The sequence below is a fragment of the Bradyrhizobium guangdongense genome (assembly GCF_006483445.1).
GTDB classification, from domain to species: domain Bacteria; phylum Pseudomonadota; class Alphaproteobacteria; order Rhizobiales; family Xanthobacteraceae; genus Bradyrhizobium; species Bradyrhizobium guangdongense_A.
In genome coordinates this window covers 1-52,074 of sequence record NZ_PPPT01000162.1, presented here as the reverse complement: position 1 = coordinate 52,074, position 52,074 = coordinate 1, and the positions used below count along the sequence as shown (strand labels likewise).

The 52,074-nt window shown below is 64.4% G+C and carries 45 protein-coding genes and 2 tRNA genes; 30 read left to right on the top strand and 17 right to left on the bottom strand.

All coding sequences use genetic code 11. The features are described from left to right. The 3 genes from C2U70_RS23065 to C2U70_RS23055 form a co-directional block, all read left to right on the top strand. The coding region (locus tag C2U70_RS23065) for an undecaprenyl-diphosphate phosphatase (protein WP_283810401.1) at window positions 1-217 on the top strand (217 nt) is incomplete at its 5' end. 203 nt (window positions 218-420) lie between these two features. Continuing rightward, the gene (locus C2U70_RS23060) at window positions 421-1,758 is read left to right on the top strand and encodes an FAD-binding protein (RefSeq protein ID WP_140980711.1); all 1,338 of its coding nucleotides are present in this window, start codon (window positions 421-423) and stop codon (window positions 1,756-1,758) included. Beyond that, complete coding sequence (locus C2U70_RS23055) at window positions 1,755-2,495, top strand: SDR family oxidoreductase (RefSeq protein WP_140980710.1); 741 nt, start codon at window positions 1,755-1,757, stop codon at window positions 2,493-2,495. The genes C2U70_RS23060 and C2U70_RS23055 overlap by 4 nt, the downstream gene beginning before the upstream one ends. Before the next feature lie 115 nt (window positions 2,496-2,610). Here C2U70_RS23055 and C2U70_RS23050 read toward each other — a convergent pair whose 3' ends face one another. Continuing rightward, window positions 2,611-3,576 carry a complex I NDUFA9 subunit family protein gene (locus tag C2U70_RS23050; protein WP_140980709.1) on the bottom strand — a complete coding sequence of 322 codons (966 nt, stop codon included), beginning with the start codon at window positions 3,574-3,576 and terminating at the stop codon, window positions 2,611-2,613. A gap of 134 nt (window positions 3,577-3,710) precedes the next feature. On the opposite strand from C2U70_RS23050, the gene C2U70_RS23045 reads away from it, so the two are divergent. The 11 genes from C2U70_RS23045 to ptsN all read left to right on the top strand — a co-directional run bounded on the left by C2U70_RS23045 (window position 3,711) and on the right by ptsN (window position 16,224). After that, a tRNA-Leu gene (locus tag C2U70_RS23045) sits at window positions 3,711-3,797 on the top strand. A gap of 225 nt (window positions 3,798-4,022) precedes the next feature. Beyond that, a complete protein-coding gene (locus C2U70_RS23040; protein ID WP_140980708.1) occupies window positions 4,023-5,351 on the top strand; it encodes a UbiA family prenyltransferase in 1,329 nt (442 codons plus the stop codon). Further along, window positions 5,351-7,093: a DUF6798 domain-containing protein gene (locus tag C2U70_RS23035; protein ID WP_140980707.1), complete on the top strand. Its 1,743-nt coding sequence runs from the start codon at window positions 5,351-5,353 to the stop codon at window positions 7,091-7,093. Before C2U70_RS23040 ends, C2U70_RS23035 begins: the two co-directional genes overlap by 1 nt. Window positions 7,094-7,095: 2 nt before the next feature. Next, window positions 7,096-9,600: a glycosyltransferase family 87 protein gene (locus tag C2U70_RS33545; RefSeq protein WP_246666835.1), complete on the top strand. Its 2,505-nt coding sequence runs from the start codon at window positions 7,096-7,098 to the stop codon at window positions 9,598-9,600. A 96-nt stretch (window positions 9,601-9,696) separates the two neighbouring features. Then, the gene (locus tag C2U70_RS23025; protein ID WP_140980706.1) at window positions 9,697-10,311 is read left to right on the top strand and encodes a ribonuclease D; all 615 of its coding nucleotides are present in this window, start codon (window positions 9,697-9,699) and stop codon (window positions 10,309-10,311) included. Between the two features lie 172 nt (window positions 10,312-10,483). Further along, window positions 10,484-11,206, top strand: a complete 723-nt coding sequence (gene lptC, locus C2U70_RS23020; RefSeq protein ID WP_140980705.1) for an LPS export ABC transporter periplasmic protein LptC — start codon at window positions 10,484-10,486, stop codon at window positions 11,204-11,206. Next, window positions 11,203-11,913 carry an LptA/OstA family protein gene (locus C2U70_RS23015; RefSeq protein WP_140980704.1) on the top strand — a complete coding sequence of 237 codons (711 nt, stop codon included), beginning with the start codon at window positions 11,203-11,205 and terminating at the stop codon, window positions 11,911-11,913. The genes lptC and C2U70_RS23015 overlap by 4 nt, the downstream gene beginning before the upstream one ends. A gap of 225 nt (window positions 11,914-12,138) precedes the next feature. Beyond that, the gene (gene lptB / locus C2U70_RS23010) at window positions 12,139-13,128 is read left to right on the top strand and encodes an LPS export ABC transporter ATP-binding protein (RefSeq protein ID WP_140980703.1); all 990 of its coding nucleotides are present in this window, start codon (window positions 12,139-12,141) and stop codon (window positions 13,126-13,128) included. Between the two features lie 89 nt (window positions 13,129-13,217). Then, window positions 13,218-14,864, top strand: a complete 1,647-nt coding sequence (rpoN, locus tag C2U70_RS23005; protein WP_140980702.1) for an RNA polymerase factor sigma-54 — start codon at window positions 13,218-13,220, stop codon at window positions 14,862-14,864. Between the two features lie 71 nt (window positions 14,865-14,935). Further along, window positions 14,936-15,529: a ribosome hibernation-promoting factor, HPF/YfiA family gene (gene hpf / locus C2U70_RS23000; protein WP_140980701.1), complete on the top strand. Its 594-nt coding sequence runs from the start codon at window positions 14,936-14,938 to the stop codon at window positions 15,527-15,529. 233 nt (window positions 15,530-15,762) lie between these two features. Next, a complete protein-coding gene (gene ptsN, locus C2U70_RS22995) occupies window positions 15,763-16,224 on the top strand; it encodes a PTS IIA-like nitrogen regulatory protein PtsN (protein WP_140980700.1) in 462 nt (153 codons plus the stop codon). A gap of 304 nt (window positions 16,225-16,528) precedes the next feature. Here ptsN and C2U70_RS22985 read toward each other — a convergent pair whose 3' ends face one another. Next, window positions 16,529-17,167 carry a TetR/AcrR family transcriptional regulator gene (locus C2U70_RS22985; protein ID WP_140980699.1) on the bottom strand — a complete coding sequence of 213 codons (639 nt, stop codon included), beginning with the start codon at window positions 17,165-17,167 and terminating at the stop codon, window positions 16,529-16,531. Window positions 17,168-17,453: 286 nt separating this feature from the next. On the opposite strand from C2U70_RS22985, the gene C2U70_RS22980 reads away from it, so the two are divergent. The 3 genes from C2U70_RS22980 to C2U70_RS22970 are packed head-to-tail and all read left to right on the top strand — an operon-like array spanning window position 17,454 to window position 21,019. Further along, window positions 17,454-18,257 (top strand): SDR family NAD(P)-dependent oxidoreductase, encoded by an 804-nt coding sequence (locus tag C2U70_RS22980; protein WP_140980698.1) that lies wholly within the window; start codon window positions 17,454-17,456, stop codon window positions 18,255-18,257. A gap of 36 nt (window positions 18,258-18,293) precedes the next feature. After that, window positions 18,294-19,424 carry a DUF5938 domain-containing protein gene (locus tag C2U70_RS22975; RefSeq protein ID WP_140980697.1) on the top strand — a complete coding sequence of 377 codons (1,131 nt, stop codon included), beginning with the start codon at window positions 18,294-18,296 and terminating at the stop codon, window positions 19,422-19,424. A gap of 56 nt (window positions 19,425-19,480) precedes the next feature. Then, entirely contained in the window at window positions 19,481-21,019 is a 1,539-nt protein-coding gene (locus C2U70_RS22970; protein ID WP_140980696.1) for an AMP-binding protein, read from the top strand. A gap of 100 nt (window positions 21,020-21,119) precedes the next feature. Here C2U70_RS22970 and C2U70_RS22965 read toward each other — a convergent pair whose 3' ends face one another. From C2U70_RS22965 to C2U70_RS22920, 10 genes are all read right to left on the bottom strand, one after another. Continuing rightward, on the bottom strand, window positions 21,120-23,039 hold the full coding sequence (locus C2U70_RS22965; protein ID WP_246666836.1) for a serine hydrolase domain-containing protein: 1,920 nt from the start codon (window positions 23,037-23,039) through the stop codon (window positions 21,120-21,122). Between the two features lie 83 nt (window positions 23,040-23,122). Next, complete coding sequence (locus C2U70_RS22960) at window positions 23,123-24,325, bottom strand: helix-turn-helix domain-containing protein (protein WP_140980694.1); 1,203 nt, start codon at window positions 24,323-24,325, stop codon at window positions 23,123-23,125. Window positions 24,326-24,516: 191 nt separating this feature from the next. Beyond that, a complete protein-coding gene (locus C2U70_RS22955; protein WP_140980693.1) occupies window positions 24,517-24,789 on the bottom strand; it encodes a DUF1150 family protein in 273 nt (90 codons plus the stop codon). A gap of 50 nt (window positions 24,790-24,839) precedes the next feature. After that, entirely contained in the window at window positions 24,840-25,265 is a 426-nt protein-coding gene (locus C2U70_RS22950; RefSeq protein ID WP_140980692.1) for an Hsp20 family protein, read from the bottom strand. A 210-nt stretch (window positions 25,266-25,475) separates the two neighbouring features. Then, window positions 25,476-26,567 carry a sn-glycerol-3-phosphate import ATP-binding protein UgpC gene (locus C2U70_RS22945; protein WP_140980691.1) on the bottom strand — a complete coding sequence of 364 codons (1,092 nt, stop codon included), beginning with the start codon at window positions 26,565-26,567 and terminating at the stop codon, window positions 25,476-25,478. A 6-nt stretch (window positions 26,568-26,573) separates the two neighbouring features. Further along, window positions 26,574-27,422 carry a sn-glycerol-3-phosphate ABC transporter permease UgpE gene (gene ugpE, locus C2U70_RS22940; protein WP_140980690.1) on the bottom strand — a complete coding sequence of 283 codons (849 nt, stop codon included), beginning with the start codon at window positions 27,420-27,422 and terminating at the stop codon, window positions 26,574-26,576. Continuing rightward, window positions 27,422-28,303 carry a sn-glycerol-3-phosphate ABC transporter permease UgpA gene (ugpA, locus tag C2U70_RS22935; protein ID WP_140980689.1) on the bottom strand — a complete coding sequence of 294 codons (882 nt, stop codon included), beginning with the start codon at window positions 28,301-28,303 and terminating at the stop codon, window positions 27,422-27,424. The genes ugpE and ugpA overlap by 1 nt, the downstream gene beginning before the upstream one ends. 47 nt (window positions 28,304-28,350) lie before the next feature. Continuing rightward, window positions 28,351-29,667 (bottom strand): sn-glycerol-3-phosphate ABC transporter substrate-binding protein UgpB, encoded by a 1,317-nt coding sequence (gene ugpB, locus C2U70_RS22930; RefSeq protein WP_140980688.1) that lies wholly within the window; start codon window positions 29,665-29,667, stop codon window positions 28,351-28,353. Between the two features lie 217 nt (window positions 29,668-29,884). Beyond that, window positions 29,885-31,090, bottom strand: coding sequence for a CaiB/BaiF CoA transferase family protein (locus C2U70_RS22925; protein WP_140980687.1), 1,206 nt, complete (start codon window positions 31,088-31,090; stop codon window positions 29,885-29,887). 183 nt (window positions 31,091-31,273) lie between these two features. Then, window positions 31,274-31,702 (bottom strand): organic hydroperoxide resistance protein, encoded by a 429-nt coding sequence (locus C2U70_RS22920; RefSeq protein WP_140980686.1) that lies wholly within the window; start codon window positions 31,700-31,702, stop codon window positions 31,274-31,276. 159 nt (window positions 31,703-31,861) lie between these two features. Between C2U70_RS22920 and C2U70_RS22915 the strand changes: the two genes are divergently transcribed. Further along, window positions 31,862-32,323, top strand: a complete 462-nt coding sequence (locus C2U70_RS22915; RefSeq protein ID WP_140980685.1) for a MarR family winged helix-turn-helix transcriptional regulator — start codon at window positions 31,862-31,864, stop codon at window positions 32,321-32,323. Window positions 32,324-32,383: 60 nt separating this feature from the next. On the opposite strand, the gene C2U70_RS22910 is transcribed toward C2U70_RS22915, so the two are convergent. Continuing rightward, window positions 32,384-32,459: transfer RNA gene (locus tag C2U70_RS22910), tRNA-Ala, on the bottom strand. 95 nt (window positions 32,460-32,554) lie between these two features. After that, complete coding sequence (locus C2U70_RS22905; protein WP_140980684.1) at window positions 32,555-32,965, bottom strand: TIGR02300 family protein; 411 nt, start codon at window positions 32,963-32,965, stop codon at window positions 32,555-32,557. Window positions 32,966-33,148: 183 nt separating this feature from the next. Between C2U70_RS22905 and aroA the strand changes: the two genes are divergently transcribed. The 12 genes from aroA (at window position 33,149) to C2U70_RS22840 (ending at window position 45,341) form a co-directional block, all read left to right on the top strand. Beyond that, on the top strand, window positions 33,149-34,486 hold the full coding sequence (aroA, locus tag C2U70_RS22900) for a 3-phosphoshikimate 1-carboxyvinyltransferase (protein WP_140980683.1): 1,338 nt from the start codon (window positions 33,149-33,151) through the stop codon (window positions 34,484-34,486). Further along, window positions 34,483-35,121, top strand: coding sequence for a (d)CMP kinase (gene cmk / locus C2U70_RS22895; protein WP_140980682.1), 639 nt, complete (start codon window positions 34,483-34,485; stop codon window positions 35,119-35,121). Before aroA ends, cmk begins: the two co-directional genes overlap by 4 nt. Window positions 35,122-35,389: 268 nt before the next feature. Next, complete coding sequence (rpsA, locus tag C2U70_RS22890; protein WP_140980681.1) at window positions 35,390-37,099, top strand: 30S ribosomal protein S1; 1,710 nt, start codon at window positions 35,390-35,392, stop codon at window positions 37,097-37,099. Window positions 37,100-37,358: 259 nt separating this feature from the next. Then, entirely contained in the window at window positions 37,359-38,339 is a 981-nt protein-coding gene (gene sppA / locus C2U70_RS22885) for a signal peptide peptidase SppA (RefSeq protein WP_140980680.1), read from the top strand. Between the two features lie 173 nt (window positions 38,340-38,512). Further along, window positions 38,513-38,815 carry an integration host factor subunit beta gene (locus tag C2U70_RS22880; RefSeq protein WP_140980679.1) on the top strand — a complete coding sequence of 101 codons (303 nt, stop codon included), beginning with the start codon at window positions 38,513-38,515 and terminating at the stop codon, window positions 38,813-38,815. A 70-nt stretch (window positions 38,816-38,885) separates the two neighbouring features. Beyond that, window positions 38,886-39,290 carry a lipopolysaccharide assembly protein LapA domain-containing protein gene (locus C2U70_RS22875; RefSeq protein WP_140980678.1) on the top strand — a complete coding sequence of 135 codons (405 nt, stop codon included), beginning with the start codon at window positions 38,886-38,888 and terminating at the stop codon, window positions 39,288-39,290. Window positions 39,291-39,353: 63 nt separating this feature from the next. Then, on the top strand, window positions 39,354-40,025 hold the full coding sequence (locus C2U70_RS22870; protein ID WP_140980712.1) for a phosphoribosylanthranilate isomerase: 672 nt from the start codon (window positions 39,354-39,356) through the stop codon (window positions 40,023-40,025). After that, entirely contained in the window at window positions 40,022-41,233 is a 1,212-nt protein-coding gene (gene trpB / locus C2U70_RS22865) for a tryptophan synthase subunit beta (RefSeq protein ID WP_140980677.1), read from the top strand. Before C2U70_RS22870 ends, trpB begins: the two co-directional genes overlap by 4 nt. After that, window positions 41,230-42,066 (top strand): tryptophan synthase subunit alpha, encoded by an 837-nt coding sequence (gene trpA / locus C2U70_RS22860; RefSeq protein ID WP_140980676.1) that lies wholly within the window; start codon window positions 41,230-41,232, stop codon window positions 42,064-42,066. Before trpB ends, trpA begins: the two co-directional genes overlap by 4 nt. 111 nt (window positions 42,067-42,177) lie before the next feature. Next, window positions 42,178-43,119, top strand: a complete 942-nt coding sequence (gene accD, locus C2U70_RS22855; protein ID WP_140980675.1) for an acetyl-CoA carboxylase, carboxyltransferase subunit beta — start codon at window positions 42,178-42,180, stop codon at window positions 43,117-43,119. Next, window positions 43,116-44,474 (top strand): bifunctional folylpolyglutamate synthase/dihydrofolate synthase, encoded by a 1,359-nt coding sequence (locus tag C2U70_RS22850; protein ID WP_140980674.1) that lies wholly within the window; start codon window positions 43,116-43,118, stop codon window positions 44,472-44,474. The genes accD and C2U70_RS22850 overlap by 4 nt, the downstream gene beginning before the upstream one ends. A gap of 126 nt (window positions 44,475-44,600) precedes the next feature. After that, entirely contained in the window at window positions 44,601-45,341 is a 741-nt protein-coding gene (locus C2U70_RS22840) for a metallophosphoesterase family protein (protein WP_140980673.1), read from the top strand. Between the two features lie 90 nt (window positions 45,342-45,431). Here the strand turns inward: C2U70_RS22840 and trxA are convergent, their stop codons facing one another. The 3 genes from trxA to addB all read right to left on the bottom strand — a co-directional run. Continuing rightward, window positions 45,432-45,752 carry a thioredoxin gene (gene trxA / locus C2U70_RS22835; RefSeq protein WP_140980672.1) on the bottom strand — a complete coding sequence of 107 codons (321 nt, stop codon included), beginning with the start codon at window positions 45,750-45,752 and terminating at the stop codon, window positions 45,432-45,434. 67 nt (window positions 45,753-45,819) lie between these two features. Further along, window positions 45,820-49,353 (bottom strand): double-strand break repair helicase AddA, encoded by a 3,534-nt coding sequence (gene addA, locus C2U70_RS22830; RefSeq protein ID WP_140980671.1) that lies wholly within the window; start codon window positions 49,351-49,353, stop codon window positions 45,820-45,822. Continuing rightward, window positions 49,314-52,074 (bottom strand): double-strand break repair protein AddB (gene addB / locus C2U70_RS22825; RefSeq protein ID WP_140980670.1); only part of this gene is annotated, 2,761 nt, incomplete at its 5' end. The genes addA and addB, both read right to left, overlap by 40 nt.

Below are 52,074 nucleotides of genomic sequence, written 5' to 3'. Positions count from 1 at the left end.
CGGCGCCTTCGCCTACGACTTCTACAAAAACCGGGCGGAGATGACGACCGATCACATGGGCATCATCGCGATAGGATTCGTGGTGTCGTTCATCACCGCGATCATCGTGGTGAAGACGTTCCTAGGCTACGTCACGCGCCACGGCTTTGCGGTGTTCGCCTGGTGGCGCGTCATCGTCGGCTCGCTCGGCCTGATCGCGCTGGCGCTGGGACGGTAAGTGTACGGCCGTAGCCCGGATGGAGCGCAGCGAAATCCGGGATCGTGCCGTACGCACTGCCGGCCCCGGATTGCGCTACGCTCCATCCGGGCTACGCCGTTAACTTCTCGAAAACTCACTGACGCCGCTCAACCTAATATAAGCTTTTGATCGGTTAAGCAGTTTCGAGCGAGGCGGTGCGCGCTTTCGCGGAGGAGCTGAACATGGCGCTGATCAGCGGCTGGGGCCGTTTCCCGGTCGTCGATACCGATGTCCTGAGGCCGCGGTCGTTCGGGGCCGTCGGCGAGAGCATCGCGCGCACCTCGGGCGGCGTCGCGCGCGGCAATGGCCGCGCCTATGGCGATGCCGGCATCGGCCAGAGCCAGACCATCGACATGACGGCCTTCGACCGCGTCAGGTCGTTCGATCCGGAGACGGGCCGTATCCGGATCGAGGCCGGCGTGCTGCTGTCGGATCTCATCGACACCTTTGGCCCGCGCGGCTTCCTTCCTTACGTCGTGCCGGGCACGCGCTTCGTTTCGATCGGCGGCGCAATCGCGGCCGACGTCCACGGCAAGAACCATCATTGTGAAGGCGGCTTTGGCCGCTACGTCGACAGCATTTTGTTGCTGTCCGGGCAGGGTGAGACGCTCGAAATCTCGCGCGAGCAGAATCCGGACGCGTTCCTCGCGACCATCGGCGGTATGGGTCTTACCGGCGTCATCCTCGAAGCGACGCTGCGGCTGCGCAAGGTCGAGACCGGCTGGATCCGCGAGCAGGTCGTTCCGGCCGAGAATCTCGCCGACGCGATCAAGGCGCTCGATGCCGGCGATTCCGCGACCTATTCGGTGGCCTGGATCGATTGCGTGGCCGGCGGCAGCAATCTCGGCCGCTCGCTGATCTATCTGGGCGAGCACGCGCGCGCCTCGGAGGTTGCGCCCGACTCGGACAAATTTCCGCGCGGCGCCGATCCAAAACTCAGCGTGCCCATCGATCTGCCGTCGCTGACGCTGAACCGCTACAGCATCCGCGCCTTCAACGAGCTCTATTTCCGGATGGGCGCGCGCCGCGCAGGCGCACCCAATCTCGTTTCGATCTTCCCTTACTTCTTCCCGCTCGACAGCGTCGGCGCCTGGAATCGGATCTACGGCCGCCGAGGTTTTCTGCAGCATCAATGCGTAATCCCGCAGACCAATGCGCGCGACGTGCTCGGCGAGATCCTTGCGCGCGTGTCGAAGCGCGGCGATGCGTCGTTCCTCGCCGTTCTCAAGAAGCTCGGGCAGGGCGATGGCATCATGTCGTTTCCGCTGCCGGGCTACACGCTGGCGCTGGATTTTCCGATGACCGGCAGCATCCTGGATTTCCTCGACGAGCTCGATCGTCTCGTCGTTGCCGCGGGCGGGCGGCTCTATCTCGCAAAGGATGCGCGCCAGTCGCGCGCCACGTTCGAGGCCGGCTATCCGGACCTGCAGCGTTTCAAGGCGATCCGCGCATCCCTCGATCCGTCCGGAAAGATCCGCTCAAAACTCTCGCAGCGTCTATTCGATGAGGTGCAAACGTGACGTCTCGCAAGATCGCCCTCATTCTCGGCGGCAGCTCCGACATCGGCCGCGCCACCGCGCGCGCTTTTGCAAAGGCGGGTTGGGACGTCCAGCTCGCCGGCCGCGACGCCGCAGCGCTTGAGCCCGATGCCGCCGACCTGCGCGCGCGCAACAGCGTGAACGCAAGCACGCATCACTTCGACGTGCTCGATACGGCTTCCTTTGACGGTTTTGTCGCCGGCCTGCTGGCGCTGCCGGATGCCGTGGTCTCCATCGTCGGGCTGCTCGGTGTGCAGGAGAATGCGCAAGCCGATCTCGATCACGCCACCACGATCATGCGCTCCAACTATGAGGGACCGTCGCTGATCCTCGGCCTGTTCGCAGAAAAGTTTCTGGCGCGCGGTTCTGGTGCGATCGTCGGCGTGTCATCGGTCGCGGGCGATCGCGGCCGCGCCTCGAACTATGTCTACGGCTCGGCGAAAGCGGGCTTCTCCGCGTTCCTCTCCGGCCTGCGCGCACGCGCCAGCCGCGGCGGCGTACAGGTCATCACGGTGAAGCCTGGCTTCGTGCGGACCAAGATGACCGAAGGCATGAAGCTAATCGGTCCATTGACGGTTGAAGCGCCCGTCGTGGGCGATGCGATCTTCGACGCCGTCCAGCGCAAGAAGGACGTCATCTACGTCAGCAACAAATGGCGCCTCGTGATGCTGATCATCAAGACGCTGCCCGAAGCGATTTTCAAGAAGCTGAAGTTCTGAGGGAACTCGCGCCAAAAACTCGTCATGCCCGGCCTTGTGCCGGGCATCCACGTTCTTGGTGCTGCGGCAAAGGTCGTGGATGGCCGGGACTAGCCCGGCCATGACGATGGAGACGTCACGCGCTCTTGCGCTGGAACTGCCCGGCGGCGCGGAAGCGCCAGAGATATTGCGGGGCGATCGCTTCGAGCGAATCGGCGGTGATGCCGAGGCCTTCCAGCGTCAGCCCGGCCGACTTCGCAGCGTCCGAAACGACATTGTCGCGCTCGAGCAGCGTGACCTGGTCCGGCGTCAGCTTGAACGCACCGGGCGCGAATTGCAGAAACGTCGCCTGTAAGCGCGCCAGCCCGAACGGCAGCGGCACCAGCATCCGCTTGCGGTCGGTGATCTCCAGAATCGTCTCGATGATCTCGCGCATGGTCAGCACTTCCGGCCCGCCGAGCTCGTACGTCGCGCCCGCCTTGCCCTTGCCGTCCACGATGTCGGCGATTGCGGTCGCGACATCGCCGACATAGACCGGCTGCATCTTTGTCTCGCCGCCGATCAGCGGCAGCACCGGCGACATCCGCGCCAGCGCGGCAAAGCGGTTGGTGAACTGGTCGTCGGACCCGAAGATCACGGAGGGGCGGACGATCGTGGCCGACGGCACAGCCGCCAGCACCGCCTTCTCGCCGAGCGCCTTGGCGCGGGCGTAGCGGGAGGCCGACTGCTCGTCGGCGCCGATCGCGGAGACATGCACCAGCTTCGCGCCGGCAGCCGCGGCCGCCCTGGCAACGGTCTCGGCGCCCTTGGCCTGGACGGCGTCAAAGCTCTGCTCGCCGCCCTCGGTCAGAATGCCGACCAGGTTGATGACGATGTCCGAATCACGGAGCGCCGCCTCGACCGAGGCCGGGTAGCGCAGATTGGCCTGTACGGTGTGGACCTGGCCGACCCGGCCGAGCGGCTGGAGGAACCCGGCCAGTTCCGGCCGCCGGACCGCGACCCGGACGCGGTAATCCCGCTTGCACAGCGCGCGGACCACGCTGCGGCCCAAAAACCCCGATCCGCCGAAAACCGTGACGAGAGTTTCCTGATTCGATTGCATGGGGTCTGTCCTCGGGAAGTGCGCTTAGGGAAGGCTTGTATCGGCCCGTTTTGCGATGCGCAATCCGCCGTCCACGGACGAATTGACAAGACCGTCACTGAACCTTAGTAACCGCCCCCGTGCCCAACAGGCATGCCCAGGTGGTGGAATTGGTAGACGCGCTGGCTTCAGGTGCCAGTGGCTTAACGGCCGTGAAGGTTCGAGTCCTTTCCTGGGCACCATTTTTTCTCGAAAACTCCTGTTTTTGACGGCGCGATGGCCCGCTCCGGTCGTCGCCCAATAGGCCGATTCGGCCCGCGGCTGCCGCCCCGACCCTGCCGGTTCCAAGGCACCTTCTAGAGGTTGAATTAAGCCGTCCTTAGCGATTGGAAACTACGGTTTTCCCGTGGATTTCCCTGCTCCCGGCAGCCAGCCGGCAATCTCTCGGCAAGCAGAGCATCGTCGCAATGGAGCAGCCTCTTCGGCAGCATTTTGATCGGTTCGAGCAGGCGCCGTCTCCGGCGGCGGCTGAGCGCGTGCTGGTCATCGATCTCGAGGGCGCGCTGCTGCGTTCGAATCTCCTGCTGGAGGCTCTGTTCAGCCGGCCCGGCCGTCTGCTGGCGCGCTTCGGGGCGGGCGGGCAGGCGGGCATGGGGCCGCTCACCAGCATCTTGGCGCGCGCCAAGGTCGACTATGCGCATCTGCCGTACGACCAGGAGGTGCTCAACCGCGCGCTGGCGGCGCGGGCGCGGGGCGAGCGAATTTTTCTGGCCGCGCACCGTTTCGAGGCACACGCCGCGGGGATCGCGGCGCATCTCGGCTTTGACGGGGTGGTGACGACGGCTGCCCTCGCCGGGGGTGAGACGCTGCCATTCGATCCGCAATCGGCGGTCCATGTCGCAGGCGGAAGCGCTGGCCGAGAGGTCGGCTGGCGAACCTGGGTCCGGGCGGCCCGCGTCTACCAATACGCCAAGAACACGCTGGTCTTCGTCCCGCTGGTGACCGCGCATCAGATCAACCTGACCTCGCTTGGGCTCGCGCTGCTGGCGTTCCTGGCGTTCTCGGCCTGCGCGTCCGGCGCCTATCTGATGAACGATCTCTTGGACCTCGCGGCGGATCGTCAGCACCCGACCAAGCGTCATCGGGCGCTCGCGGCCGGCGAGCTTCCGATCGCGCATGCGCTGATCGCCATCCCCGTGCTTTGGCTGTTCGCGGTCGGTGCCAGCCTCTGCATCTCCGGCGTCTTCGTCGCAGTCCTCGGCGCTTATCTGGCGACGACGATCGCCTATTCGCTCGTTCTCAAGCGGAAAATGCTGGTCGACGTCGTGACGCTGGCCGGCCTCTACAGCCTGCGCATCATCGCCGGTGCCGTCGCCGTCGGCGTCGTGCTGTCGGAATGGCTATTGATGTTCTCGCTGTTCGTGTTCACATCGCTAGCGCTGATCAAGCGGTTCAGCGAGCTCAGCATGCGCCAGGGCGCGGGGCTCGCCGATCCCGCCAATCGCGACTACCGCATCTCCGACCTCAACGTCATCGCGGCCATGGCGGCGGCGAGCGGCATGAACGCGATCATCGTGTTCTCGCTCTATGCGTCGTCCTCGACTGTCGCAACGCTCTACAGCCGTCCGTGGATGCTGTGGCTGCTCAATCCGCTGTTGCTCTACTGGTTCGGCCGCGCGCTGATGATGGCGCATCGCCGCGAGATGCCGGACGATCCCATCCTCTACACGTTCCGCGACGGCGCCAGCCGGCTCACCGTTGCGGCGATGATCTTCATCATGCTGGCGGCGATCTGATGACGCTCCTGTCCTCGACATTCGATATCGACGCGCGCCGATCGGCGCCGACCGTCTCCGCATCCGTCGTCGACACGCTGGTCATCGCGACCGCCGCCGCAGCGTTCTCGCTTTTCTTCACCGGCTTCGTGTTCGGCATCGAGAACAATTTGTTCCATCTGCCGATCGTCGCGGGCCTCTATGACGAGCCGCAATATCGCGACGATGCCTTCATCCAGTCGCTGCGCTATTTCGCCTCCGGCGTCTGGGTGATGCTGAGCGGCATCCAGAAGCACATCCAGCGTGTCGACCTGCTGTTCCTTGGCCTCGACTGCCTGTCCCTTCTGCTGTCGTTCATCGGCCTTCTCTGCTGCGCAGAATTGCTCGGTGTCGTCAGTCGTCGCGAAAAAATCGTCTTCGCCGTGCTCGCGTGCACCACGCCATTTCTGATTGGGGTCTCCTTCGCCGGAACGGGCGGCCTGCTGGTCGGCTATTTCACACATTCGGAGATGGCCAACGGAACGCTCCTGCTCGGACTCTACCTTGCGATGCGAGGGCAATTCGCTGCGGCGACCGTCGCGCTGGGGGTCACGTTTTTCATCAATGCGCTGATGGCGGTCTGGCTCGCGCCGCTGCTCGCGATCGTCGCCGTCTGCCATCTCGTCCGGGGGCAAGCCACCTTTCTCGCCCTGTGCTCGCGCGTCCTGGTCGGCGCGGTGATCGCTGTGCCGATCGCTTATCCCGCGGTCCACAACGTCATCTCCAACCCGGAGTTCGGCAAGCCGATCGGCTTCGACTACATCGCCTATCTCCACGAATATTTTCCCGGGCATTCGCTGATCGACGCGATCCCGCTGGCCGACGTCGCCGCGATCTTTGCGGTGATGCTGCTCGGCGCGGCCGCGGTGTGGCGGCTCGGCGAGCGCGCCGGGGACTTCCGCGCCGTCTACGTCGTCGCGGTCGGGCTCTATCTGCTCGGATGTGTGCTTCCGCTGGTCAGCGGCTCGCCGCTTCTGCTCAATCTGCAACTGCTGCGCGCCGGCGTGGTCATTCATCTGCTTGCGAGCATCGCGACGCTGGCGCTCGCCACGCACTGCCTGTGTCGTGACGGATCCTTGTTCCTGCCGGGCTGCCTGATCGTGCTGTCGCTCGCCCTCGGGCGCTTCACCTTCCTGCTGGCGACCCCGATCATCCTGCTCATCCCGTATTTTCAATCGGCGTCGGAAGCCGTTCTCGCGCGTCGGCGCAGGCTCGGCTTTGCCGCGCTGGCCTTCGTCGCGCTGGTGCTGACGCCGATGTGGGGCTGGCAGTACATCCAGGTCAACCGCCTCTATTCCGCAGGCGTCGAGGAGTGGGGCGTGGTCAGCGATTGGGCGCGCCGGGAGACGCCGGAGACCGCGATCTTCATCGTGCCGCCACGACCCGACCCGAGGTTGGTGCATCCGGTCTGGAAGACTGCGCTGTCCCGCGCCGTCAATTTCGAGTTCGTTTCCCACCGTCGCATCTGGGTGGATTGGCGGCGTGGCGCGGGCGCGATGTGGACGCCGTCCTATTACCGGGTTTGGCACGAGCGCATGAGCGATCTGGAAAATCTGGAGCACGCCGCGAAGCAGGCTTACGCCGCGCGCAACGGCATCGGCTATATCGTCTCCTATTGCGAGGCGCTGCCGTCCCAGGATGACGTCGTGTTCCGGACCGAGCGGCTCTGCGTCTCCGGCGTTCGACGCGCGACCGCGGCGCTCGAAAGCGATCCGGGCGACTAAAAATGCACACGGAAGCGCTGCCGCGCGTTGAATGGGTCTCACCGGCAAGGCGAGCAGCTTATGTGCGCGTCATCGTCGCGTTGCTGGCCGCGATCGTGCTTTTCAAATGCATCAGGTTCTTCGCAGGCGGTTTCAGGCAGGGCAGCCAGGTTGCCGACTTCGCCGCCTTTCACATCGTCGCCAGCAAGGTCTGGCTCGGCGATCTCGCGGCCACCTATGACTTCGTCACCTTTGCCGGGATGCAGCGCGACATGGCCGGCCAGGCAGCCGGCGTCATGCCCTGGACCTATCCGCCGCAATTCGATCTGCTGCTGGCACCCTTTGCGTTCCTGCCGGGGTGGGCCGCTTACTTTCTTTTCACGTCGCTGACGCTTGCCGCCTATCTGGTGACGCTGCGCAAAATCGCGGGCGAGAATCTCGCGCTGGTGCTCGTCATCCTGTTTCCGGCGCTCGCTACCACCATCGCCAGCGGCCAGAACGGTTTTCTCAGCGGCGCACTGATTGGGCTGTTCTGCATCGCCATTGACAAGCGGCCGCTTGCCGCGGGCGCAGCGCTCGGACTGATGATCGTCAAGCCGCATCTTGCCATTGCCGCCGGCATCTACATGCTTGCGACCCGTCGCTGGACGGCAATCGCCGCTGCCGCGACCGTCATCGTCGCAAGCTCACTCGTCTGCACGCTGGTCTTCGGTCCGCAGATCTGGATCGCGTGGCTGGGCGCGATCAGGGAGTCCGCGAGCTATCTGGAGCAGGGGCGCTATCCGCTGTTTCGCATGATCTCGGTCTACGCCACGCTGTACACGGCCGGCATGCCTGCCGCGGGCGCATTGTGGGGACAGTTCGCCATCGCCGCCCTCGCGCTCCTCGCCGTCGCACTTGCCGTTGCGCGCGGGCCGTCGCCCCGCTTCGCACTCGGCGTCGTCGCGATCGCATCCGTGATGATCAGCCCTTACGCGTACGATTATGACCTGCCGATCGTCGGGATCGGTCTCGCGCTGCTGGCTCCGGATCTCGGCGCGCGCGAACGCGGCGTGATCTGCGGGATGGTCCTCTTGGCAAGCGCCTACGGCCTGCTGCTGTCGGCGCATCCGGCCGTGCAGTTCGGCGGCGATGCCCCGTTGATGCCGGCCGTGGCCGGCGTGGCGCTTGCGGCGGTGCTTGCCGTGCTGCTGTGGCTGCTCCTGCGCCGGCCATGGTCAGCGGACACATCACGGCCGGCCGTCGCCAGTTCGGCGACACCGCGCAAAATCGGCCGCTCGCCGGCAATCTGGTTGACCTGCCTGATCGCGCTCGTCGCGATCCTTGCCCTCGTCAACCTCGTCACCGACAGCAGGTCGAACCAGATATTCGGCTGGGATGTTCGCGCCAATTGCGCGGCGGTCGACGCCTATGTCGGCGGTCTTGATCCGTATTTCGTCAAGAATCTGAAGGGCACGGAGTTCTCCTACCCCTATCTGCCGGTGACATTGGATGTCTTTCGGCCCTTGTGCGCCACCGGCTTCCTCCTCGCTCATCACATGGGCGTCTACCTCGTCCTCGCCGTGTTGTGCTGCGTGCTGCTGCTCCGCGTCGCCACGGCCCGCCTCGGCCCGCGCGAGGCCTTTCTCAGAGTGCTCTTCGCGCTCGGCGCATTCCTTGGCTTTGAATGGGCGTTTCTGTCCGCCAATTTTGCGATGTTCACCGGCGTCCTCACGGCCGCCGCGCTGGCGCTGTTGTTTCGCCGGAGCGCGTCCGAAGCAGCCGATGTGGGAAGCTTCCGCCTGGGCCTGATCGGCGCGGCCGTGCTCGGCCTGGTCGCATCGTTCAAGCTGGTGTTCTGCCCGGTGCTGGCCGCGCTCTACTTGCTGCCGCAGCCCCGCAACCGGAAAGTCGCGCTGATCGCGGTCGCCGCCGGCGCGTTCGTCCTGCCGATCCTCGTCTCGATGGTGTTTTACGCCGATCTGTTCCCGAGCTGGCTGCACCTGGTCACGGGCCAGATCCCCGCGCAGCATTCGCCGGTCATGGAGGGACAGAATCCGTCGCTATTGTTCCTGGCGCGGAGTTTCGCCGACCATTTCGGTCTGGCCGGCCGGCAGCTGATCGTCCTCTCCGTCTATGCACTCGCCGCGCTCGCGCTGGTCCTGGCGCCTTTCGCCCTGTCCGTGCTGCGCGCGGTCTGGGATGAGGCGTCGGCCGGTCGCGGATCGCCGCTGCAGAGGCTGGACCAATGGCTGACGGCGCATCCGCGCGAGGCAAATCGCATCGTGCTGCTGGCGATGTACGCGCTCTATCTCAGCGCGCCGCGGCTCAAGGAATATGCCTTCTTCGAACTCGCGATCTACGGCGCCGTTCTCATCGCCGATCTGCCGGCAACGGCGCTGGCGGCCGTCCTGACCGTCGGAATCGGTATTCCGACCGTGTCCTCGCTCCTGGGAAACAGCTTGGCGGGCAGTTTCGGACAGCTCGTTGCGGCGCTGGTCTGCTTCTGGGTTCTGCTGCTTGATTTTCGCTCACGCCGCCAGGTCTGAGAGTCGGGGGCAGGCGCTTGCGCGGACATCCGCCAGCGGATACATCGCGAACGAGCTTGAGCCTGTCGTGCGCATCGATTCGAGGTTTGAAACGCCATGACCGTACGCCTGCATCGCGGCGATCTGCCGGACCTGTCCCGCTACACCGGGGCGGTCGCGATCGACACCGAGACCATGGGCCTCAATCCGCACCGCGACCGGCTCTGCGTGGTGCAGCTCTCGCCCGGCGACGGCAGCGCCGACGTGGTGCAGATCCCGAAGGGCCATACCGACGCACCGAACCTGAAGGCGCTGCTCGGCAATCCCGCCATCACGAAAATCTTCCATTTCGCGCGCTTCGACGTCGCCGCGCTCTACAACGCCTTCGGCGTCATGCCGCAGCCGGTCTACTGCACGAAAATCGCCTCGCGGCTGACCAGGACCTATACCGACCGCCACGGCCTCAAGGACCTCGTCCGCGAGGTGTTGAACGTCGATCTCTCCAAGCAGCAGCAGTCGAGCGACTGGGGCGCGGACAGCCTGACCGAGCCGCAGCTCGCCTATGCCGCCTCCGACGTCCTGCATTTGCACGGCTTGCGCGAGCGGCTCGATGCCATGCTGGCGCGCGAGGGCCGCACCCAGCTGGCGCAAGCCTGTTTCGACTTCTTGCCGACCCGCGCCAGGCTCGACCTCGGCGGCTGGGAGGCCGAGGACATTTTTGCGCATTCCTGAGGCGCCGGTTGGGACGCGAAACGGGCGAATCGCCCCGTTTCCGACACAGTCCTGACGGCCTGTCGTCGCAGCCCATCTGGGCTGCATAATCCGGCGCCGCCGGGTACAATGGTGCGTCCAGTTTTGAGAATGCTTGTTTGACAAGGCTTGTTGCGGCGTCCCCGGAGCAACGGTGAATTCGGCTCACAGTCCAACCTACGACGCCGCACTCGCGGCGAAGTTTGCCCGCGCGGCGCGCCACAGCCGGCTGGTGCGGATTCTGCGCATCGCGGTGCCGGCCACCGTGCTCGTCGCCATGGCCTCGATCGTCGCCATCTCCACCTTCCTCAACCCCTTCAAGCTGATCCCGTTGAAGCTCGACTCCGGAAACCTCGTGGTCTCAGGCACCAAGGTCACGATGGAATCGCCGCATTTGTCCGGCTACACGCCGGACCAGCGGCCTTACGAGCTCTGGGCCAAGACGGCGGTGCAGGACGTCACCGATCCCGATCGTGTCGAGCTGTCGGCGCTGAAATCGAAACTGCTGATGGAAGACGGATCGACCCTGTTTCTCGATGCCCGCACCGGCCTGTTCGACAACAAGCAGCAGCAGCTCGACCTGCGCAAGGACATCTTCCTGCGCACCTCGACCGGCTACGAGGCGCGGCTCAACCAGGCTTTCGTCGACATGGCCAAGGGCACGGTCACGTCGGATGAACATGTCGATGTCAAATTGACCATGGGCACGCTGACTGCGGACCGGCTGCGTATCACCGACGGCGGCGAGGTGGTCCGTTTCGAAGGCAACGTCGTCATGTATCTCGACAAGCTCGGCGATCCGCCTGCGGCCGCGCCGGAGCCCGCTCCGCCTGCCAAGACGCGTCCGAACCAGAACAAGTCGACCAATTCGAAATGACCCTGATGACGAAGCACTTTTTGCGCAACGGCTTCACACGCAGCCTTGCCTCCGGCGCCGGCGCGCTCGGTGCAGCACTCGCGCTGGTCGCGCTCGCGCATGCGCAAGGCAGCATGTCCGGCGTTCCCAATGCGATGCAGGGCTTTTCGCAAAATCGCGACCAGCCGATCCAGATCGAAGCCGCCTCGCTCGAGATGCGCGACAAGAAGAAGGAAGCGACCTTCGCCGGCAATGTGAAGGTCGTGCAGGGCGACACAACCATGACCTCGAAGGCACTCGTGGTGTTCTACGAAGGCGGAGGTGGCGGCCAGGCTGCGCCGGCGCCGCAGCCCGCCAAGGGTGCCAAGTCTGGAGCGACGCCCGGAACGATGCAGTCGGCCACGCCGGGACCGGGCGGCAGCTCCTCGATCAAGCGGCTGGAAGCGCGCGGCAATGTCGTGGTCACACAAAAGGACCAGGTTGTGACCGGCGAGACCGCGATCTTCGACACCAAGACCAATTTGATCACGATGACGGGTGGCGTGGTGCTGACGCAGTGCAACAATGTGCTGCGCGGCGACCGGCTGATGGTTGACATGACGACCGGCGTGTCGCGGGTCGAATCCGACACCGGCAAGGTGCAGGGCCTGTTCATTCAGCAGGATTGCGGCGGAAAGCCGGGTGGCGGACCGCCTTTGCCCGGCGCAGGCCCAAAGAAACCGAAGTGATTTCAATCGCTTGATCTCTTTGTTCGGCGGGCGAGGTTGAAGCCCGCCGTCCGAGACTGTATCTAGCCAAGCGGGCTTGGGAGCGGGATCCGGCCGCTTGTTATCGAGGCTGTTTCTCTGGGCAAGAAACATCCTTTCACTCATGCTGTGTCGAATCACGTCGATGCGGCGGGTCGCGGGAGTCCCGTGACGCGGGATCACCGTGAAAAGGCTAAAGTAGGCGGGATGGTCGATTTACTCAGCATGTTCCGTCGGCGCCCCGCCAAACGCGGATTTGGCCGCCTGCGCGAGGACATCACCGCGCTCGGCGACACCGTCGGCAATTTGCTGAGCCCGTTGCGGGATGCGCCGCCGATCGCGCGCGACCAGTCGCCGCAATCGCCCGATCAGTTCCGCGACGATGCAAGGCCGCAAAATCCGCATCCGCTGAGGGGCAGCGCCAGCCCGACTGCAAAGACCAACGGCTCAGGCGGGCCGCAATTGTTGCGGCGGCCGGGCTTCCTGGCTGTGCATAGCGTGGAAAAGAGCTTTGGCAGCCGCAAGGTGGTGCGCGGCGTCAGCATCTACGTCCGTCGTGGCGAGGCCGTCGGCCTCTTGGGGCCGAACGGCGCCGGCAAGACCACCGTGTTCTACATGATTACAGGGCTGATCAAGCCGGATCGCGGCGCGATCGAGCTCGACGGCCACGACGTCACCAAGCTGCCGATGTATCAGCGCGCGCGCCTCGGCATCGGCTATCTGCCGCAGGAAGCCTCGATCTTCCGCGGCCTCACGGTGGAGCAGAACATCCGCGCCGTGCTCGAAGTGGTCGAGCCGTCGCGCAAGAAGCGCGAGCAGCAGCTCGATTCCCTGCTCGACGAATTCAACATCACGCGGCTGCGTAAATCGCCGTCCATCGCGCTCTCCGGCGGCGAGCGTCGCCGCGTCGAGATCGCGCGCGCGCTGGCGACGCGTCCGAACTACATGCTGCTCGACGAGCCCTTCGCCGGCATCGATCCGATCGCGGTCGGCGACATTCAGGACCTCGTCCGCCACCTCACCAATCGCGGCATCGGCGTGCTCATCACCGACCACAATGTGCGCGAGACGCTCGGCCTCACCGACCGTGCCTATATCGTCTATGCCGGTGAAATCTTGACCGAGGGTAGTCCGGATGAGATCGTCAACGACCCGGACGTCCGCCGCCTTTACCTTGGCGAAGAGTTCCGCCTCTAGCCCGATTTTTGCATCCGTCAAGACGTATACATCGTGCTTAGACTAGGCTAAGCAAGAATCGGACCAATTTTGGGACGGTTCTGAGTTCGATGGCGCTATCGCAGAGATTAGAGTTCCGGCAATCGCAGTCGCTGGTCATGACGCCGCAGCTGATGCAGGCGATCAAGCTGCTGCAATTGTCCAATCTCGATCTCACCACCTTCGTGGAGGAAGAGCTCGAGCGTAACCCCCTGCTGGAGCGGGCCAATGACGAGCCCCCCGCGGGCGAGGCTCCGGCCGAGGCCGGCCGGTTCGGCGATGGCGATGAGTCCGGCGGCCAGGGGGATGGCCAAGGGGACGGCCCCGGCAGCGACGACGGCTTTGGCGGCAGCGCCGAGGCCTTCGAGCCCGGCCAGGAAGAATGGATGAGCAAGGATCTCGGCTCCCGCGCCGAGATCGAGCAGACCCTGGATACGGGCCTGGACAACGTCTTCTCCGAGGAGCCCGCCGAGGCCGCCGCGCGCAACGCGCAGGACGCCGCTCCCACCACCTATACCGAATGGGGCGGCGGTGCCTCCGGTGACGAGGACTACAATCTCGAGGCCTTCGTCGCCGCCGAGATGACGCTGTCAGATCATCTCGCCGAGCAGTTGTCGGTTGCCTTCACCGGGCCCGCACAGCGCATGATCGGCCAGTACCTGATCGACCTCGTCGACGAGGCCGGCTACCTGCCGCCCGATCTCGGCCAGGCCGCCGAACGTCTCGGCGCCACGCAAGCCGACGTCGAGGAGGTCCTCGCCGTGCTGCAAAAATTCGATCCGCCCGGCGTCTGCGCGCGCAATTTGAGCGAATGCCTGGCGATCCAGTTGCGCGAGCTCGATCGCTACGATCCCGCGATGCAGGCGCTCATCGAGCATCTCGATCTCCTCGCCAAGCGCGATATCGTTTCCTTGCGAAAACTCTGCGGCGTCGACGACGAGGACATCGCCGACATGATCGGCGAGATCCGGCGGCTCAATCCAAAACCCGGCATGAAGTTCGGCTCGGCGCGCCTGCAGACCATGGTGCCCGACGTCTATGTGCGTCCGGGTCCCGACGGCGGCTGGCATGTCGAGCTCAACAGCGACACGTTGCCGCGCGTGCTGGTGAATCAGACTTATTATTCCGAGCTGTCGAAGAAGATCGGCAAGGATGGCGACAAGTCGTACTTCACCGATGCGCTTCAAAACGCCACGTGGCTGGTGCGCGCGCTCGACCAGCGCGCCCGCACCATCCTCAAAGTGGCGACCGAGATCGTTCGCCAGCAGGACGGCTTTTTCACGCATGGCGTCGCGCATCTGCGGCCGCTGAATCTGAAGGCCGTCGCCGACGCCATCCAGATGCACGAATCGACGGTATCGCGCGTCACAGCCAACAAATATATGGCGACGAATCGCGGCACCTTTGAATTGAAGTATTTCTTCACGGCGTCGATCGCGTCGGCCGACGGCGGCGAAGCCCATTCCGCGGAAGCCGTTCGTCACCACATCAAGCAGTTGATCGATGCGGAGGAGGCGACCGCGATCCTCTCTGACGATACGATCGTGGAACGCTTGCGCGCTTCGGGCATTGATATCGCCCGCCGCACGGTCGCAAAATACCGTGAAGCCATGCGTATCCCGTCCTCGGTGCAACGCCGCCGCGACAAGCAGAGCACTCTTGGCAACGCCCTCGCCACCGCAATGTCGGATCGCTCCCGCAATCCAGAGCCGGCCTGATTGCGCCGGCCCTAAATCGCGCTACTCTCGATCTCGCTTTCTGTTCGATATCCCACCTAGCGAGGTACCACATGACTCTCCGTATCTCGGGCAAGAGCATCAGCGTCGGCGAAGCCCTGCGCGGGCGCGTCAACGACCGCACCGAAGAAGTGCTGCGCAAATACTTCGACGGCAACTATTCCGGTCACATCACGCTGAGCAAGGATGGCCTCGGCTTCCGCACCGATTGTGCGCTGCATCTTGATTCGGGGATCACGCTGGAAGCCGATTCGATCGCCCAGGACGCCTATGCCAGCGCCGACCAGGCCCTGCTGATGATCGAGAAGCGGCTGCGCCGCTACAAGAGCCGGCTGAAGGACCGCTCGGCACGCAAGGCCCATGCGGCGTCCGAAGCGCTCGCCGCGATGGATGCGACCAGCTACGTGCTGGAGGCCCCTGGCGAGGGCGAGGACGAGGTCACCGGCTACAGCCCCGTGATCATCGCGGAGGCGACCACCTCGCTCAAACTGCTCTCGGTCAGCGAAGCGGTCATGGAACTCGATCTCAGCGGCGCCCCGTGCCTGGTTTTCCAGCACGGCTCGAGCGGCCGGGTGAACATCATTTACCGCCGGGCGGACGGAAATGTCGGCTGGGTGGACCCGCCGGGGGCCAAATCCGGGGGGTAGGACGGTTGCCGGAACCATTCCCGTAAGACCCCGGCTTTAAGGATGACCGAGGTAAAAGACGCTTGCAGGAGTTGGCACCGGGATTGCGTTGGAGTAGAAGCGCCCCACATCAGGGCCGGGGCCAAAGACCTAGCTAAGTCCGCCTCCTGCTTCACCTTATTGACGCCGGCCAGCCTGGTTCGCCAGCTTGGCCAATTCGGAACCTGACGGTTTAATTCACCTCGGAAAGCCCCATGCCGATTACCGATCTGGTCGCACCCGAGGCGATTCTCCCGGCATTGAAAGTCAACAGCAAGAAGCAGGCTTTGCAGGAACTCGCTGCGAAGGCCGCCGAGCTGTCGGGACAGAACGAGCGCGCGGTGTTCGAAGTGCTGCTGCAGCGTGAGAAGCTCGGCACCACAGCCGTCGGCTACGGCGTCGCCATCCCGCATGGCAAGCTGCCAAAACTCGAGAAGATCTTCGGCCTGTTCGCGCGGCTCGAGCGTCCGATCGATTTCGAATCGATGGACGGCCAGCCCGTCGATCTCGTTTTCCTGCTGCTGGCCCCCGAAGGCGCCGGCGCCGATCACCTCAAGGCGCTCGCACGCATCGCCCGCCTGCTCCGCGACCAGGACATCGCCAAGAAGCTCCGCGCCTCGCGCGATGCGCAAGCGATCTATTCCGTGCTCGCGCTGCCGCCGGCGACGGCGGCGTAATCACATCTCTCTCGTGCCCCGGACGCGGTGCAGCGCTACTTCAGCGGTGCGCTGCAGAGCCGGGGCCCATGTCGCCGAGCAAAACCCTGCGCACTGGGTCCCGGCTCTGCGCTGCAACGCTTACGCGTTGCAGCTTGTCCGGGACACGAGAGTACACGCCATCATTGCGCGCGTAGCTCTCTCAACGCCGTCATTGCGAGGAGCCCTTGCGACGAAGCAATCCAGAGTCCCTCCACGGAAGGATTCTGGATTGCTTCGCTGCGCTCGCAATGACGAGGCGGAAACTTCGTGCGCCTCGCGCCCTTCAGCACACCGTCGGCAGCAACCGCCGGACCTCGTCGAGCAGTTCGGGGACTGCCGTCTTGTCGCCTGCGAGGTGCTTGAGCAGCGCACTCTGGAACAGACCGTCGAACAGCGCATAGAGCGCGGCGGGCGATGACGCCGGCCGCTTGCCGCCGAATTCGGCAAAGCGGGTCGCGATGCGCCAGATCATCGCCTCCAGGCTCTTGTCGATCTCGAGCACGTCCTTGCGAAACGCCGCCTCGAACATCGCCTGCGCGCGCAGATCGTACCAGAGCCGGTGCATGCGGGCTTCGTCTTGCAGTGTTGCCGCAAGCTTTGCGAGGAAGCCCTCCGTCAATTCCTCGCGGCTCTTTGCGGTCGCGACGACCTCGTCATAGCGCGTCACGCATTTCGCCTTGTAGTGGCGCACGCAGCAGCAGATCAGGTCGAGCTTGTCGCTGAAATAATAGTGGAACACGCCATGCGTGAACGCCGAGTTCTGCGCGATCTCGCGCAGGCTGGTGCGGGCGAAGCCGAGCTCGCCAAGCGTCTCCAGCGCCGCCTCGGCAAGCTCGATGCGTCGCGCGTTGAACTTTTCGTCGCGCAGCACCTCGGCCGCATCAGCCACACGCCGGGCTGCCCCGGTCACCTGCCGCGCCATCGTGTTCCTTCCTCAGTCCCGATCTTTCAACGACTTATACCGCGCCATCAGCTGATAGCTCCATCCCCTCACAACCACTTCCTTTGACAACTGTCAAATTCGTTCTTGACAAATGTCAAGATTCTGGCGGAGGTTCGCGCCCAAGAATTTGGACAGTCGTCAAGACATCCAGACATGGAGGAACGCTTCGCTGAGTGCGGCCCAAAGGCCCGCGCCCGTGCATTGCCGGCGCGCGCCGTCGATCGGCCGCAGCACAAATCAATCACCAGCAACGGAGGAGTGCGTCATGAGTGGGAAGAGTCTTGAAGGCAGGAAAGCCCTGGTCACCGGCGGTGCACGAGGGATCGGCGCGGCCATCGCGCAGGCACTGGCGCGCGCCGGCGCCTCGGTCATGATCGCCGACATCCTCGAAGAGGCCGGCCATGCCAGCGCGACCGCAATCGCGAAGGAAGGCGTGAAGACGGGTTTCGCGCAGCTCGACGTCGCCGATGACGCGCAATGGGAGCGGGCAGTCGCCAAGACCGTCGCCACCCTCGGCGGCTACGACATCCTCATCAACAATGCCGGCATCGAGATCACGTCGCTGGTCAGCGAGGTCAAGGCCGAGGATGCGCGGCGGATGTGCGACGTGAACATCGTCGGCACCGTGCTCGGCATGAAGCACGCCTTCCGCGCGATGCGGCCGGGCGGAGCTGCCGGCAAGGGCGGCGCGGTCGTCAACATTGCGTCCGTCGCGGCGACGATCGCCTTCCCGAGCATATCCGTTTATTCCGGCACCAAATCCGCGGTCGATCGCATGACGCGGGTCGCTGCGATGGAGGCCGGCAAGCTCGGTTATGGCGTGCGCGTCAACTGCATCTATCCCGGTCTGATCCCGACCGACATGGGCCTGCAGCTCGCTAATGACATCGTGAAGATCGGTCTCGCGCCCGACGTCAACGCCGCCGTCGGCTCGGTGGTGGAGCAGACGCCTCTCGGCAAGCTCGCGGAGGTCGGCGACATCGCCGACGCGGCGGTGTTCCTGTGCTCGAACGAGGCCCGCTTCATCACCGGCATCGGTCTGCCCGTCGATGGCGGCATGGGCATGTGAGCCAAAAACCTGACAACAAAAATTCGGAGGAACACAATGAGCGCGAAAAAACCCGTCATCGTCTATGGCGCGTCCGGCTACACCGGCCGTCTCGTCTGCGAATACTTACGTGAGTACAACATCCCCTTCGTCGCCGCCGGCCGTAGTGCCGAGAAGCTCAACGCCGCGATGAAGGCGAATGTGGCCGGCATCGAGACCGCCGACTACGAGGTGGTGGAAGTGCCGCACACCGTGAGCGCGTTGACGGAGTTGTTCAACGGCGCCTCGGTGGTGCTGAACACCGTTGGTCCCTTTGCAAAATTCGGCGGCGAGGTGGTGCAGGCCTGCTGGGCGTCCCGATGCCACTACACCGACACGACCGGCGAGCAGGACTGGCTGATCACGCTCGAGCAGGAGTGGGGCACGAAGTTCGCCAATGCCGGCCTGCTGCTGGCGCCGGGCATCGCGCAGATGTACACCACCGGCGAGATCGCAGCCCAGCTCTGCCTGGAGACGCCCGGTCTCGACACGCTCGATATCGCCGTGTTCTGGGGCGGCAGCCCGACCATCGCCTCGACCCAGACCATTTTGGTCAACGCCGCGATGGCCAAGGCCTACTATCTCGAGCAGAACAAATACGTCGAGCATCAGCCCGATGCCGGCCTCACCAACCTCGCCATCCCCGGCCAGCACGAGCTGGCGCTGGCGCTGCCCTGGGGCGGCACCTCGCATCCCGTGTGGTTCAAGCGCGATCCGCGCGTGGCCAACGTGAAGGTGCTGGGCGGCGTGTTCAATCGCGGACTGATGCTGGGCGTGCCGCAGATCGTCGCCGCCGCGCTGGAGGCGACCAAGCACATGAACCCCGACGACCGCTACGCCGCGTTGGCGCAGACCGCCGCCGGCGTCATGAACACCATGCCGCCGCGGGAAAATCCGCGCGTCAACAAGTCCCTGGATTCGGTGCATGCCTCCGGCCCACTGGGACGCGCGCACTGCGTCATCAACGGCAACAGCAACTACAAGCAGACCGGCATGCTGCAGGCCTATGCGGCTGCGCATTTGCTGCAGCAGCCGCCAAAACGCGTGGGTTTTGCCTCCGGCTGCCAGGCCTTTGGCCATCACGAGCTGCTCGGGCAATTGCGCAGTTTTGGGCTGGTCAGCAAGCCGATCCTGACTGTGCACGATTAGCTAAATCACGGGTGGCGCGGTTTTCCGCGCCACCCGCGGGCGCTTTGGAGGCGACCATGCGCTTCATCGACTACCTCGACAAAGGCGCCTCGCTCGGCCTCGACGCGCCGTGCCTCACCATGGACGGCCGCGATCTCAGCTATCGCGAGGTGCAGAAGCTGAGCTACCGCGTCGCGCGCGGACTCGCGCGCTCCGGGATTGCGGCCGGCGAGAAGGTCGCAATCCTCTCCGGCAACGATCCGGTGGCGTTCGCCTGCGTGTTCGGCATTTCGCGCGCCGGCGCGGTGTGGTGCCCGATCAATCCGCGCAACGAGGCAGCCGAGAACCGGATCATCCTCGACCAGTTCGATTGCAGCGTGCTGCTGTTTCACTCGAGCTTTGCGCCGATGGTCGAGGCGGTGCGGGCAGAGCTGCCAAAACTGCGCGCCCTCGTCTGCCTCGATGCCGAGTTGCCCTTTGCGCCATCGTTCGACAGCTGGCTCGCCGGCCTCGCCGACGACCCTTATCAACGCGAGACGGTCGACGATCTCGTGATGATCCCGGGTACCGGTGGCACCACCGGCAAGCCGAAAGGTGTCATGCTGTCGGGCCGCAACATCGAGGCCATGACGGCCCTGACGCTGATGGGCTATCCCTTCAGGGGACGTCCGGTCTATCTCGCGCTCGCGCCGCTGACTCACGCCGCCGGCGTGCTGTGTTTCCCGATCATGGCGCTCGGTGGCCGCATCGTGATCATGCATCACCCCGACATCGGCGAATTCCTCGACCTGATCGAGCGCTACGGCGTCACCCACACCTTCCTGCCGCCGACCGTGATCTACATGCTGCTCGATCATCCCAGGCTCGACTCCGCAAAACTCTCCTCGCTGCAATGCTTCTGGTATGGCGCCGCGCCGATCTCGGCTACGCGGCTTGCGGAGGCGCTGAAGCGGATCGGCCCGATGGCGCAATTGTTCGGCCAGACCGAGGCGCCGATGATGATCTCGATGATGGCGCCCGACGAGCATTACAATGCCGACGGCACCATCGCGATGGAGCGCCTCGCCTCGGCCGGCCGGATCAGCCCGCTGGTGCAGGCCGGCATCATGGATGGCGACGGAAATCTGCTGCCATCAGGCGCACGCGGCGAGATCGTGGTGCGCGGCTCGCTGGTGATGGAGGGCTATTACAAAAACCCGGAGGCCACCGCAGAGGCCTCCGCGCATGGTTGGCACCACACCGGCGACATCGGCTACATCGACGACGACGGCTACCTCTACATCGTCGATCGCGCCAAGGACATGATCATCACCGGCGGGTTCAACGTCTATTCGATCGAGGTCGAGAACGCATTGCGGGCGCATGAATCGGTGCAGGATTGCGCCGTCATCGGGCTAGCAGACGACAAATGGGGCGAGCGGATCGTCGCCGTGGTGCAGCCCCGCATAGGCCAAAGCGTCGATGCGACGGCATTGGCGGCCTTCGTCAAGCAGCAGATCGGCAGCGTCAAGACACCGAAGCAGATCGAAGTCTGGAACGATCTGCCGCGCTCCAAGGTCGGCAAGGTGCTGAAGCCGGACATCCGCGCGCGGCTGGCGGGTCGGTCAGGCGACTGAGTCTCGTACTCATAGACATAACGTTCGCTTTCGAAGCGCAGACTCAAATCCGATCGTCGGACACCCGATTTTTGGACCGGGGAAACGTCCGCATCAACGCTCAGTTCTCCATATTGGCGAGCGTGCCGCGTTGCTCCCATGGTCCGGGATTGAGAATCGCGCCGTTGACCTTGCCGGCGGCGTCGCGCGTGAAAGCAAGCCGCGTGCGATCGCCGCCCTCGACTTGGAATTCATCCTTTGAACGAATCGCCACGGGCGTCCGCCGTCCCCTGTCGAAATCGAGGATTGACCATTGGCCTGTTGCCTCGACGACGAGCTTGCCGTCTGCGACACGGACTTGAAGCGCGACACTGTGCGCTGGAACTGCCTCTCGGGGAAAGGCGACAACAAGTGGATCGCTCTGCGTCGCGCGGATGATCTTGAGCTTGATCGCGGCGTCGACCGGGCCTGAGATCCGGCCAAGTGTCGCTTCCAGGGTCAGCCCTGTGATCGACTTGTCGTCGATAGCGGCGATGACGTCTCCCGCCATCACGCCGGCCCGCGCGGTGGGGCCTTTGTCGGCAAGCCTGATCACTCTGAGCCCGCCCTTCTCCACGGCAACAGACTCAAGACCGGTCCAGCCGCGACCGTCGGCGACCAACGCCTGTCTGTCGAGCGAACTTGCGGAGCCGCCGAAATCGTAATGTCCGACGTAGTCGGTGAGAGGGGCGGGGTTCAATGGCTCCGACAGGATCGGCGCGGGGGCCTCAGGAACCTTCAACGCCGCATAGGGCAGACGACGGATTGCGTTGAAGAAGAAACCGTTCTCGCTGTACTGGCTCCGCTGCATCATCATCACCAGGATCAGCTTCTGGACCGGGTCGACCGAGAAAAACGTGCCCCAGCTTCCTTGCCAGTTGAAGCCGCCGACCGCGCCGGGGATCAGGCTGAAATCCGGATTGGTGCGAACGGCGAAGCCGAGCCCCCATCCCGTACCAAAGGCCGGGCCGGCTTCGTGCCCTGCGACGTGCATGTCGGACGGCAGTGAATTTGTCGTCATCAGCCGGACTGTTTCAGGCTTCAGGATCCGCACGCCATCGAGCTCCCCGCCATTGAGCAGCATCTGGCAGAAGCGCAGGAAGTCCGGGACCGTCGAGACGATCCCTCCCCCACCCGAAAAGAATGTTTGCGGTTTCCCGACGTCCCCATCCGAAAGCGGCGTCGGCTGCGCACCTGGCACGGCGACGAGACGGTCGAGTTTGTCCGCCGGCACGGAGAAGGCGCTGTCGACCATGTGGAGCGGCGCGAACAGGCGAGTTTGCAGAAACTGCTCGAACGTCTGGCCCGAAACGACTTCAATGACACGGCCGAGAACGTCGTATCCGATAGCATATTCCCAGACTTCGCCCGGCTGGTGCAAAAGCGGGAGTGTACCGAGGCTCGCGACGAAGGATGCGATCGGCTTGTCGCGTCGGAACGGCGCTCTCGCACCGTAAAGCAGGTGGACCGCCGCATTTCCAAATCCTGGGTCGGCGTAATCCCCCGTGGCATAGACGAGCCCGGACGTGTTGCGCAGCAAATCCCGGATGGTCATCGCGCGCTTCGCCGGTTCAAAGACCTTTCGCGCAAGATCCAGGAGGATCGGATCCCCAGTGGCCGGGTCCTTCCTGACGACCTGCATGCCCTTGAGCTCCGGCAAATACTGCGCCACGGGAGTGTCAAGCTCGAGCTTGCCTTCGTCGACCAGCATCATGGTGGCTACGCTGGTGATCTGCTTGGACATAGATCCGATGCGAAAGATCGAATCCGGGCGCATCGGACTTTTCCTGTCGTGATCCTCAAAGCCGGTGGGCTGCAAATAAGCGAGCTTTCCGCCTCGGGCGATCCCGACGACAAAACCGGAGGGATCGCCCTTTTTGGTCTGCGCCTCAAACCAGGAGGTGATGCGCGCGAGGCGCTTCGCCGAAAAGCCGAGACTCTCCGGATCGCCGACGGTCTGCAAATCGTCGGCAAGCGCCGCACCTGTCAGCGCGGACAGCACGGTCAATGAAACGGCTAGTCGCCGATATCGCATGGGCGGCCCCTCTGTCGCAGCTGTTGCGCGGAAAGATCGCCGTCAGTCTGTCAAAACGTCTTCGATTCCTTCTCGCCGATTTCTGCAATCCGGCTGGCCGATTCCTCAACCCGACTGGCCGATTTTTGATCGGCCGTTCCCAGAGCTGCATTTCCCGCCATTGCAAGACGGCGGAATTCGGTTGGGGTCATATCTGTTTCGGCCCTGAAGGCACGGTTGAAGGGCCCGATCGACTGGAACCCTGTGTCCATCGCAATTGTCAGCACCGGGACTTCCACTTGTTCGGGGTCGGCCAGCGCCTCCTTGGCTTCGCTGATCCGGTAATGATTAAGAAACGCATTGAAATTGCGGTAACCGAGGCCCTCATTGATGAGCTGCCGCATCCGGTATTCCGGCACGCGTAGCTCGGCGGATAGCAATCCAATGGTCAACCCCTCACGCCGATAGATGCGCTCGACGGTCATTAGCCGTTCCAGCCGGCGCAAGAGAGCCGGTTCGATCACTGCAGGCTTGCTCGGATCGTCAGACGTCTTTGCTGGTGCAACCAACGGGACATTTCCTGCGGGCAGCAGGATCGAACCCTTCTGCGCCTCCAGCACACTCCATGCGCTCAAGCCGACCAACACGAACAGAGCGAAGGCGTTGGCGACGCTGGACATGGAAAAAGTGTGAGTCGAAGGCTGCAAGAAGCTCAAGTAAGAGTTGAGAACGATTTGGGCCGACGCACCGATCAAGACGACCAGCCGGAGCCGACGCCGGCCCTGCACCAGGTCGCCCCGCCACGTGAGGAGCGTCTGCGCCACCGCCAACAATGCCAGGCCGAGAAAGGCAAGCGACAGCGCGCGTTCGATCGCACGCTCAAGCGCGGCCGATTGCGTGATGCCGCTGGCGTCCAGCCATTGCGCGACGGCAACGGCCACCCACAAGGCGCCATGCCAGGGCCGCGGCACGAAATCGTCATCGAAGGCGGAACGCGCCCATAGCCAGAACACGACACAGTTCGCGCTGGACAGCGCCAGCAACAACAGGCCCCACCACGCGTATGGCCGCGGGAAGGTCGGCGACGTGCAGATCATCGAAGCGGCTGCGCCGATGGCGAGTGCGGCGCCCAGCAGCGCGGCCGTGCTATCGCGGCGATCGCGTAGAGCGATAGATGCGATCAGCAGGCACAATGCCACGACGGCGCCGCGTAACCCGAGGTCGATCGAGATCAAACCGCTGGTGCCCACTATCGGAAAGACTCCGAATGCCATTGTTGAGCCGCGTCGGCTCGGTCATACGCCCTGGGCGCAACTGATGTCGAGTCGTCAGACAATCTCGAAGCGGGTCTATGATGCCTTCACCGTGAGGGGTCACTTGGTGGGCCAAAAAAATGCGCGGGCCGCCTCGGTGTCGAGGCCTGCCCGCGCATTTGAATTCAGTAGATGCCGCGCTCAGGCGCGCGTCAGTGCACGCTCACCGCCTGCAGCTCGTTGCTCCAGGCATTCGCGACCGCGGCTTCGCGGCTGTCGGTCAGCATGATCGGCGTGCCGTCGGCGGAGTGGAGCGCGAAGAGTTTGAGGCCCGGCGCAATCCTAGGGGCTTGCGGAAACAGGTCCGGCACGTCTTCGGAGCGGATCTGCTTCACATAGGCGATATGACCTTCGCCGAGGGTTGCCAGCGTCTCCGGTGAGACATTGCCGGCTTCGTATTCGAACGCAACGTGACCTTCACTCATGGTCTCGACTCCTTCATCACACTAAGCGGTCGAGTCCGCTACTCGTTCCATTATTCGTGCTCATTGATAGCGATTGTCTTAACGATCCTTTCCGGTTCAGGCCGGGCAAGATCGATCGACAACAGCCCGTTCTTCAGATCCGCCCCCAGCACCAGCATCCCCTCCGCCAGCACGAAAGTGCGCTGGAAGTGGCGCGCGGCGATGCCGCGATGGATGTATTGCCGGGACTTGTCGTCCTGCTGGCGCCCGCGGATCACGAGCTGGTTTTCCTCAATGGTTACATCGAGTTGGTCGCGGGTGAAACCGGCGACCGCCAGGGTGATTCGTAAGCGTTCGGGGGCACCGTCCGAGCGTTCACACCTCTCGATATTGTAGGGAGGGTAACCGTCGGCGCCCTTGACGACGCGATCGAGCACGCGCTCGATTTCGTCGAAACCCAGCAGGAACGGACTGGAAAGCGTGGGAACACGAGACATAGTTTACAAAGTCCTCGCGGAAGCGACTTTGGTGTTTCAGGGCCCGGAATGGCACCCCTTGGTCAGCAATATGGGCATATCCCCGTTTGGGTTCAAGGACGTAGCGGGAGCCTGTGGATTAGCCCGAAACGCCCTCAGGCCGCGCAACGCCTTCTACTGTGCATGGGGTTGTTTTCGCCCCCTTTTGCCAGCCGACCCAAAAGGCCCGTTTCAGGCCTCAATGCGGGTCCGGCCGTCGGCGCTGAACAGATGCAGCTTCGATCTGATAGCGGCGACCCGGATCTTCTGGCCGATCGGCGGAGCATCGGCGCCGGGGATGCGGACGATGATCTCGCCGGGCGGCAGTTCGCCCGGCGTCGCCGCGACGCGATCCTCTTCCTGCGCGCGGGCGCCATAGACGAAGGTTTCGGCGCCGACGCGCTCAATCGCTTCCACGGTGAGCGGCAGCGCCACGCCGCCTGACGGCGTCTGGTCGGTGATGACGAAGTCTTCGGGGCGGATGCCGAGAATGCCGGCCTGTACGCCTGCGCCATTGGCGCCGAGCTGCGCCTTGATCTCGTCCGGGCGCGTCGACATCAGGTTCATCGGCGGCGCGCCGATGAAGGAGGCGACGAAGGTGGTGGACGGCTTCTCGTAGATGGCGAGGGGGTTGCCGACCTGCTCGACCTGGCCGCCATTCATCACCACCAGAATGTCGGCGAGCGTCATCGCCTCGAGCTGGTCGTGGGTGACGTAGATCGATGTCGTGTTCAAACGGCGCTGCAATTTACGGATCTCGACCCGCATCGCGATGCGGAGTTTCGCGTCGAGGTTGGACAGCGGCTCGTCGAACAGGAACACCTTTGGCTGGCGCACGATGGCGCGGCCCATCGCGACGCGCTGGCGCTGGCCGCCGGAGAGCTGGCGCGGCTTGCGCTCCAGCATCGGCGCGAGCTCGAGGATGCGGGCTGCCTCCTCCACGCGCGTCTTGATCTCGGCTTCCGGCATGCCGCGATTGCGCAGGCCGTAGGCCATGTTGTTGTAGACGCTCATATGCGGATAGAGCGCATAGTTCTGGAACACCATCGCGATGTCGCGATCGGCGGGCTCGACCTGGTTGACGACGCGGCCGCCGATGTCGATCTCGCCGCCGGTGACGGTCTCGAGCCCCGCCACCATGCGCAGCAGCGTGGACTTGCCGCAGCCGGAGGGACCGACCAGCACGCAGAACTGGCCGTCGCCGACATCGACGTTGACGCCCTTGATGGCCTCGAAGCCGCCGGGATAGGTCTTGCGGACGTTGCGCAGGGTGACGTTGGCCATAACTCTCTACTTCTCCGTCTCGACCAGGCCGCGCACGAACAATTTCTGCATGGCGACGACGACGAACACTGGCGGCAGCATCGCGAGCACGGCGGTCGCCATCACGACGGGCCATTCCGTCAGCGCGTCGGTGGTGGTGATCATCTTGCGGATGCCGACCTGGATGGTCTGCATGTCGTCGCGCGTGGTGATCAAGAGCGGCCAGAGATATTGATTCCAGCCGAGGATGAACAGGATCACGAACAGCGCGGCCATGTTGGTGCGCGACAGCGGCAAGAGCGTATCCCAGAAGAAGCGGAACGGACCTGCGCCGTCGATGCGCGACGCTTCAAGCAACTCGTCGGGCACGGTCATGAAGAACTGCCGGAACAGCAGCGTCGCTGTGGCCGATGCGATCAGCGGCAGCGCGAGGCCGGCATAGCTGTCGAGCATGTGCAGGTCGGCGACGATCTTGTAGGTCGGATAGATGCGCACCTCGACCGGCAGCATCAGCGTGATGAAGATGATCCAGAAGATCGCCATCCGGAACGGAAAGCGGAAATAGACGATCGCATAGGCCGAGATGATCGAGATCGCGATCTTCCCGAGCGCGATCGCCAGCGCCATGATCAGCGAGTTCAGCATCATGTTGCCGACCGGCTCGCGGGTCGAGCCGCTCGTGCCGACGAAGATCGTCTGGTAGTAGGTCTGGAAGAAATGCCCGCCCGGCAGCAGCGACATCTGGCCGTTGGCGATGACGGCGTTGTCCTGGGTCGAGGCCACGAAGGCGAGATAGACCGGAAAGGCGACGATCGCGATTCCGATCCACAGGATGACGTGGGCGACGTAGCGGCGGATGCCCTCTTCCTCGACCATCAGTAGGTCACCTTGCGTTCGACGAAGCGGAACTGGATTCCGGTCAGCACGATGACCATGACCATCAGGATCACCGACTGTGCGGCCGAGCTGCCGAGGTTCCCGCCGAGCAGGCCGTCGGTATAGACCTTGTAGACCAGCGTCTCCGTCGACTTGCCCGGACCGCCGCGGGTCATCGTGTCGATGATGCCAAAGGTGTCGAAGAAGGCGTAGACGATGTTGACGACCAGCAGGAAGAAGATGGTCGGCGACAGCAGCGGGAAGGTTACGGTCCAGAAGCGCCGCATCGGGCGCGCGCCGTCGATCGCGGCGGCCTCGAGCACGCTCTTCGGGATGCTCTGGAGACCGGCGAGGAAGAACAGGAAGTTGTAGGAGATCTGCTTCCAGGCCGCGGCGAGGATGATCAGCGTTGCCGCCTGATTGCCGTCGAGCAGCGGATTCCAGTCGATGCCCATGGCGCGCAAGTACCGCGAGAGCACGCCGAGCGAGGGATGCAGCATGAAGATCCAGAGCACGCCGACCACGGGCGGTGCGACCGCATAGGGCCAGATCAGCAGCGTGCGATAGATCGTGCCGCCACGTAAGGGTTTGTCCGCCATGACCGCGAGCAGCAGCGCAAACGACAGCGACGACAAGGCGATCGCGAAGGAGAACACGAAAGTCCTGACGACCGCCTCGAAATAGGCCGGGTCCTTGAACAGGTCCACATAGTTCTCGAACCAGACAAAACTCGTCGAGAGGCCGAAGGCGTCCTGCAGCAGGAACGACTGGATGACCGCCTGCAGCGCCGGCCAGTAGAAGAAAATCAGGACGATCGCGAGCTGCGGTGCAACCAGCGCGTAAGGCAACAGCTTTGATTGGAAAATGGATTGCTTTTGCATGGCGTCAGGAGAGCGGCAGGCCGGATCGTGGCCTGCCGCTCATCCTCTCACTTGACGGCGGTTTTTTCAAACTGCCGCAGCATGGTGTTGCCGCGTTCGACGGCAGCGTCGAGCGCCTGCTTGGCAGTCTTCTTGCCGGCCAGCGCCTGCTCGATCTCCTCCGACCAGACGTCACGGAGCTGCACCATGTTGCCGAGGCGCAGGCCGCGCGAGTTCTCGGTCGGCTCCTTGTTGGTCAGCTCCAGGAGCGGTGTTTCGAGATAGGGCTGGTCCTTGTAGAAGCCCTCGGCCTTGGCCTTCTCATAGGCCGCCTTGGTGATCGGCAGATAGCCCGACGCCTTGTGGATCCAGACCTGGCGGTCGGTGTCCGAGAGGAAGGTCAGGAACTTTGCGACACCCTTGTACTCCTCGGCGGACTTGCCGCCCATCATCCAGAGCGAAGCGCCGCCGATGATCGAGTTCTGCGGAGCACCCTTGGCATCCGGATAATAGGGCATCGGCACGGCTGTGAAGTTGAACTTGGCCTGCGCCTTGACGTTGCCGAAGAAGGCCGACGACGTCAGGTAGATCGGGCACTCGCCGGAGGTGAAACGGCCTTCGCCGGTGTTGGTGCGGCCGGCATAGTCGTAGGTCTTGTCTTTCTGCAGCTCGATCAGGTTTTCGAGATGCTTGACCTGGAGCGGGCCGTTGAACTCGAGCACGGTGTCAAAGCCGTCGAGACCGTTGGCCTTGGTCGACAGCGGCACGTTGTGCCAGGCGGAGAGCTGCTCGAGATTGACCCAGGTGACCCAGGAGCCGGAGAAGCCGCAGGTCGCGTGTCCCGCCGCCTTCAGCTTCTTGGCGGCGTCGAACACTTCAGGCCAGGTCTTGGGGATCTCGACATTCGCCTTCTTCAGCTCGTCGAGATTGATCCACATCACCGTCGACGACGAGTTGAAGGGGAACGAGAGCATCTCGCCCTTCGACGTCGAATAATAGCCGGTGATCGCGGGCAGGTAGATCTTGGGGTCGAACTTTTCGCCGGCCTCGGCCATCAGCTTGTAGACGGGCTTCACGGCGCCGGTCGCGGCCATCATGGTCGCGGTGCCGACTTCGAACACCTGCATGATGTGCGGCGCGTTGCCGGCGCGGAACGCGGCGATGCCGGCATTCATCGTGTCGGCGTAGTTGCCCTTGTAGGTCGGGACGACCTTGTAGTCGGTTTGTGCAGCGTTGAAATCGTTGGCGAGCTTGACGATCACGTCGTTGTTCGCGCCGGTCATCGCGTGCCACCACTGAATCTCGGTCACGGCCAGCGCGGGCGAGGCGCCAAAACCGATCGAGATTGCGAGCGCAGCGGCCGCACCAATATGTCGAAGAGCCATCAAGTAAACCTCCCTTGGGCCGTCAAAAATGTGCGCTTGCGCTAGCAGCGCCATATGACGTTCACATGACTGTGTAAGCGGGCGAAACGAAAGCGGCAAGCGCCAGGAAAGGGAAGCCGGAAAATAGGCGAAGGCGCGCGTCGGCGTGCCGCAGCGTTCGCGGTGCAGGCGTGCTCGCGCCGCAGTGCGGCATTTTTGAATTATGTTGCGCGCAAACTCAGCGCTTGCGATCGGGGCCGCAGACCACGCCCTTCTTCACCATCGCGTCGATCTCGTCCCGGGAGTAGCCGAACTCGCCGAGCACCTCGGCGGAGTGCTGGCTGAACTTTGGCGGCGTCCGGCGCAAGCTCGGCTTGCTGCGTTCCAGCCGGATCGGCGAGGCCACGCCCTTGTACCAGTCCTTCTCGATAATATCGCCACGGTGGATGGTGTGCGGGTTCGTCAACGCCTGGTCGATTTTCTGCACGGGGCCCGCCGGCAGGCCGGCGGCGAGCAGGCGATTGCAGAGCGGCTCGGCCTCGTGCTGGCTGAACACGGCGGCGAGCTCGGCGCGGAGCGCCTCGCGGTTGGCGATGCGGTCCTTGTTGCGGGCAAAGCGCGGATCGGTGCCGAGCTCTGGCTTTCCGATTTCCTTGGCCAGCTTGCGGAAGGTCCCGTCATTGCCGACGCCGATAAAGATGTTGTCGGTCTTGGTCGGGAAGATCGCATAGGGCACGAGATTGGGATGCTCGTTGCCGGTGAGCCCCGGCGGCTTGCCATGCATGAAATAGTTTGCGGTGTGCGGATGCATGATCGCAAGACCGGTCTCATACAGCGTGGTTTCGAGGAACTGGCCCTGGCCCGAGCGTTGCCGTTCCGACAACGCCATCAAAATGCCGATTGCTGCATAGAGACCGGTGGTGATGTCGACCAGCGGCACGCCGATGCGCATCGGTCCGCTTTCAGGCGAGCCGGTTGCCGCGATCATGCCGGTCATCGCCTGGATGATCGCGTCGTAACCGGGATTGCCGCCGCGCGGACCGTCGGCGCCAAAGCCGCAGATGCGGCAATGCACGAGGCGCGGAAATTTTGCGCGCAGCATCTCGCTGCCGATGCCCCACTTTTCCAGCGTGCCCGGCTTGAAATTCTCGATCAGGACATCGGCGGTCTCCAGCATCTTGAGCAGCACGACGCGGCCGCCTTCGGAGGCGAGGTCGAGGCCGATCGAGCGTTTGTTGCGGTTGATGCCGACGAAATAGGCCGCGTCCTCGTCGTGGAAGGGAGGGCCCCAGTCGCGCACCTCGTCGCCCGCGGGCGGCTCGACCTTGATCACGTCGGCGCCGTGATCGGCGAGGATCTGCGTGCAATAGGGACCGCCGAGCACGCGCGTGAGATCGATGACGCGCAGTCCGCTCATGGCACCCAAAGCGGCTTCAGAACTCATGGTGGCAACCTCTGCTCAAGCTGTGTTCGAGCACAGGCCTAGCGAGGTTCGTTCACGCCAGCAATGGCCCGCCGCGTGTGGGCGCATGCGCCGCAGATCATGCCGCCGCGCGGCAAATCAACGGGAGTGCGGCCGGCCCAAAGGATCTCAGAGAGGGATCACGGGCCGGCCGCAGGTCCGGCGTTAGACGACCGTCAGGCGGACGTCGACATTGCCGCGGGTGGCGTTGGAATAGGGGCACACCTGGTGGGCCTTCGCGACCAGCGCTTCGGCGTCGGCCTTGGCGATGCCGGGCAGCGAGACGGCGAGATCGATGTCGAGGCCAAAGCCGCCTTCCGAGCGCGGCCCGATGCCGACGGTGGAGGTCACCGAGGCGTCCGCGGGCACCTTCACGCCGCCGCCCTGGGCCGCAACCGCCTTCATGGCGCCGATGAAGCAGGCGGCATAGCCGGCGGCAAACAACTGCTCGGGGTTGTTGCCGGCGCCGCCGCCACCGCCGAGCTCCTTCGGGGTCGACAACTTGACGCTGAAGGCCCCGTCGGCCGTCGAGGCGGAACCGTCGCGGCCGCCGGTGGCTGTTGCGGTGGTCTTGTAGAGGACTTTCACGGACATGGTCGTCTCCCTTGGGATGGTCTTCGGTTGGGGTGAGGTGTATATCGCACACAATTACATTGCGCGCAATTGAAATTGGCAGACCTCACATTTAATTGTTCGCAATTGAATGCGCGGCCGCGCGGGGCCAGAATGCTGGGTAAGTCTCAAGAGGTCAAAATGGTTCGAAAACAAATCGCAGGCGATCAGCCGCTCCGGCTCGATAACCAGATCTGCTTTGCGGTCTATTCGGCCGCGCACGCCTTCAACCGGGTCTACAAGCCGCTGCTGGACCGGCTCGGCCTGACCTATCCGCAATACCTGGTCATGCTGGTGCTGTGGGAGCGGGACGACGTGCCGCTGAAAGATATCGGCGAAAGGCTGTTTTTGGACTCGGGCACGCTGACGCCTTTGCTGAAGCGGCTGGAGGCGGCGCAACTGGTCAAGCGGACGCGCTCGACCGAAGACGAGCGCCAGGTGCTGATTTCGCTGACCCCGCAGGGCCATGCCCTGAAAGAGAAGGCCCGTGCCGTGCCGCAATCGATTCTCGCGGCCTCGGACTGCTCCGTGTCGGAACTCGTGGCGATCAAGAACGAGATCGTCGCGCTACGCGACCGGTTGAATGCGGTGATCGGGGAGTAGTTGAAGCCCGGCTTCGCCCTTCGGGCTACGCCGCCGCGGCAGCCTTCGCTTCGCGAAGGCTGGTGGAGCCAGGCGGGATCGAACCGCCGACCTCTTGCATGCCATGCAAGCGCTCTCCCAGCTGAGCTATGGCCCCGTAGTCCTTAAACGGGATGATCCTGGTGGATCACACCGAACCGGCGAGCCTGGTGACTCGCGCGGTGCACCCTTTTTCACAGATCAGGCGCGATCTCAAGTCTCTTCGTCACCGCCGACATCACCAATGATGTCGGTCACGTCCTCATCGCCCTCTTCGTCGTCGGCGATAAAGGTCGAATCATCGTCATCATCGTCCTCGAGGGTCTCGTCGACCTCGATATCGTCCTCGGACTCAGGCACGACGGCCTTGACCTTGCCGGTATTCTCCTCGGCATCGGCCTCCTCGAGGGAGACCAACTCCTCGGCCTCCGCCGGCTCAGGCGCCGTGTCGGCAGGCATCGGCGCGCGGGCTTCCGCACCGCGGGTCGCACGGGCCGGCGCAACCGGCGCAATCGGCACCACTTCGCCCGTATACGGCGAGATCACCGGATTCTTGTTGAGGTCGTAGAACTTCTTGCCCGTGGTCGGGCAAATGCGTTTGGTTCCGAGTTCGGACTTGGCCACGGCAGGAATCCTGGGAATGTCTGAAAAGCGGTGTTTCACTTGGCTAGTTGGCGGCCCGCTGTCAATAGCGCATTGCGGGACAAAGACATGTCCTGAGACTTACCCGTGACGACACGGGGGCCGTGTGGTACCTGCGCCACGCGCCCCATGGGATATCCGGGCGCCTATTCAGGGACTTAAATCGTGAGCTATTCCGACCAGCGGACACCCCTCCAGTCGCGCGCCAGCGGCCCCCTGACCGGATCCGTCCGGGTCCCCGGGGACAAGTCGATCTCCCACCGTGCTCTCATCCTGGGCGCGCTGTCGGTCGGTGAAACCCGGATTTCAGGCCTTTTGGAGGGCGAAGACGTCCTCAATACCGCCAAATCGATGCAGGCGCTGGGGGCGCAGGTGGAGCGGACCGGGGATTTTGCCTGGTCGGTGCGGGGCGTCGGCGTCGCCGGTTTTGCCCAGCCCAAGGCCCCCCTAGATTTCGGGAACTCCGGGACCGGCTGCCGGCTGGTGATGGGGGCCGTTGCCGGCTGCCCGATTGCCGCAGTTTTCGACGGCGACGCTTCCTTGCGCAGCCGTCCCATGCGCCGGATTCTGGACCCGCTCGAAAAGATGGGCGCCAAAGTCGTTGCCCAAAGCGAGGGTGGCCGGCTGCCGCTGACGCTGCAGGGCGCGCGCGATCCGCTGCCGCTGACCTACAAGACGCCGGTCGCCTCGGCCCAGATCAAGTCGGCGGTGCTGCTGGCGGGCCTCGCCGCGCCCGGCACGACCACCGTCATCGAGTCAGAGGCCAGCCGCGACCATACCGAGCTGATGCTCAGGCACTTTGGCGCCGACATCACCTCGACCCTCGAAGGCCAGCATGGCCGCCGCATCACGCTCGTCGGGCAGCCCGAGCTTCACGGCGCCAATGTCGTGGTGCCGGCCGATCCGTCGTCGGCAGCCTTTCCGATCGTTGCTGCGCTGATCGCGGAAGGCTCCGATCTCGTGCTCACCGACGTCATGACCAATCCGCTGCGCACCGGCCTGTTCACGACGCTGCGCGAAATGGGCGGCTTCATCGAGGAGAGCGAGGTGCGGGGCGACGCCGGTGAGCCGATGGCGCGCCTGCGCGTGCGGGCGTCGAAGCTGCGCGGCGTCGAGGTGCCGCCGGAACGCGCGCCGTCGATGATCGATGAATATCTGGTGCTGGCGGTGGCCGCCTCGTTCGCCGAAGGCACCACGATCATGCGCGGCCTGCACGAGTTGCGCGTGAAGGAATCCGATCGTCTGGAAGCGACCGCCGACATGCTGCGCGTCAACGGCGTGAAGGTCGAGATTGCCGGCGACGATCTCATCGTCGAGGGCCGTGGCCATGTGCCCGGCGGCGGCCTCGTCGCAACCCACATGGATCATCGCATCGCGATGTCAGCATTGGTGATGGGATGCGCCTCGGACCAGCCGGTGAAGGTCGACGACACCGCTTTCATCGCCACCAGCTTCCCGGACTTCATCCCGATGATGCGTTCGCTGGGCGCGGAGTTTTCATGATCATCGCCATCGACGGACCCGCGGCCTCCGGCAAGGGCACGCTCGGCAAGCGCCTCGCGCAGCATTACGGCTATCGCCACCTCGATACCGGCGTGATCTATCGCGCCGTGGCGTATGGCCTGATCCAGGCCGGCCAGGACCTGCGCGACGAGGCCGCGGCCGTTGCCGTCGCGCTGGAACTCGATCCCGAAGAATTCGGCAATCCCGCGCTGAAGTCACATGAGGTCGGCCAGGCCGCGTCCGTAGTTTCCGCAATCCCGAGGGTTCGCGAGGTCCTGCTGAACTTCCAGCGGCAATTCGCCGCCGATCCACCCGGCGCCGTGCTTGACGGCCGCGACATTGGAACCGTGATCTGCCCGAATGCCGACGTAAAGATTTTCGTCGTCGCCGATCCAAAGGTCCGCGCCCGCAGGCGGACCCTGGAGGCCCAATCGCGGGGCGAGGCGGCCGACGAGGCTGCCATCCTTGCGGACATCATTCAGCGCGACGAACGCGACCAGAACAGGCCGGTTGCGCCGTTAAAACCGGCCCCGGATGCTTACTTGCTAGATAACTCCCAACTGGATATAGAAGGCGGCGTCCGGGCCGCCATCGACATTATCGAGGCCGTCCGAGCGGGCCGGTCGCGGGGTTAAGCCGCAGCCGTCATTGGAGGAAGCGCCCGCTCCCGCTCTTTGAGGTCGATACTCGGTCCCCTGCTTGGGGATCGCGACATCCAGGCTCCGGATCAAGATTTTCATCGTATCGAACGCGCGGGCTCTCGCCGGCCCGCTCCTGCTGTTTTCCGGGTCGCAAGCCCGGGACCACGAGCGGTCGCTCGAAGGTTTTGCGGACCTTCCGACACTGCGCGCGCGAGACGCCCATAAACCCAACGGCCGGCAGACGTCCGCAACTGGAGAACAAATGGCTTCGACTTCCGCTGATTCCTATACCCCGTCGCGTGACGATTTCGCCGCGATGCTCGACGAGTCCTTCGCAGGCGGTAACCTGCAGGAAAGCTCCGTCGTCAAGGGCAAGGTTGTTGCAATTGAAAAGGACATGGCCGTCATCGACGTCGGCCTGAAGACCGAGGGCCGCGTTGCCCTGCGCGAATTTTCCGGCCCCGGCCGTGAGAGCGACATCAAGGTCGGCGACGAGGTGGAAGTTTTCCTCGATCGCATCGAAAACGCACTCGGCGAGGCCGTGCTGTCGCGCGACAAGGCGCGCCGCGAAGAGAGCTGGGGCAAGCTCGAGAAGGCGTTCCAGAACAACGAAAAGGTCAACGGCGTCATCTTCAACCAGGTCAAGGGCGGCTTCACCGTCGACCTCGACGGTGCCGTGGCCTTCCTGCCGCGCTCGCAGGTCGACATCCGTCCGATCCGCGACGTCGCTCCGTTGATGAACAACGCGCAGCCGTTCCAGATCCTCAAGATGGACCGCCGCCGCGGCAACATCGTCGTGTCGCGCCGTACGGTTCTCGAAGAGACCCGCGCCGAGCAGCGTCAGGAGCTGGTGCAGAACCTCGAAGAGGGGCAGGTCATCGACGGCGTGGTCAAGAACATCACCGATTACGGTGCGTTCGTTGATCTCGGCGGCATCGACGGTCTCCTGCACGTGACCGATATCGCCTGGCGTCGCGTCAACCACCCGACCGAGGTGCTGACGATCGGCCAGACCGTGAAGGTCAAGATCATCAAGATCAACCACGAGACGCACCGCATCTCGCTGGGCATGAAGCAACTGCTGGACGATCCGTGGCAGGGCATCGAAGCCAAGTACCCGCTGGGTGCCCGCTTCACCGGCCGCGTCACAAACATCACCGACTACGGTGCGTTCGTCGAGCTCGAGCCGGGCATCGAGGGCCTGATCCACGTCTCCGAGATGTCGTGGACCAAGAAGAACATGCACCCCGGCAAGATCGTTTCGACCTCGCAGGAAGTCGAAGTGCAGGTGCTCGAGGTGGATTCGGTCAAGCGCCGCATCTCGCTCGGCCTCAAGCAGACCATGCGCAATCCGTGGGAGGTCTTCGTCGAGAAGCATCCGACCGGTTCGACGGTCGAGGGCGAGGTCAAGAACAAGACCGAGTTCGGCCTGTTCCTGGGTCTCGAAGGCGACGTCGACGGCATGGTCCACCTCTCCGACCTCGACTGGAAGCTTCCGGGCGAGCAGGTGATCGACAACTACAAGAAGGGCGACATGGTGAAGGCCGTGGTGCTCGATGTGGACGTCGAGAAGGAGCGCATCTCGCTCGGCATCAAGCAGCTCGAAGGCGACCCCTTCGCCGAGCCGGGCGATGTCAAGAAGGGCGCCGTCGTGACCTGCGAAGTGCTCGAAGTGAAGGAGAGCGGTATCGAGGTGAAGATCTCCGGGACCGACTTCACCACCTTCATCAAGCGCTCGGAGCTCGCGCGCGACCGCAACGATCAGCGCGCCGAACGCTTCGCCGTCGGCGAGAAGGTCGATGCCCGCGTGATCCAGTTCGACAAGAAGGCCCGCAAGGTCCAGGTGTCGATCAAGGCGCTCGAAGTCGCCGAAGAGAAGGAAGCCATCGCGCAGTACGGCTCCTCCGATTCGGGGGCGACGCTCGGCGACATCCTCGGCACCGCGCTCAAGAACCGCGGCGACAACAAGTAAGCGAAACGCAGGTTTCGCGGACATCAAAGCCCCGGCGCAAGCCGGGGCTTTTTTGCGCCTTGTAGCCCGGATGGAGCGCAGCGAAATCCGGGTCCTTGCCACGTTCAACAATATGTCCCGGATTGCGCTGCGCTTCATCCGGGCTACGCGGCTACCAGCCTTGTTTTCTTCAAATTGCATCGCAATTGATGTATCCAGATAAGCCAATGGTCACGCTGTGGCTGCAAAACCGGCGCGGCCCCTATCTGGAGATTTTTCGATGTCGCTCGATTCGGACATCATCGTCGATCGCCGGCGCATCCGCCGCAAGCTGACCTTCTGGCGCGTCGTTGCCGCGCTGATCGCCATCGGCGCGATTTCAGGTGTTGCCCTGGTGGTGACGCCTGGCGCGCGCGGGACGTTCACGTCGGCGGGCTCGATCGCGCGGGTCAAGATCGACGGCCTGATCCGCAGCGATTCCGAGCGCGTCGAGGCGCTGGAGCGGCTGGAGAATTCGCGTACCGCCGCCGTGATCGTTCACATCAATTCGCCCGGCGGCACCACGGCCGGCTCCGAGCAGCTCTACGATTCCCTGATGCGGCTGAAGGCGAAGAAGCCGCTCGTGGTCGTCGTCGAAGGCCTCGCCGCTTCCGGCGGCTATATCGGCGCCATCGCGAGCGACCACATCATTGCCCAGCAGAGTTCATTGGTCGGATCAATAGGCGTGCTGTTCCAGTATCCGAACGTGGCCGAGCTTCTGAAGACCCTCGGCGTCAAGGTCGAGGAGGTAAAATCCTCGCCGCTGAAGGCTGCGCCGAATGGGTTCGAGCCGACCAGCCCCGAAGCCCGTGCCGCGCTCGATGCGCTGGTGAAGGACTCCTTCGCCTGGTTCAAGGGCCTGGTGAAGGACAGGCGTGGCATGGATGACACGCAGCTCGAAAAAGTGGCTGACGGCCGGGTCTTCACCGGACGCCAGGCGGTCGAGCTGAAGCTGATCGATCAGCTCGGCGATGAGAAGACGGCCGTCACCTGGCTGGTCGAACAGAAGGGTGTCAAGAAGGGCCTTCCCGTGCGCGACTTCAAGCTGGAGCCGCGCCTCGGCGACCTCTCATTCCTGCGCACGGCAGCCGCAATGACGCTGGAAGCGCTGGGTTTGAGCGCGATTGCGCATCAGATCGAGCAGAGCGGCGTGGCCCGCGCCGTCGATCGGCTCGGAATGGACGGGATGCTGGCGCTGTGGCAACCGGCCGCATCGAACTGACGCGGAACCGGGCGAGGGCGGGAAGGTTTTCCCGTCTGGCGGGTATTGTGGCAGACCTGCTTTTCGGTCCTTGTCACGCCAATTCCTGTCACCCAATCTTGATTTAGCGTCTTGACAGTTCAAGGCATTTTCACGGAAATGGTCATCCGCACGCTCCCGGGTCCTATCTCTCGATGATCAAATCCGAACTTGTTCAGCGTATCGCCGAGCACAACCCGCACCTCTACCAGCGGGATGTCGAGAACATTGTGAATGCGATTCTCGAAGAGATCGTAGCGGCCTTGGCGCGCGGTGACCGCGTCGAGCTGCGCGGCTTCGGCGCGTTCTCGGTGAAGCATCGTCCGGCTCGCGCCGGCCGCAACCCACGCACCGGCGCCCATGTGCCCGTCGACCAGAAGAGCGTTCCGTTCTTCAAGACCGGCAAGGAAATGCGCGAGCGGCTGAACCGCGACCATCCGGATCCGGGCGGCGAATAGGCACGTCCGGACTTTCCAGCGTGGCCGCTTTCATGCGGCCACAGGCTTGATTCAAGGCGAGCGAAGCGTCATGCGAAAATTCCTGACCGCGCTGATTTTGATTCCGCTGGGCCTGCTGTTCGTCGTCTTTGCGGTCGCCAACCGTCAATTCGTCACCGTCTCGTTCGACCCCTTCATGGCGAATGACCCCGCTCTGTCGACGACGCTGCCGCTGTTCCTGCTTCTGATCCTGGTGGCGGCGCTCGGGGTCTTGGCGGGCGGCTGCGCCGTCTGGTTCGGCCAACGGCGCTGGCGCCGCGCAGCCCGCAAGCATGAGGCGGATGCGCGCTCCGTGCGGGCCGAGCTGGCCGATCTGCGGGCCTCCGCGGTCGCCTCCCGGCCAGATCAAGGCCACTTGCCACAGCGCCTGCCGGCCCCCTCCGGCACCGGCCTTTACGGTCCCGTCGGGCGAGACAAGCAGCGCGCGACGTTGTAGAAGCGGCCGCACAAAAGCCCGTTTTTCTGCCGCCGGCCGGCGGCTTTCATGCTGTTTGAGACCATGTCCCTGCTCGTCAAAATCTGTGGCCTGTCCACGCGCGAGACGCTCGAAGTGGCGCTCGAGGCGGGCGCCGACATGGTGGGGTTCGTGTTCTTTCCGCCGTCGCCGCGGCACCTGTCGCTGGAGCTGGGCCGCGAGCTCGGCCGTCAGGTCGGGAAGCGCGCGCTGAAGGTGGCGCTGACGGTCGATGCCGATGATGCGACGCTCGACAACATCATGGACGCGTTGTCGCCCGATATTTTGCAATTGCACGGCAAGGAGAGCGTCGCGCGGCTGCGCGACATCAAGCAGAAATTTGGCCGCCCTGTCATGAAGGCAGTGCCGGTCGAGACCGCGGCCGATCTCGCCGTGCTGCCCGGCTACGCTGCGGTCGCGGATCGAATCCTGTTCGATGCGCGCGCGCCGAAGGATGCGACGCGGCCCGGCGGTCTCGGGGCGCCCTTCGACTGGCACCTGCTCGAAAACCTCGAGCTGAAAGTCCCGTATATGGTCTCGGGCGGACTGCATGCAGAGAACGTCGCGGAGGCCCTGCGCGTCACCCGCGCCGGCGGCGTCGACGTGTCCTCCGGTGTCGAGAGCGCCCCGGGCGTCAAGGATCCGGAGCTGATCAAGGCCTTCATTCGCGCAAGCCGCGCTACCCAAGATTCACGTCAAGAGTTGAGCGTACGATGAATAAACCAAACTCCTATCGCAGCGGCCCCGACGAGCGCGGCCATTTCGGCATTTTTGGCGGACGCTTCGTCGCCGAAACGCTGATGCCGCTGATCCTCGACCTGGAGAAGGCCTATACCGCGGCGAAAGCCGATCCGGCGTTCCATGCGGAGATGAAAGGCTATCTGAGGGACTATGTCGGCCGCCCGTCACCGCTCTATTTCGCGGAGCGTCTCACCGAGCACCTTGGCGGTGCCAAGATCTATCTCAAGCGGGAAGAGCTGAACCACACCGGTGCGCACAAGGTGAATAACGTGCTCGGCCAGATCATGGTCGCGCGGCGCATGGGCAAGAAGCGCATCATCGCCGAAACCGGCGCCGGCCAGCATGGTGTCGCCACCGCGACGCTGTGCGCGCGGTTTGGTCTGGAATGCATCGTCTACATGGGCGCGGTCGATGTTGCGCGGCAAGCGCCGAACGTGTTCCGCATGGAGATGCTGGGCGCCAAGGTCGTACCGGTGCAGTCGGGTACGCGCACGCTGAAGGACGCGATGAACGAGGCGCTGCGCGACTGGGTCACCAACGTCCACAACACCTTCTATTGCATCGGCACGGTCGCGGGGCCGCATCCCTATCCGATGATGGTGCGTGACTTCCAGTGCGTGATCGGCGAGGAGACCAGGACGCAGATGCAGGAGGCCGAGGGCCGCCTGCCGGATTCCTTGGTCGCCTGCATCGGCGGGGGCTCCAACGCGATCGGGCTGTTTCATCCTTTCCTGGACGATCCCTCGGTCGAAATCTTTGGCGTTGAAGCGGCGGGTCACGGGTTGACGCAACTGCATGCCGCGTCGATCGCGGGTGGGCGCCCCGGCGTGCTGCATGGCAACCGCACCTATCTGCTGATGGATGCCGATGGCCAGATCCAGGACGCGCATTCGATTTCGGCCGGCCTCGACTATCCCGGCATCGGTCCCGAGCATTCCTGGCTGCACGAGGTCGGCCGCGTGAACTATCTCTCGGCGACCGACGACGAGGCGCTTGATGCCTTCTTGCTGCTGTCGCGCCTTGAAGGCATCCCGCCGGCGCTGGAATCCGCGCATGCCATCGCCAAGGTCATGGAGCTCGCGCCGAAGCGGCCGAAAGACCATCTGATGGTGGTCAACCTCTCCGGCCGCGGCGACAAGGACATTCCGCAGATCTCGGAAATTCTGAAGGGCAGGAAGCAGTGACCACCCGTATCGACACGCGCTTTGCCGAATTAAAGAAAGAGGGCCGCTCGGCCTTTGTCACCTATGTGATGGCCGGCGATCCCGATCTCGCGACGTCGCTCGAGATCGTCAAGGCGCTGCCCAAGGCAGGCTCCGACGTCATCGAACTCGGCATTCCCTTCACCGATCCTATGGCGGATGGTCCCTCGATTCAGGCGGCAGGCCTGCGCGCGCTCAAGGGTGGCATGACCTTGAAGAAGACGCTGGACCTGGTGCGCGCCTTCCGCAAGGACGACAATTTCACGCCGCTGGTGCTGATGGGCTATTACAATCCGATCTACATTTACGGCGTCGACAAGTTTCTGGCTGATGCCAGGACGGCCGGCGTCGACGGCCTCATCATCGTCGATTTGCCGCCGGAGGAAGACGACGAGCTCTGCATTCCCGCGCTGAAGGCGGGTCTGAACTTCATTCGGCTGGCGACCCCGACCACCGACGACAAGCGCCTGCCCGCGGTGCTCGCGAACACATCAGGCTTCGTCTATTACGTCTCCATCGCCGGGATCACCGGTGCAGCGGCGGCGGATGCGAATGCCGTCGGTGAAGCGGTGGCGCGCATCAAGCGGCATACCCAATTGCCGATCTGCGTCGGTTTTGGCATCCGCACGCCGGAGGCGGCGCGCGCCATTGCCGAGAAGGCCGATGGTTCGGTGGTCGGCACGGCATTGGTCGATGCGCTCAAGAACAGCCTCGATTCCGAGGGCCGCGCGACGGCCAAAACCGTGAACGCCGTGGCCGAGCTGACTGCGGCTCTGGCCCAGGGCGTCAAGGGCGCCAAACAGGCGGCCGAATAGGCCATAATTCCGCTTTTCGGGCGGGCGACACACCGGCTTGCCGGGCAGCGGCCCGGCCGCCATATATTCCTCGGGCGATCGGCAGGGCTGAATCGCTAATCGGAGCAAACCATGAATTGGCTCACCAACGTGGTCCGGCCGAAAATCCGCAACATGCTGCGGCGGGAGACGCCGGAGAATCTGTGGATCAAGTGCCCGGATTCCGGGCAGCTCGTGTTCTACAAGGATGTCGAGGCCAACCAGTTCGTCATCCCCGGCTCGAACTACCACATGCGCATGGGCGCGGTGGCGCGGCTGAAGTCGATTTTTGACAACGAGACCTGGTTTGACGTCGCGCTGCCCGAGGTCGCTGTCGATCCGCTCAAATTTCGCGACGAGAAGAAGTATGTCGACCGCGTCAAGGATGCGCGCGCGCGCACCAACCTCAACGATGCGATCAAGGTCGGCTACGGCAAGCTCGAAGGTGCGGCCGTGGTGGTCGCGGTGCAGGATTTCGACTTCATGGGCGGCTCGCTCGGCATGGCCGCGGGCGAGGCCATCGTGCGCGGGCTCGAGCTTGCGGTCGAGAAGAGGTCGCCGTTCATCGTGTTCGCCGCATCCGGCGGCGCGCGCATGCAGGAAGGCATTTTGTCGCTGATGCAGATGCCGCGGACGACCGTCGCCGTGCAGATGCTGCGTGAGGCAAAGCTGCCCTACATCGTCGTGCTGACCAACCCGACCACCGGCGGCGTCACCGCATCCTACGCGATGCTCGGCGACGTGCAGATCGCGGAGCCCGGCGCGCTGATCGGCTTTGCCGGGGCGCGCGTGATCGAGCAGACTATCCGCGAAAAGCTGCCGGAAGGGTTTCAGCGTGCCGAGTATCTTAAGGAGCACGGCATGGTCGATATGGTCGTGCACCGTCACGAGCTGCGGCCGACGCTGGCGCGGCTCTGCCGTATCCTGACAAAATCGCCTGCGCTCGAAGGCGCGCCGAAATCCGCGCCGCAAGTCACCAACGCGGCGCAGATCGTGGCGGCTTCCGAGGTGGCGCCGGCAGCGCCGCACGCGTGACGCTGCCCGCCAACAGCGAAAAGCCGTCGCTCGATGAATTGATCGGGCGGCTGTCGGCCCTGCATCAGAAGCGGATTGATCTTGGCCTCGAGCGGATGCATCGCCTGCTCGAGCGGCTCGGCCACCCCGAGCGCAAGGTACCGCCCGTGATCCACATCGCCGGCACCAACGGCAAGGGATCCACGGTCGCCTATCTGCGCGCGACGCTGGAAGCCGCAGGCTTGCGCGTCCACGCCTACACCTCACCCTATCTGGTACGGATCAACGAATGTTTCCGGCTCGGCCGCGTCGGCGGTGGCGTGCTGGTCGGTGACGACGAGCTGCGCGCGGCTCTGGAAGAGGTCGAGCGCGTCAATGCCGGCGAGCCCGCAACCGTGTTCGAATTGAAGACCGCGGCCGCCTTCCATCTGTTCGCGCAAAACCCGGCCGACGTGCTGTTGCTGGAAGTCGGCCTCGGAGGCCGGCTCGATTCCACCAACGTGGTCGAGATGCCGCTCGCCTGTGTCATCACGCCCGTCAGCATGGATCACATGGATTTCCTCGGTGATACCCTGACCTCGATCGCCGGCGAGAAGGCGGCGATCATCAAGCACGGCGTGCCCGTCATCTCGGCCGAGCAGACGCCGGAGGCGATGGCCGTGATCGAGGCGCAGGCCAAACGGATGCGCGCGCCGCTGTTTGCAGCCGGCGAAAGCTGGCACGTGAATGTCGAGCACGGACGCCTCGTCTATTCCGACGATCGCGGCCTGATGGATCTTACGGCCCCGCGCCTGTTCGGCCGGCATCAGTTCGACAATGCCGGCCTTGCGATCGCGACGCTGCGCGCGGTGCAATCCTTCAAGCCCACTGCCTTCAAGATCAATCACGCCGCATTCGAAGCCGGCATCGTCAACGCCGAATGGCCGGCGCGGATGCAGCGCATCACGTCCGGCGCGCTCCTCGGCTGGGGCCCGCCGGGCTCGGAGATCTGGCTCGACGGCGGGCACAATGCCGAAGGCGGTCGCGTCGCGGCCGCAGCACTCGGCGATCTCGAGGAGCGGGTGTCGCGGCCGCTGGTTGTCATCGCGGGCATGATGGCGAACAAGGATGCGCAAGCATTTCTCGCCAATTTCGCCGGCCTCACCCGCCACATCATCGCGGTACCAATTCCCGCCACTGAGAACGCGATGCCGGTCGATCGTCTCGCGGATGCCGCGCGCGGCCTCGGCATGCGCGTCGAGATCACGCCGGGCATCGAGGCCGCGCTGCGTGCCCTGTCACGCCTCGCCTACGAGGTCCCGCCGCGCATTTTGATCACCGGCTCGCTCTATCTCGCCGGCCACGTGCTGGCGCTCAACGGCACGCCTCCTGCATGAAAAGTCTCGTGTCCCGGACAAGCGAAGCGCAGATCCGGGATCCAGGAGCCACAGTGGGCCCCGGCTCTGCAGCGCACCGCTGAAGAAGCGCTGCGCTGCGTCCGGGGCACGAGATAGGAAAAGACCATGCGTTTCGCCGCGATTGCCGACGTCCACGGAAACTATCTGGCGCTGGGCGCCGTCGTTGCCGACATCCGCGCCCAAGGCATCAGCGACATCGTCAATCTCGGCGACATGCTGAGTGGCCCGCTCGATGCCCGGCGCACGATCGAGAGGCTGATGGCGCTCGATGCCGTCCACGTGCTCGGCAACCACGATCGCTATCTGCTCGATCGTCCCCCGGAGAAGATGGGCTCGTGGGATCGGCCCGCACATGCGCAGCTCGACGCAGCGCATCTCGACTGGCTGCGCGCGCAGCCGATGACCCGCGTCCTCGGCGACCAGGTCTTCCTCTGCCACGCGACGCCTGAGAATGACGAGGTCTACTGGCTCGACACCGTGCACCTAGATGGCACGGTCGCGCTCTCGCCGCTGGATCGGATCGAGCAGTTCGCAAAAGGCATCGCCCAATCGCTGATCCTCTGCGCGCACACGCATCTGGCGCGTGCCGTTCGGCTTCGCGACGGTAGGCTGATCGTCAATCCCGGCAGCGTCGGCAGCCCCGGCTATCGCGACACGCATCCTTATCCGCATGTCGTCGAAGCCGGCACGCCGCACGCGCGCTACGCGATCCTCGAACTCGTCGATGGAGCCTGGCAGGTCACGTTCCGCCAAATCGCCTATGATCACGAGACGATGGCCGCGCTCGCCCGCCGCAACGGCCAGCCTGAGCTTGCGAATGCGCTGGCGACGGGGTGGATCAAGTAGCCATCATCTCCATCCGGGCTACGGACCACCCGCGAAACAAAACGGCCGGCGAAGCGCCGGCCGTTCAACAAACTCAGTTTGCAGTTTGGATCACACCGAAGCGGTGATCCACTGCTGCAGCTTTGCCTTCGGCGCGGCGCCGACCTGACGGGAGGCCATCTCGCCGCCTTTGAAGATCATCAGCGTCGGGATCGACATCACGCCATATTTCGACGCGGTCTTCGGGCTCTCGTCGACGTTGAGCTTCACGATCTTGACCTTGTCGCCCATCGCGCCGGCGATCTCGTCGAGCGCGGGGGCGATCATGCGGCAGGGGCCGCACCACTCGGCCCAGAAATCGACCACGACCGGGCCGTCCGCCTTGAGCACCTGGGCTTCGAAATCGGCGTCAGAGACCTTGCTAACGGCCATTGGAATACCTCGTACGGTTGAAGGAAAAGGCGCGACGTGGAATCGCGCCTGGGATCATGCAACCAACCTATGAACGCCCCCTTGCCGGGTCAAGGACGCTCACACCGAGATGAAGGGATGCCAGCGCCGCGTCCAGCGCGGGGGCCGAAATCTCCATCAAATCAAGCGTTTCTGTCCACAGCAGCGCCGTCCGGACGGCGCGCTGGGGATAAAGTTTGGACAGCAGCGCCCGGTAAAGGGCGAGCTGGCGGACGTAACCCTCCGGGGCGCCCGCCGCCGACCGAGGCGGAGCGTGGTTGGTCTTGAAGTCCACGATCAGAACTTCCGTCGACGCCACGACGAGACGGTCGATCTGGCCGGAGACCAGCCTCCCGCCGTGGCGGCCGACGATCGGCACCTCGGCGCGGCTGCCGGGCGCAAATACCGCGGCAAAGCGTGGCTCCGAGATCAGCGCCAGCACCTGCCCGGCCAGCGCCGCGCGCTCGGCCTCGGTCCATTTGCCGGCGTTGCGGGCGAGGTAGTCTTGGGCGAGCCCGGCCCGGTGCTCAATCGCGAGATCGGGCAGCGATTGCAGCAGGCGATGCACCAGCACGCCGCGTTGCAGCGCCCTGGCACGCTGGTCGACCGATTCGCCGCGCCGGAAATGCTTGCCGGCGTCCTCTCCGGAATCGGATGGGCGCAGCCTGACGTCGGAAGCCAGCTCCGGCGGCGCAGGCGTGGTCAGCCACGCCGGCAGCGAGAGAGGCGCATTGACGAACAGGTCGGCCTGGCTGCCGGCGGACGGCGTGACATCTCCGGCCCGCCTGTAGCTTTTCACGACCCCGTCGCCGGCCGGGATTTCCTCGAGCGACAGATCGGAGTTTTCGAGACCGCGCTTGACCAGGTCGTACCAGGAATATTCGCGGACGCTGTTGCGGTTGCCCGGCATGCAGCCCGCGACGATCAGCCGGTCGGCCGCGCGCGTCATCGCGACATAGAGCAGGCGGCGATATTCGTGCTCGGTCTCGCCAAGCATCGCGGCCCGTGCCTCCGCAACACATGGCGGATCGTCCGACTTGCGACCGGCCCATACCACGACCTCGCCGCCATTGCCGCGCGGCACGTGAACGAGACGCAGGCGTTGCGTGTCTGAGGGCGATGTCGTGGTGTCGGCCATGATGACCACGGAGGCTTCCAGTCCCTTGGCGCCGTGCACCGTCATCACGCGCACCTCGTCGCGCGAGATTTCCATGTCGCGCTTCACCTCGGTGTCGGCGGCGCGCAGCCATGTCATGAAACCCTGCAGCGAAGCCGGGGCCTTCTTCTCATAGGAGAGCGCCAGTTCGAGGAATTCATCGAGCGCATCGTTGGCTTCGTGCCCGAGCCGGCACAGGATGCGCGCGCGACCATGGTCGCCGCCGAGCAGCCAGGCATAGAATGCAAACGGCGTTTCGGTCCGGGAGCGGCGTTCGCATTGCTCGAGGCGGTCGAGCGCCTCCTTGAGCCTGTCGTTGTCGGCGGCGTGCGCCGCCAGGGCCGCGCGCAGCGATCCTTTCCGGTTCCAGGCCAGCGTGAACAGCTCATCTTCAGTGAGGTTGAACAGCGGGCTCTTCAGGGCGACGGCCAGCGCCAGATCGTCCTGCGGCAGCAGCAGGGCGTCCGCAAGGTTCATCAGGTCGATGATCGCGATATGTTCGGTGAGCTTGAGCCTGTCGGCGCCGGCGACGGGAACGCCGGCATGCTTCAACGCCTGGATCACGGCATCAAACAAATTTCCGCGCCGGCGCACCAGAATCAGCACGTCGCCATAGGAGAGATGGCGGCGATCGCCAATGCGTCCGGTCATGGTATTGCCGGCAACGAGCCGCTTGATCTCGCGCTGGATGCGCTTCGATAGCTTCACCTCGGCGCTGGTCACCGGTACGCCGTCGAACGGCGCGCGCCAGCCCTCGATGTTCTGCTTGTCATCCGCGACCGCGAGCTCCCAGAGATCGATCTGGCTCGGCCCGGCGTCGGGCAGCGCCTCGTGCAGGGGATAGGTCTTCTCCGCGTGAATGCTGGAGTAGATCGCCTCGTCGCGGAACACATGGTCCACGGATTTCAGGATCGCCTGTCCCGAACGGAACGAATAGGTGAAAGGGATGGACTCGAATTTCAGCCTGGCGGCTTCGAACCTCGTTTTCAATTCCCGTCGGCGTTCATCGAATTCGCGCGGCGCGGCGCCCTGGAAAGAGAAGATCGACTGTTTCTCGTCGCCGACCGCGAATACGGTACGCGCCACGCCGTCACGCGCGCCGGCGCCCGAGGTGAATTCCGAGATGATGTGCGCGATGATTTCCCATTGCCGCGGGCTGGTGTCCTGCGCCTCGTCGATCAGCACGTGATCCACGCCGCGATCGAGCTTGTAATGCACCCAGCCCGATGCGCCGCTGGCGAGCAGGGCCAGTGTCTTGTCGATCAGATCGTCATAGTCGAGCAGCCCGCGCTCCTGCTTCTCGCGCCGATAGTTGGCTGCGACCGCGATGGCGATATGAAGCAGTGCCTCGGTGCGGTCGCGCACCACCAGCGCACGGCGCTTTGCGATCAGGGGCGGCAGGCGACGGCTCTCGTCGTCGAACAATTGCCCGATCGCCCGATGATTGTCCGAGAACTTCTTGGTTATGACTGTCTTTCGCGGCTCACGATCAGCCTCGGTGAGGAATACCGCAAGGTATTCATCGACCTGCGTCGGCCCTGCGGCAATCGAGGCGGCGCGCAGCCGGTCGGCGTTGTCGCGTTCGGTCTTCGCACCCAGCTCAAGTGCCTGGGCGATCTCTTCCCAACGTGATCGCGGCAGGTTCGGCCCGTCGATGATCTCGCCTTCGACGTCGTCGAGGCGGTCGTGCTCGTCGAGACCGAGCACCGAAGATACCTGCCGCGCGGCCGCTTCAGCACTGCCGGCAGCGTCCGTCCACGCCATGAAATGATCGCGGCTCAGGCAGGCCTCGCGCAAAACCTCCTTGAAGGTGACATCTGCGGCGCTCCCCATGGCGGCCAGCAGGGCGCGGCCGATCGCGCTGTCAGGGGCACGCGAGGCATCGAGCATCACGGCCAGGCTGGCGCGCTCCATCATTTCGGCCTGGTCGCGGTCGTCGAGCACGGCGAAGCGGGCCGGCACGTTGGCTTCGAACGGAAACTGCTGCAGCAAGCGCGTGCATAGCGCGTGAATGGTCTGCACTTTCAAGCCGCCCGGTGTTTCCAGCGCGCTCGCAAACAGCTCGCGGGCGGATTTGCGCAGCTTCGCGCTCGTCTGCGCGATGCCGGCGTCGCGGATCGCGGCATCGAGCTTGTCGTCGTCGAGCGTCACCCAGTGACCGAGCGTGGTGAACACGCGCTCGGCCATGTTGGCGGCTGCGGCCTTGGTGAAGGTGAGGCAGAGGATTTTTTCCGGCGGCACGCCCGACAACAACAGCCGAATCACGCGCTGTACCAACACATGCGTCTTGCCCGAGCCGGCATTGGCGGACACGAAGGCGGACGCCGCGGGATCCGAGGCGCGCGCCTGCGCTTCGCGGACGGGCGGCGGGATCGTGCGGAGCGCCATCAATATTCCTCCAGCGCAATGCCGCCTGCCGCGGACCATTCCTTGACCCGCGCGAGGTTGTCATAGTCGCCGTAGCGTGCGGTCCACATCGACAGCACCAGCGAGCGGTATGGCTCCTCCGGATTCTCGAAGCGGCGGACCAGCGCCTCGAGCTGATCCCGCGCATAGTCGGCAGCCTCGTCGGGCGGCTGCGGCGTATCGTTCTGCTTGATCTTCAACTGCAGCGGCGTGTAATCGCCTGGCGGATTGTTGCCGCTAATCCTGACATAGGCGAGTTCGCCGACCGAAGCACCCGCATCGATGCCGGCAAAGCCGCCGCCGCGCAGGATCGCCGCCTCCAGCGTCAGTTGCGGCGACAGGCCCATGCGCACCTGCTTGGCCGTCGGCGGTGCGCCGGTTTTGTAATCGAGGATCGCATAGCTGCCGTCGCGCCGGCGTTCGATGCGGTCGGCGCGGGCGTTCAGGGTGAACTTCCTGTTGTTGTCGAGAACGATCTCGATATCGCCCCTGATTTCGGCAGCAATCGAGGCAATGTCTGTTCGCTGCGCGCGCTCCCAATCGCTGAACCAGCGTGCGATGCGCTGAAACCGCGGCCACCACAACGCCCGGGCTTCCGGCCGCTCCATCAACGGCTTGAAGTGCTTCTCACCAATGCCGAGCAGCGTGCCGAAAACATCTCGAGGCAACTGGTCGGACCAGGTCTGGGTAAACTCGCCGAGCGCTGCATGGATTGCCGAGCCGCGATCGGCGGCCGATAGCGGCATGTCGACGGGATCGAGCGGATCGAGCCGCAGGATATGGCGGGCGTAAATCGTATAGGGATCGCGCAGCCAATCCTCGATGGCGGTCACCGACAATCTGGTCGGACGGGTCTCGCGCGGCGGCTTCGGCTGCGGCTGCTCGATCGGCTTGACCACGGCCGGCTGATCGATCGCGCCGGCGTAGTGGACGTAGGTGTCGCCGGCTGCCTTCGCTGCCTTCCAGCGCGCTTCGCCCGCGACCGCTTCGAGCCGGTGCAGGAAGCGTGACGCGACCGCCGGAGCGCCACCGACCTTGGCCGAATGTGTGAGGATCACCTCCTCATGGCCGAGAAGCTGCGCGAAGTCATGGGCGGACAGGCCGATGCGCCGCTCCGGCAGGTCGAGACCGAGCTCATGGCGCATCGGCCGGCTCAGCCAGGGATCGACGCGCGGCGCGGGCGGCCACACGGTCTCGACGAGACCGCCGAGGATCACGCGGTCGGCTTCGGTGAGCCGCGCTTCGAGCTGGCCAAAGATGTGGAGCTGCGCGTTCGGTTGCTCGCGCCGCCGCACCATGCGGTCAACGAAGGCGGCCTGGAACACTTCGGCATAGTCGCCGAGCTCGACCATGAGGCCAATCTTTTCCTGCCGGCCGAGCAAGTCGTCGAAGGCAGAGGCGAGCGCGAGGCCGTCCTGGCCCTCGAATGCATGGACGATGCCGAGATCGTCAGCGGATAGATTGACCAGCACCTCGCGGTGACGCTCAGCGAGTTCGGCGAAGTCGTGCGGGTTCGACGAAGAAAATGCCTCCAGCGGCGCCAGGGCCACGCGTAGCGCGCCGACCAATGCGTCCGCCGCCTCGAGTTCGCGCTCTTTCAGCCGTGCTCGCGGCTCGGCACGATGCAGCGAAGACGCCTCGTTGTTCTCAAGCTTGCGGAGCTCATCGCGGAAGCGCGCGAATTCGGCGGCGAGCCCGCTGCTGCCCGCTTGCGGGCGCGTGCCGCGCAGGAGTGCCAGCTCCAGCACCTCGATGCCGCGCCTGTGGGCGCCGTGCGCGCCACCAAGGCGCAGCAACGGATGCTTGAGAAGCGCCAGCAAGGTCGGAGGCTCCAGGCCCTGTGTGGCGGCTTCGGCCGTCAACCGCGCGAAAATTCCTGCCGATGTTTCCATCAAGCCATCACCGCCGGAATCGTCGAAGGTGAGGTTCCAGCGGTCGAGCGCGGCGCTCACCCGCCGCGCCAGCGCGCGGTCCGGCGTCACCAGTGCGGCCGATTTGCCAAGGTGCCGCGCCTCGCGCATGGCAACCGCAATGGCGAGCGCTTCCATTTCGGGATTTGGCGCTTCGACCACGGATAGCCTGTTCATGCCGGCGGCGATATGCGCCGATATCTCCGGCTTCTGCAGCCGGTCATGCCATTGCGCCGTGGCGCTCGACGGACGCATCACTTCCGATATCAGGATTTCGCGGCCATCCGGTGCGGGCGACCCCAGGGTCTCGACATCGCCGCGCCCGATGCCGAAGCGGTCGAGCAGCGCGTGCATGGCATATTGCGGGTGATTGGATGCAGGCGGCGTCGCGAACCGGCCGTCGGCGTCTCTCGTGCCGCCGATGGTCTGCCAGCTTTCCTCATCGAGATTCATGTCAAGGCCGGGTAGCACCACTGCGCCGTTGTCGAGCTTCGCAACGGCGTGCAGGAACTTTGCGGTCGCCGGCATCGAGCCGGTTGAGCCCGCGGCAATCACCGGTCCGCCGTGATGCTTCATCAGCCGAGCCGCTTCCGCCGATATCAGCATGTCGCGGCGCGCGGCGGGCTCGATCTTGCCTTCTTCCGCCAGGAGGGCCGGCCAGTACTCGCGCGCTATCTTCAGGAAGTCGAGCGTGTGCTGCCAGTATTTGTCGAACTGATCCGGGACGAGCCGATCGAGCGCGCGCCAGTCGACGCTGCGCGTCACCATGTCATCGATCAGCCGGGCAAGATCGCCCGCCAGCGCCAGCGTCGACGCCGGCCCGCCGATGACA

Bases quoted from the DNA above. Each gene is read 5' to 3' on its own strand.
- C2U70_RS23060 (WP_140980711.1), top strand. From the start codon at position 421: ATGGCGCTGATCAGCGGCTGGGGCCGTTTCCCGGTCGTCGATACCGAT.
- C2U70_RS23050 (WP_140980709.1), bottom strand. From the start codon at position 3,576: ATGCAATCGAATCAGGAAACTCTCGTCACGGTTTTCGGCGGATCGGGG.
- C2U70_RS23040 (WP_140980708.1), top strand. From the start codon at position 4,023: ATGGAGCAGCCTCTTCGGCAGCATTTTGATCGGTTCGAGCAGGCGCCG.
- C2U70_RS23035 (WP_140980707.1), top strand. From the start codon at position 5,351: ATGACGCTCCTGTCCTCGACATTCGATATCGACGCGCGCCGATCGGCG.
- C2U70_RS33545 (WP_246666835.1), top strand. From the start codon at position 7,096: ATGCACACGGAAGCGCTGCCGCGCGTTGAATGGGTCTCACCGGCAAGG.
- C2U70_RS23025 (WP_140980706.1), top strand. From the start codon at position 9,697: ATGACCGTACGCCTGCATCGCGGCGATCTGCCGGACCTGTCCCGCTAC.
- C2U70_RS23015 (WP_140980704.1), top strand. From the start codon at position 11,203: ATGACCCTGATGACGAAGCACTTTTTGCGCAACGGCTTCACACGCAGC.
- lptB (WP_140980703.1), top strand. From the start codon at position 12,139: ATGGTCGATTTACTCAGCATGTTCCGTCGGCGCCCCGCCAAACGCGGA.
- rpoN (WP_140980702.1), top strand. From the start codon at position 13,218: ATGGCGCTATCGCAGAGATTAGAGTTCCGGCAATCGCAGTCGCTGGTC.
- hpf (WP_140980701.1), top strand. From the start codon at position 14,936: ATGACTCTCCGTATCTCGGGCAAGAGCATCAGCGTCGGCGAAGCCCTG.
- ptsN (WP_140980700.1), top strand. From the start codon at position 15,763: ATGCCGATTACCGATCTGGTCGCACCCGAGGCGATTCTCCCGGCATTG.
- C2U70_RS22985 (WP_140980699.1), bottom strand. From the start codon at position 17,167: ATGGCGCGGCAGGTGACCGGGGCAGCCCGGCGTGTGGCTGATGCGGCC.
- C2U70_RS22980 (WP_140980698.1), top strand. From the start codon at position 17,454: ATGAGTGGGAAGAGTCTTGAAGGCAGGAAAGCCCTGGTCACCGGCGGT.
- C2U70_RS22975 (WP_140980697.1), top strand. From the start codon at position 18,294: ATGAGCGCGAAAAAACCCGTCATCGTCTATGGCGCGTCCGGCTACACC.
- C2U70_RS22970 (WP_140980696.1), top strand. From the start codon at position 19,481: ATGCGCTTCATCGACTACCTCGACAAAGGCGCCTCGCTCGGCCTCGAC.
- C2U70_RS22960 (WP_140980694.1), bottom strand. From the start codon at position 24,325: ATGGCATTCGGAGTCTTTCCGATAGTGGGCACCAGCGGTTTGATCTCG.
- C2U70_RS22955 (WP_140980693.1), bottom strand. From the start codon at position 24,789: ATGAGTGAAGGTCACGTTGCGTTCGAATACGAAGCCGGCAATGTCTCA.
- C2U70_RS22950 (WP_140980692.1), bottom strand. From the start codon at position 25,265: ATGTCTCGTGTTCCCACGCTTTCCAGTCCGTTCCTGCTGGGTTTCGAC.
- C2U70_RS22945 (WP_140980691.1), bottom strand. From the start codon at position 26,567: ATGGCCAACGTCACCCTGCGCAACGTCCGCAAGACCTATCCCGGCGGC.
- ugpE (WP_140980690.1), bottom strand. From the start codon at position 27,422: ATGGTCGAGGAAGAGGGCATCCGCCGCTACGTCGCCCACGTCATCCTG.
- ugpA (WP_140980689.1), bottom strand. From the start codon at position 28,303: ATGCAAAAGCAATCCATTTTCCAATCAAAGCTGTTGCCTTACGCGCTG.
- ugpB (WP_140980688.1), bottom strand. From the start codon at position 29,667: ATGGCTCTTCGACATATTGGTGCGGCCGCTGCGCTCGCAATCTCGATC.
- C2U70_RS22925 (WP_140980687.1), bottom strand. From the start codon at position 31,090: ATGAGTTCTGAAGCCGCTTTGGGTGCCATGAGCGGACTGCGCGTCATC.
- C2U70_RS22920 (WP_140980686.1), bottom strand. From the start codon at position 31,702: ATGTCCGTGAAAGTCCTCTACAAGACCACCGCAACAGCCACCGGCGGC.
- C2U70_RS22915 (WP_140980685.1), top strand. From the start codon at position 31,862: ATGGTTCGAAAACAAATCGCAGGCGATCAGCCGCTCCGGCTCGATAAC.
- cmk (WP_140980682.1), top strand. From the start codon at position 34,483: ATGATCATCGCCATCGACGGACCCGCGGCCTCCGGCAAGGGCACGCTC.
- rpsA (WP_140980681.1), top strand. From the start codon at position 35,390: ATGGCTTCGACTTCCGCTGATTCCTATACCCCGTCGCGTGACGATTTC.
- sppA (WP_140980680.1), top strand. From the start codon at position 37,359: ATGTCGCTCGATTCGGACATCATCGTCGATCGCCGGCGCATCCGCCGC.
- C2U70_RS22880 (WP_140980679.1), top strand. From the start codon at position 38,513: ATGATCAAATCCGAACTTGTTCAGCGTATCGCCGAGCACAACCCGCAC.
- C2U70_RS22875 (WP_140980678.1), top strand. From the start codon at position 38,886: ATGCGAAAATTCCTGACCGCGCTGATTTTGATTCCGCTGGGCCTGCTG.
- C2U70_RS22870 (WP_140980712.1), top strand. From the start codon at position 39,354: ATGTCCCTGCTCGTCAAAATCTGTGGCCTGTCCACGCGCGAGACGCTC.
- trpB (WP_140980677.1), top strand. From the start codon at position 40,022: ATGAATAAACCAAACTCCTATCGCAGCGGCCCCGACGAGCGCGGCCAT.
- accD (WP_140980675.1), top strand. From the start codon at position 42,178: ATGAATTGGCTCACCAACGTGGTCCGGCCGAAAATCCGCAACATGCTG.
- C2U70_RS22840 (WP_140980673.1), top strand. From the start codon at position 44,601: ATGCGTTTCGCCGCGATTGCCGACGTCCACGGAAACTATCTGGCGCTG.
- trxA (WP_140980672.1), bottom strand. From the start codon at position 45,752: ATGGCCGTTAGCAAGGTCTCTGACGCCGATTTCGAAGCCCAGGTGCTC.
- addA (WP_140980671.1), bottom strand. From the start codon at position 49,353: ATGGTCCGCGGCAGGCGGCATTGCGCTGGAGGAATATTGATGGCGCTC.